The organism is Spirillospora sp. CA-128828, assembly GCF_050945415.1.
Classification (GTDB): domain Bacteria; phylum Actinomycetota; class Actinomycetes; order Streptosporangiales; family Streptosporangiaceae; genus Spirillospora.
In genome coordinates this window covers 7407084-7463191 of sequence record NZ_CP191986.1, presented here as the reverse complement: position 1 = coordinate 7463191, position 56108 = coordinate 7407084, and the positions used below count along the sequence as shown (strand labels likewise).

General features: G+C 69.4%; 51 protein-coding genes and 2 pseudogenes (2 of these 53 cut by a window edge). 34 read left to right on the top strand and 19 right to left on the bottom strand.

Going from position 1 to position 56108, the window contains the following annotated elements; all coding sequences use genetic code 11:
• The 4 genes from ACQPXG_RS35865 to ACQPXG_RS35850 all read left to right on the top strand — a co-directional run.
• Nucleotides 1-857 carry the 3' portion of an ABC transporter substrate-binding protein gene (locus ACQPXG_RS35865; protein ID WP_433463574.1) on the top strand. Its footprint begins 187 nt before the window's first position, so the window shows 857 of its 1044 coding nt (coding positions 188-1044); the start codon falls outside the window, past its left edge; its stop codon occupies nt 855-857.
• A gap of 119 nt (nt 858-976) precedes the next feature.
• The gene (locus ACQPXG_RS35860; protein WP_433463573.1) at nt 977-1417 is read left to right on the top strand and encodes an SRPBCC family protein; all 441 of its coding nucleotides are present in this window, start codon (nt 977-979) and stop codon (nt 1415-1417) included.
• Nucleotides 1418-1544: 127 nt separating this feature from the next.
• A complete protein-coding gene (locus tag ACQPXG_RS35855; RefSeq protein ID WP_433463572.1) occupies nt 1545-2579 on the top strand; it encodes a hypothetical protein in 1035 nt (344 codons plus the stop codon).
• Between the two features lie 235 nt (nt 2580-2814).
• Nucleotides 2815-3075: a hypothetical protein gene (locus ACQPXG_RS35850; RefSeq protein ID WP_433463571.1), complete on the top strand. Its 261-nt coding sequence runs from the start codon at nt 2815-2817 to the stop codon at nt 3073-3075.
• A gap of 19 nt (nt 3076-3094) precedes the next feature.
• Here ACQPXG_RS35850 and ACQPXG_RS35845 read toward each other — a convergent pair whose 3' ends face one another.
• A complete protein-coding gene (locus ACQPXG_RS35845; RefSeq protein WP_433463570.1) occupies nt 3095-3730 on the bottom strand; it encodes a PepSY domain-containing protein in 636 nt (211 codons plus the stop codon).
• 105 nt (nt 3731-3835) lie between these two features.
• Here ACQPXG_RS35845 and ACQPXG_RS35840 point away from each other — a divergent pair, with 105 nt between their 5' ends.
• From ACQPXG_RS35840 to ACQPXG_RS35830, 3 genes are all read left to right on the top strand, one after another.
• Complete coding sequence (locus tag ACQPXG_RS35840) at nt 3836-4537, top strand: response regulator transcription factor (protein ID WP_433463569.1); 702 nt, start codon at nt 3836-3838, stop codon at nt 4535-4537.
• Nucleotides 4538-5992, top strand: coding sequence for a sensor histidine kinase (locus ACQPXG_RS35835; protein WP_433463568.1), 1455 nt, complete (start codon nt 4538-4540; stop codon nt 5990-5992).
• 63 nt (nt 5993-6055) lie between these two features.
• Nucleotides 6056-9196 carry an NACHT domain-containing protein gene (locus tag ACQPXG_RS35830; RefSeq protein ID WP_433463567.1) on the top strand — a complete coding sequence of 1047 codons (3141 nt, stop codon included), beginning with the start codon at nt 6056-6058 and terminating at the stop codon, nt 9194-9196.
• A gap of 27 nt (nt 9197-9223) precedes the next feature.
• On the opposite strand, the gene ACQPXG_RS35825 is transcribed toward ACQPXG_RS35830, so the two are convergent.
• Nucleotides 9224-10141, bottom strand: a complete 918-nt coding sequence (locus tag ACQPXG_RS35825; protein ID WP_433463566.1) for an ADP-ribosylglycohydrolase family protein — start codon at nt 10139-10141, stop codon at nt 9224-9226.
• A complete protein-coding gene (locus ACQPXG_RS35820) occupies nt 10131-13016 on the bottom strand; it encodes a hypothetical protein (RefSeq protein WP_433463565.1) in 2886 nt (961 codons plus the stop codon). Before ACQPXG_RS35820 ends, ACQPXG_RS35825 begins: the two co-directional genes overlap by 11 nt.
• Before the next feature lie 308 nt (nt 13017-13324).
• On the opposite strand from ACQPXG_RS35820, the gene ACQPXG_RS35815 reads away from it, so the two are divergent.
• Both ACQPXG_RS35815 and ACQPXG_RS35810 read left to right on the top strand, forming a co-directional pair.
• Nucleotides 13325-15103, top strand: a complete 1779-nt coding sequence (locus tag ACQPXG_RS35815; protein ID WP_433463564.1) for an ABC transporter ATP-binding protein — start codon at nt 13325-13327, stop codon at nt 15101-15103.
• The gene (locus ACQPXG_RS35810; RefSeq protein ID WP_433463563.1) at nt 15100-16902 is read left to right on the top strand and encodes an ABC transporter ATP-binding protein; all 1803 of its coding nucleotides are present in this window, start codon (nt 15100-15102) and stop codon (nt 16900-16902) included. Before ACQPXG_RS35815 ends, ACQPXG_RS35810 begins: the two co-directional genes overlap by 4 nt.
• Nucleotides 16903-17121: 219 nt before the next feature.
• On the opposite strand, the gene ACQPXG_RS35805 is transcribed toward ACQPXG_RS35810, so the two are convergent.
• Nucleotides 17122-17583, bottom strand: a complete 462-nt coding sequence (locus ACQPXG_RS35805) for a MarR family winged helix-turn-helix transcriptional regulator (RefSeq protein ID WP_433463562.1) — start codon at nt 17581-17583, stop codon at nt 17122-17124.
• A gap of 53 nt (nt 17584-17636) precedes the next feature.
• On the opposite strand from ACQPXG_RS35805, the gene ACQPXG_RS35800 reads away from it, so the two are divergent.
• Entirely contained in the window at nt 17637-18512 is an 876-nt protein-coding gene (locus tag ACQPXG_RS35800) for an alpha/beta fold hydrolase (RefSeq protein ID WP_433463561.1), read from the top strand.
• A 13-nt stretch (nt 18513-18525) separates the two neighbouring features.
• Here the strand turns inward: ACQPXG_RS35800 and ACQPXG_RS35795 are convergent, their stop codons facing one another.
• The 4 genes from ACQPXG_RS35795 to ACQPXG_RS35780 form a co-directional block, all read right to left on the bottom strand.
• Nucleotides 18526-20553: a serine/threonine protein kinase gene (locus ACQPXG_RS35795; protein WP_433463560.1), complete on the bottom strand. Its 2028-nt coding sequence runs from the start codon at nt 20551-20553 to the stop codon at nt 18526-18528.
• Between the two features lie 222 nt (nt 20554-20775).
• Nucleotides 20776-22596, bottom strand: a complete 1821-nt coding sequence (locus ACQPXG_RS35790) for a type IV secretory system conjugative DNA transfer family protein (protein WP_433463559.1) — start codon at nt 22594-22596, stop codon at nt 20776-20778.
• Between the two features lie 129 nt (nt 22597-22725).
• Nucleotides 22726-23334: a hypothetical protein gene (locus ACQPXG_RS35785; RefSeq protein ID WP_433463558.1), complete on the bottom strand. Its 609-nt coding sequence runs from the start codon at nt 23332-23334 to the stop codon at nt 22726-22728.
• Nucleotides 23331-24425, bottom strand: a complete 1095-nt coding sequence (locus tag ACQPXG_RS35780; RefSeq protein WP_433463557.1) for an NlpC/P60 family protein — start codon at nt 24423-24425, stop codon at nt 23331-23333. Before ACQPXG_RS35780 ends, ACQPXG_RS35785 begins: the two co-directional genes overlap by 4 nt.
• 604 nt (nt 24426-25029) lie before the next feature.
• Between ACQPXG_RS35780 and ACQPXG_RS35775 the strand changes: the two genes are divergently transcribed.
• The 10 genes from ACQPXG_RS35775 to ACQPXG_RS35730 all read left to right on the top strand — a co-directional run bounded on the left by ACQPXG_RS35775 (nt 25030) and on the right by ACQPXG_RS35730 (nt 36237).
• Nucleotides 25030-25593 carry a DUF6668 family protein gene (locus tag ACQPXG_RS35775; protein WP_433470108.1) on the top strand — a complete coding sequence of 188 codons (564 nt, stop codon included), beginning with the start codon at nt 25030-25032 and terminating at the stop codon, nt 25591-25593.
• A gap of 289 nt (nt 25594-25882) precedes the next feature.
• On the top strand, nt 25883-26191 hold the full coding sequence (locus ACQPXG_RS35770; protein WP_433463556.1) for a hypothetical protein: 309 nt from the start codon (nt 25883-25885) through the stop codon (nt 26189-26191).
• A 74-nt stretch (nt 26192-26265) separates the two neighbouring features.
• Nucleotides 26266-27291, top strand: a complete 1026-nt coding sequence (locus tag ACQPXG_RS35765; protein WP_433463555.1) for a hypothetical protein — start codon at nt 26266-26268, stop codon at nt 27289-27291.
• A 69-nt stretch (nt 27292-27360) separates the two neighbouring features.
• The gene (locus tag ACQPXG_RS35760; RefSeq protein WP_433463554.1) at nt 27361-28740 is read left to right on the top strand and encodes a hypothetical protein; all 1380 of its coding nucleotides are present in this window, start codon (nt 27361-27363) and stop codon (nt 28738-28740) included.
• A gap of 26 nt (nt 28741-28766) precedes the next feature.
• The gene (locus ACQPXG_RS35755) at nt 28767-30248 is read left to right on the top strand and encodes an SCO6880 family protein (RefSeq protein WP_433463553.1); all 1482 of its coding nucleotides are present in this window, start codon (nt 28767-28769) and stop codon (nt 30246-30248) included.
• Complete coding sequence (locus ACQPXG_RS35750) at nt 30245-31804, top strand: ATP/GTP-binding protein (RefSeq protein ID WP_433463552.1); 1560 nt, start codon at nt 30245-30247, stop codon at nt 31802-31804. The genes ACQPXG_RS35755 and ACQPXG_RS35750 overlap by 4 nt, the downstream gene beginning before the upstream one ends.
• 737 nt (nt 31805-32541) lie before the next feature.
• Nucleotides 32542-34668 carry a hypothetical protein gene (locus ACQPXG_RS35745; RefSeq protein WP_433463551.1) on the top strand — a complete coding sequence of 709 codons (2127 nt, stop codon included), beginning with the start codon at nt 32542-32544 and terminating at the stop codon, nt 34666-34668.
• Nucleotides 34665-35846, top strand: a complete 1182-nt coding sequence (locus tag ACQPXG_RS35740) for a glycosyltransferase family 4 protein (protein WP_433463550.1) — start codon at nt 34665-34667, stop codon at nt 35844-35846. The genes ACQPXG_RS35745 and ACQPXG_RS35740 overlap by 4 nt, the downstream gene beginning before the upstream one ends.
• Nucleotides 35828-35980, top strand: coding sequence for a hypothetical protein (locus ACQPXG_RS35735; RefSeq protein ID WP_433463549.1), 153 nt, complete (start codon nt 35828-35830; stop codon nt 35978-35980). The genes ACQPXG_RS35740 and ACQPXG_RS35735 overlap by 19 nt, the downstream gene beginning before the upstream one ends.
• Nucleotides 35981-36093: 113 nt before the next feature.
• The gene (locus tag ACQPXG_RS35730) at nt 36094-36237 is read left to right on the top strand and encodes a hypothetical protein (protein ID WP_433463548.1); all 144 of its coding nucleotides are present in this window, start codon (nt 36094-36096) and stop codon (nt 36235-36237) included.
• 313 nt (nt 36238-36550) lie between these two features.
• Here ACQPXG_RS35730 and ACQPXG_RS35725 read toward each other — a convergent pair whose 3' ends face one another.
• Nucleotides 36551-37579, bottom strand: coding sequence for a hypothetical protein (locus ACQPXG_RS35725; RefSeq protein WP_433463547.1), 1029 nt, complete (start codon nt 37577-37579; stop codon nt 36551-36553).
• A gap of 78 nt (nt 37580-37657) precedes the next feature.
• Here ACQPXG_RS35725 and ACQPXG_RS35720 point away from each other — a divergent pair, with 78 nt between their 5' ends.
• A complete protein-coding gene (locus tag ACQPXG_RS35720) occupies nt 37658-38239 on the top strand; it encodes a TetR/AcrR family transcriptional regulator (RefSeq protein ID WP_433463546.1) in 582 nt (193 codons plus the stop codon).
• 69 nt (nt 38240-38308) lie between these two features.
• Here the strand turns inward: ACQPXG_RS35720 and ACQPXG_RS35715 are convergent, their stop codons facing one another.
• The gene (locus ACQPXG_RS35715) at nt 38309-39913 is read right to left on the bottom strand and encodes a PucR family transcriptional regulator (protein WP_433463545.1); all 1605 of its coding nucleotides are present in this window, start codon (nt 39911-39913) and stop codon (nt 38309-38311) included.
• 104 nt (nt 39914-40017) lie between these two features.
• On the opposite strand from ACQPXG_RS35715, the gene ACQPXG_RS35710 reads away from it, so the two are divergent.
• The 5 genes from ACQPXG_RS35710 (at nt 40018) to ACQPXG_RS35690 (ending at nt 44689) form a co-directional block, all read left to right on the top strand.
• Complete coding sequence (locus tag ACQPXG_RS35710) at nt 40018-40179, top strand: hypothetical protein (RefSeq protein ID WP_433463544.1); 162 nt, start codon at nt 40018-40020, stop codon at nt 40177-40179.
• A gap of 243 nt (nt 40180-40422) precedes the next feature.
• A complete protein-coding gene (locus ACQPXG_RS35705; RefSeq protein WP_433463543.1) occupies nt 40423-41910 on the top strand; it encodes an amino acid permease in 1488 nt (495 codons plus the stop codon).
• A gap of 754 nt (nt 41911-42664) precedes the next feature.
• Nucleotides 42665-43162: a SigE family RNA polymerase sigma factor gene (locus ACQPXG_RS35700; protein ID WP_433463542.1), complete on the top strand. Its 498-nt coding sequence runs from the start codon at nt 42665-42667 to the stop codon at nt 43160-43162.
• A 38-nt stretch (nt 43163-43200) separates the two neighbouring features.
• A complete protein-coding gene (locus ACQPXG_RS35695; protein WP_433463541.1) occupies nt 43201-44157 on the top strand; it encodes a CU044_5270 family protein in 957 nt (318 codons plus the stop codon).
• 76 nt (nt 44158-44233) lie between these two features.
• Nucleotides 44234-44689 (top strand): helix-turn-helix domain-containing protein, encoded by a 456-nt coding sequence (locus ACQPXG_RS35690; protein ID WP_433463540.1) that lies wholly within the window; start codon nt 44234-44236, stop codon nt 44687-44689.
• Between the two features lie 323 nt (nt 44690-45012).
• On the opposite strand, the gene ACQPXG_RS35685 is transcribed toward ACQPXG_RS35690, so the two are convergent.
• From ACQPXG_RS35685 to ACQPXG_RS35675, 3 genes and pseudogenes are all read right to left on the bottom strand, one after another.
• Nucleotides 45013-45816 (bottom strand): hypothetical protein, encoded by an 804-nt coding sequence (locus ACQPXG_RS35685; protein WP_433470184.1) that lies wholly within the window; start codon nt 45814-45816, stop codon nt 45013-45015.
• A gap of 79 nt (nt 45817-45895) precedes the next feature.
• Nucleotides 45896-46093: pseudogene (locus ACQPXG_RS35680) on the bottom strand (alcohol dehydrogenase catalytic domain-containing protein); the annotation flags it as partial.
• Nucleotides 46094-46133: 40 nt separating this feature from the next.
• Nucleotides 46134-46580, bottom strand: a complete 447-nt coding sequence (locus ACQPXG_RS35675) for a tautomerase family protein (protein WP_433463539.1) — start codon at nt 46578-46580, stop codon at nt 46134-46136.
• On the opposite strand from ACQPXG_RS35675, the gene ACQPXG_RS35670 reads away from it, so the two are divergent.
• Entirely contained in the window at nt 46579-46842 is a 264-nt protein-coding gene (locus ACQPXG_RS35670) for an LmrA/YxaF family transcription factor (RefSeq protein ID WP_433463538.1), read from the top strand. The genes ACQPXG_RS35675 and ACQPXG_RS35670 overlap by 2 nt on opposite strands.
• Before the next feature lie 122 nt (nt 46843-46964).
• On the opposite strand, the gene ACQPXG_RS35665 is transcribed toward ACQPXG_RS35670, so the two are convergent.
• Nucleotides 46965-47843: a helix-turn-helix transcriptional regulator gene (locus ACQPXG_RS35665; protein ID WP_433463537.1), complete on the bottom strand. Its 879-nt coding sequence runs from the start codon at nt 47841-47843 to the stop codon at nt 46965-46967.
• Between the two features lie 102 nt (nt 47844-47945).
• Here ACQPXG_RS35665 and ACQPXG_RS35660 point away from each other — a divergent pair, with 102 nt between their 5' ends.
• Nucleotides 47946-48641: an SDR family NAD(P)-dependent oxidoreductase gene (locus ACQPXG_RS35660; protein WP_433463536.1), complete on the top strand. Its 696-nt coding sequence runs from the start codon at nt 47946-47948 to the stop codon at nt 48639-48641.
• A gap of 156 nt (nt 48642-48797) precedes the next feature.
• Here ACQPXG_RS35660 and ACQPXG_RS35655 read toward each other — a convergent pair whose 3' ends face one another.
• Nucleotides 48798-49445, bottom strand: a complete 648-nt coding sequence (locus tag ACQPXG_RS35655; protein ID WP_433463535.1) for a hypothetical protein — start codon at nt 49443-49445, stop codon at nt 48798-48800.
• 2 nt (nt 49446-49447) lie between these two features.
• On the bottom strand, nt 49448-50041 hold the full coding sequence (locus ACQPXG_RS35650) for an RNA polymerase sigma factor (protein WP_433463534.1): 594 nt from the start codon (nt 50039-50041) through the stop codon (nt 49448-49450).
• 492 nt (nt 50042-50533) lie between these two features.
• On the opposite strand from ACQPXG_RS35650, the gene ACQPXG_RS35645 reads away from it, so the two are divergent.
• Both ACQPXG_RS35645 and ACQPXG_RS35640 read left to right on the top strand, forming a co-directional pair.
• Entirely contained in the window at nt 50534-50896 is a 363-nt protein-coding gene (locus ACQPXG_RS35645) for a hypothetical protein (RefSeq protein WP_433463533.1), read from the top strand.
• A 31-nt stretch (nt 50897-50927) separates the two neighbouring features.
• Nucleotides 50928-51596: a hypothetical protein gene (locus ACQPXG_RS35640; protein WP_433463532.1), complete on the top strand. Its 669-nt coding sequence runs from the start codon at nt 50928-50930 to the stop codon at nt 51594-51596.
• A gap of 487 nt (nt 51597-52083) precedes the next feature.
• Here the strand turns inward: ACQPXG_RS35640 and ACQPXG_RS35635 are convergent.
• Nucleotides 52084-52239: pseudogene (locus tag ACQPXG_RS35635) on the bottom strand (IS30 family transposase); the annotation flags it as partial.
• A 164-nt stretch (nt 52240-52403) separates the two neighbouring features.
• On the bottom strand, nt 52404-52544 hold the full coding sequence (locus ACQPXG_RS35630) for a hypothetical protein (protein ID WP_433463531.1): 141 nt from the start codon (nt 52542-52544) through the stop codon (nt 52404-52406).
• Between the two features lie 401 nt (nt 52545-52945).
• On the opposite strand from ACQPXG_RS35630, the gene ACQPXG_RS35625 reads away from it, so the two are divergent.
• From ACQPXG_RS35625 to ACQPXG_RS35615, 3 genes are all read left to right on the top strand, one after another.
• Nucleotides 52946-53323 carry an ACT domain-containing protein gene (locus ACQPXG_RS35625; RefSeq protein WP_433463530.1) on the top strand — a complete coding sequence of 126 codons (378 nt, stop codon included), beginning with the start codon at nt 52946-52948 and terminating at the stop codon, nt 53321-53323.
• A 22-nt stretch (nt 53324-53345) separates the two neighbouring features.
• Nucleotides 53346-54167, top strand: a complete 822-nt coding sequence (locus tag ACQPXG_RS35620; RefSeq protein ID WP_433463529.1) for an alpha/beta fold hydrolase — start codon at nt 53346-53348, stop codon at nt 54165-54167.
• A 249-nt stretch (nt 54168-54416) separates the two neighbouring features.
• Entirely contained in the window at nt 54417-55088 is a 672-nt protein-coding gene (locus tag ACQPXG_RS35615) for a carbonic anhydrase (protein WP_433463528.1), read from the top strand.
• Nucleotides 55089-55188: 100 nt separating this feature from the next.
• Here the strand turns inward: ACQPXG_RS35615 and ACQPXG_RS35610 are convergent, their stop codons facing one another.
• Nucleotides 55189-55902, bottom strand: a complete 714-nt coding sequence (locus ACQPXG_RS35610) for an L-threonylcarbamoyladenylate synthase (RefSeq protein ID WP_433470107.1) — start codon at nt 55900-55902, stop codon at nt 55189-55191.
• Nucleotides 55903-56021: 119 nt separating this feature from the next.
• On the opposite strand from ACQPXG_RS35610, the gene ACQPXG_RS35605 reads away from it, so the two are divergent.
• A protein-coding gene (locus ACQPXG_RS35605; protein WP_433463527.1) for a hypothetical protein crosses the window boundary here: on the top strand, nt 56022-56108 show its 5' portion. It continues 168 nt past the right edge of the window; only the first 87 of its 255 coding nucleotides appear in the window; its start codon is at nt 56022-56024; its stop codon lies off the right edge, out of view.

Sequence of the window (56108 nt, the reverse complement as noted above, 5' to 3'; positions counted from 1 at the left end):
GGATCAGCTATACCGCCCTGATCATCATCCAGGCCAAGGGGTGGCTGGAGAAGGACCTGCCCGGCCGCACCATCACCTGGCGGACGGTCAGCGGCGGCAACGCCACTCGGGACGGGCTGGTGTCGGGCAGGCTCCATCTCGGCAGCAGCGGCCTCGGCCCCTTCCTGATCGGCTGGGGCGCGGGCATCCCGTGGAAGATCGTCAGTTCGCTGAACGACATGCCGCTCTGGCTGGTGGCCAAGGACAGGAGGTTCCAGAGCCTCAAGGACTTCAGGCCCGGCGACAAGATCGCCGCCATCGCCCCCGGTTCGATCCAGTCGGTCATGCTCCAGAAGGCGGCCCAGCAGCAGCTCGGCGACCCGCACGCGCTGGACAAGAACATCGCGTCCATGGCCCACCCCGACGCCCTGCAGGCCCTGATCGGCGGACAGATCGCCGCCGCCTACACCGCGCCCCCGTTCCAGTTCCAGGCCGTCGAGCAGGGCGCCCGCAAGCTCGTCGACAGCTACGACCTCTTCGGCAAGCACGGCTTCAACGTCATGGTGGCCACGCAGGAGTACGAGGAGAAGAACCCGGACGTGATCAACGCGGTGCACCGCAACATCGCCAAGGCCAACGACCTCATCATCAAGTCCCCGGCGGAGGCGGCGCAGATCCTCTCGCAGGCCGAGAAGGGCAAGATCCCCGCCGCCAAGTACCGGGAGTACCTGACCTACCAGGGCATCGAGTTCACCACCACGCCGCACTCGCTGCTGAAGATCGGCGCCTTCATGAAGGAGGTCGGCGTCGTCAAGAAGGTGCCCGGCGACTGGCGCGAGACCGTTTTCGACACCGTCAAGAACGAGAACGGCTCCTGACCGGGACGCCGAGCACAAAGGGATCCATGCGTTCGGAGATCCTGCCCCTCAAGCAGCGGGCGGTCGCGTGGCGTGGGGGTTGGGCGACGTCAGGCCGGTGCGGTGAAAGGATGATCGGCATGGGACAAGTCGTGGTGACCGCAGAGAGAACCCTCAAGGCAAGCCCGGACCAAGTGCTCGCAGCGCTCGGCGACTACACGGGGGTGCGATCCCGCATGCTGACGGAGCATTTCAGCGAGTACGAAGTGCGAGAAGGCGGCCAGGGCGAGGGCACGGTGGTGCACTGGAAGCTGGCGGCCACCAGCAAGCGGGTTCGCGACTGCCTCTTCACCGTGAGCACCCCCGCCAATGACCGCCTGGTGGAACAGGACGCCAACTCCTCGATGGTCACGACCTGGACGGTCACCCCGGCCACCGAAGGCGCGCGCGTCCACGTCACCACCACCTGGGACGGAGCGGGCGGCATCGGGGGCTTCTTCGAACGGACCTTCGCCCCCAAGGGCCTGCAGCGCATCTACGACGCCCAGCTGGCCAAGCTGGACTCCGAACTGGGCTCGTGACAGAAGAGCCGGTCTGTCCGCTCATGCTCACGGAACTTCTCACCGACCTCCTCGCGGGACACGCACCCTGCAAGCCGGTCCGCCTTCCCTGGCACCATTGAGCAACTCGCCCCAAGGAGGACCAGCCGTGACATCCGTGAAACCGAGTGTGCACCTGTGCGGCAGCGTGCCGCTCGCCGACTCCGAGACCGTGTTCCGCACCGTCGCGTCCGCCCTCGACGGCCGGGTACGGCGAATCCCGGACGGCGAGCCGGGCGAGCGGGACAACTGGGTCGTCTGGCAGTTGCCGAAGCTTTCGGCACACCCGGATCTGGAACTGGCGCCGCCCCCCAGCCCGGAGTACGGGCCGAGCCTCCGAGCCCGGCCCAAACCCGGCGTCGACCCGGCGTCGGTGACCTTCGGGCCATTGGGGTACTCGGCGGCCGCACTCGACTCGTGGGAGGTGTTCTCGCGCCTGCGCGCGGAGGGTGCCATCGCACCGGAGGTACGCTTCCAGGTCAGCCTGCCGACACCCATCGCCGTGGTCGCCGCGTTCATCGGCGCGCACCAGGCGGAACTGGAGGCCGCCTACGAGGCCCGCCTGCTGGCCGAACTGGACGAGATACTGGCCGTGATCCCGCCCGCCGACCTGGCCGTCCAGTGGGACACCGCGGTGGAGTTCGCCATCTTCGAAGGGGTTTTCCCGGCCTGGTTCGGCACCGACCACCCGTCCCGGCTCGCCGAGATCGTGACCCGGCTGGTCCGGCTCGGCGACGCAGTGCCGAGCGAGGTCGAGCTGGGTTACCACCTTTGCTACGGCGACTTCGGACACGAACACTTCGTCCAGCCGGTGGACACGTCCAAGCTCGCCGACGTCGCCGGCGGGCTCGCCGCCGGCCTCGGGCGGCGCCTGGACTGGGTGCACATGCCGGTGCCGCGCGACCGCGCCGACGACGCGTACTTCGCGCCGCTGACCGGCCTGTCGCTGCCGGCGGAGACGACCCTGTTCCTCGGCCTTGTACACGCCACCGACGGTCTCGACGGCGCCCGCGCGAGGATCGACGCCGCACGCCGCGCGGTGAAGACGTTCGGAATCGCCACCGAATGCGGCATGGGCCGACGGCCGTCCGAGCAGATCCCCGCCCTCCTCACCCTGCACGCGGCAGTGGCCGACCTGCTCTGAGGGCTCGGCGCAGGCGACCCCCGCCGCAGTCGGCCGCGATCCCGTGGCGGCTGCGGCGGGGGTTTGCTTATTCAACCCCCACTTGTCCTGTTTGTGACAGAGGTCAGGCCATTTCCCTGATTTACCGAATGAAGCCAATCTGAATGGGAATTCAGGGTGCTTCAGCCTGGACTCAGAAACATTCGTCAAGGTGATGTCAGTCGAGCCCTCGGCAGTCTGTCCGGAGGAGGAACCGATGACATCCCGCCTGGCGGTCCCTGTCCCTCGTACACAGAACCATGTCGTGGAAGGGAAATGGCGCTCCCACTGCCTGTGCTGCATGCGCGTGTGGGAGGACCTGTACGAGGCGCGGTACTGCGGCGACGCGGTCGCCTGGCAGTTGGGCGGGATGCCCGCCCAGCCGCCGTGGGTCGACCCGGCCTGCCCCGGGTGCGGCAGCCTGGGAGTGAAGGTGCTTTCGGTCGGCCTCGCCGTCCGCCACGGCGCGACGAGATGACGCGCCGGCGGGAAAGGGATCAGCCGTCGTCCCTGTCGGCGCGGAACTCGGCGTCGGTGATGACCTCGCCCGTGGCGGCGTCCACCCACAGTTTGTGCTCCCGGCCGTTCCCGGCGGTGATGTCGATCTCCCAGGCGGGCGCCGTCCGGCGGTAACCGAAGTCCACCGATGACATGGTGCCGGGCACCTCCTTGAGCGCGGCCTGCGCGGCCCGGGATGCGGTGATCCTGGCCGATCGCAGCGCCGTCGCGTGGTCCAGCGGCCCCGAGGCGCCGTCGTCGGGCTTGGCATCATCACAGTCGTCCCCGTCCTCGCCCTCCTCTGGAGGGTCGAGGCGGTCGGACAGTACACGGCCGTCGCGGGCGTCGATGTGCAACTCCCGCGAGGTGCCGTCGCCGGCCAGGACGTCGGCCTCCCACATCAGAACCCGGCCGTTGTAGTCCAGTTCCAGGCCCTCGATGCGGCCGCCGGGCACCGTCTTCAGCGCGGTGCGGGCGGCCCGTTCGATGTCCAGACGTGCGGTGACCGGCTGGACGCGGTCGCCGCCCCCGGCGGCGAGTACGGCGGCGGTGCTCCCGGCCAGCGCGCCCGCCGTGAGGGCGGCCACCAGCAGTGGCCCGCGTCCCGACAGCGCCTTCCTGGGAGTGAAGCCCACGCCCTTCTCCCTTCCGAACAGGCACCGCCGGCGGCACCCCACGTTGATTACACTATGCAATCAACAGGTTGCTGTATGCAATGATGAGGAAAAGGGCTGGGGCGTATGCGCCTGCTGATCGTCGAGGACGAGAAACGGCTGGCCAGGTCGCTGGCGCAAGGGCTGGCCGCCGAGGGGTTCGCGGTCGACACGGCGCATGACGGCGCCACCGGCCTGGACCGGGCGCTGGAGAACGACTACGACCTGATCCTGCTCGACATCATGCTGCCCGGCATGAACGGCTACCGGGTCTGCTCCGCCCTGCGCGCGGCGGGCGACGACACCCCCATCCTGATGCTCACCGCCAAGGACGGCGAGTACGACCAGGCCGAAGGGCTCGACACCGGCGCCGACGACTACCTCACCAAGCCGTTCTCCTACGTGGTGCTGCTCGCCCACATCCGGGCCCTGCTGCGGCGCCGCACCCGGTTCGCCGCACCTCTCTTCGAGCTCGGCGACCTCACCATCGACCCCGCCGCCAAGCGCGTCCTGCGCGCCGGTGTGCAGGTGGAGCTCACCGCCAAGGAGTTCGCCGTCCTGGAGCACCTGGCGGCCAACGCGGGCCTGGTGGTGTCGAAGACGCAGATCCTTGAGCACGTCTGGGACGGGGCCTTCGAGGGCGACCCCAACATCGTCGAGGTCTACGTGAGCGCGCTGCGCCGCAAGCTGGACGCCCCGTTCGGCCGCAGATCGATCACCACGGTGCGCGGCGCCGGCTACCGGCTGGCCACCAACGGTGGCGCCGCCCACCCCGGCGGGAGCGTCTAGATGCCGCGCCCGTTCGGCTCGGTGCGCGCCCGCGCCACGGTGGGAGCGACCGCCGTGGTCGCCGTGGCGCTGGCCGCCGCGGGACTGATCGTGGTGTCCCTGCTGCGGGCGAACCTCGCCGCACACGCCGATCTGCGTGCCGAGATGACCGCCCGGCAGATCGCCGTCAAGCTCGCCACCGGTACCCCCTACCGGCGGCTGGACCTGGACGACACCGAAGAGCGCCCGGTCCAGATCGTGGATTCCGCCGGCCGCGTCCGGGCGGTGAGCGAAGACCTGCAGGCCATCAGCGGCTCGGGCGATCCCGCGACGATGCCCGTGCCGAGGACCGCGGTCCTCCTGCCGGGGGAGGACGACGACCTGGAGGAGCAGCTTCCCCGTCCCGGCCGGGTCTCCGAGGGGGTCCGGCATGCCACGGGCCGTGCCACCGTGTACGGCCGCACCGCTCAGTACCGGTTCGCGGCGGTGGAGGCCACCACCCCCGCCGGCGAGGCCGTCACCGTGTACGCGGGCGCCGCCCTGTCCACCTCGCGCGACGCGGTCGCCGTGGTGGGCCGCGCGATGCTCGCCGGTCTGCCTCCACTGCTGGGCGTGGTGGCGGGCGTGACCTGGCTGGTCACCCGGCGCGCGCTGCGCCCGGTGGCGGCCATCCGCGGCGAGCTGGTGGAGATCACGGCCTCGGGCGACCTGGCCCGCCGTGTCCCGGTGCCCAGGTCGTGGGACGAGGTGGCCGAACTGGCGGGCACGACGAACCAGACCCTGGCCGCGCTGGAACGATCCGTGACGAGGCAGCGCGGGTTCGTCGCCGACGCGGCCCACGAGCTGCGCACCCCGATCGCGTCACTGCGCACACAGCTGGAGGTGGCCGCGGCGCATCCCCGGCTGCTCGACGTGGCCGAGCTGACCCACGACGTCGTCCGGCTCCAGCACCTGGCCGCCGACCTGCTGCTGCTCGCCCGTCTCGACGCCGGGGACGCGCCCGCCCCGCCGGAGCCGGTGGACATGGCCGAACTGGTGCGCGACGAACTGCGGCGCCGTCCCGCGGGCGCGCGCGATCTCGCGATCGAGGCCGACGTCGCGGACGCCCTCAGGGTCCGGGGCAGCCGCGTACGGCTGGCCCGCGTCCTGTCCAACCTCCTCGACAACGCCGAACGGCACGCGGCCGCCAGCATTCGCGTGCGGCTCGGCCCTCAGGGCGGCGCGGCGGTGCTGCGGGTCTCCGACGACGGCGCCGGGGTGCCGCCGGACGACCGCGAGCGGATCTTCGAGCGTTTCGTCCGGCTCGACGAGGCCCGCAGCCGCGACGACGGCGGCGCCGGCCTCGGGCTGGCCATCACCCACGATCTGGTCCGGGCACACGGCGGGAGGATCACCGTCGGTGACGCGCCCGAGGGCGGTGCGCTGTTCGAGGTGCGGCTCCCCGCCATGCACCGCCGCCCGGAAGCGAGGCCATAGCTGGCCACGCGGGCCGCCGACATGCGTTGTGGCGCGCTACCCGGGGTCGTGATGATGGTCATCATGAGGCGACGGCCGTGGGCGGCGCCCGCCTGGGCGGGGTTGATGGCGGTCCTGCTCGCGCTGCTGGGGAACATGGCGACCAACACCGTGGCGGTCCATGGCAAGGGCGTGCCGCTCGTGTGGGGCGCGCTGGCCCTGGCCGCGGTGGTCGTGGTGGTCGGCCAGGTCAGGCAGGACGGGGCGGCGGCCGGCGAGCCGCCGTCCACGCTGGAGGAGGCCGTCCGCCGTCTCCGGGAGACCGTGCGGGTGCAGTGGCGCGAGGAGGAGCGCATCCTGGGGCTGGCCAACCCGTCCCCGATGCCCGTGCGGTGGGCCCTCGCGACCGAGGTCGAGCGCCGGGACGCGGCCGGGCGCGTCACCCTGGCCCGGTCGCCCGTCTGGACGGGGACCGGCGACAACATCCCCGACCTGGCCGCGCGGTTCAAGGAGTTGCCCAGCCGGCGCCTGGTGATCCTCGGCGGTCCCGGGGCGGGTAAGACGACCCTCGCGATCCAGCTGCTCCTCCACCTCGCCGACTCCCGTGACGACGGGCCGATTCCGGTGCTGATGTCGATCTCGGGTTGGGACGCCGTCGCCACCCCCTCGTTCGAGGAGTGGCTGATCAACAGGCTTGAGGAGACCTACCCCTCGCTCCGCGAGCCCGCGCCCTACACGGCGCGCAGGCTGCTGCGCCTCGGATGCGTCCTCCCCGTCCTGGACGGGCTGGACGAGGCACCCGACGAGATGCGCCCGGTCATCCTCCAGGGGATCAACGAAGGGATGTCGGCCGGGAGCCAGCTCATCGTCACCAGCCGGACGGAGGAGTTCATCGACGCCGCGCTGTCGTCACGGAACATCACCGGCGCGGCCGTCGTCGAGTCCGAGCCGCTCGCCCCGGACGATGCCGCCCGCTATCTCGACGCCACGCTCTCCGCCGATCCGCACCCCGCCTGGCGGCGCCTGCTGGGCGAGCTGCGCGGAGACCCCACCCCGCTGGCCGAGGTCCTGGCGAACCCCCTTGGCCTGTGGCTGTTGCGGACCACCTACGCCGAGCCCGACACCGATCCGTCGCCCCTGCTCGACCGTGAACGCTTCCCGACCGCGGAGAAACTGCGATCTCACCTGTTCGACCGGCTCATCCCCGTACTGATCGACGCGCGGCCACCCGCCGGGAGGGACGACGCATCGCTCTTCCGTCCCCGGCGCGAACACGACCCCGCGCGGATGCGGCGCTGGCTCGGGAACCTCGCCGACCTCCTCGACCACAGCCCGGCAACGGTCAGGCAGGTCGGCGCCCGCGGCATCGGAACCCGCGACTACGCCTGGTGGAGACTGGCGCGGATCGTCCTGCAGGGCGGGACGCCGGGCCACCTCGTGAAGGCCCTGGGCGTGCTCGGGTGCGTGCTGTGCGTCACGGCGGTCGGCGTGATCGCACTTGACGTCCATTGGGTCGATGGGCTCGTCGGCGCCGCATTGATCGCGGCGCTGACGATCGATATGCGCAGCGACGCGGCACCCTCCCCCACGACGGCCCGGTCGATCCTGGTCTCGCTCGCATGGGGGCTCGCGATCACCGTCCTGTACGTCCTCGGCGTGATGATCATCCGCGTCGGCATCCACGTGGTGGCACACGGAAACCTGGGCGGGCTCGGCGGGCCGTTCCGCGAGGGCCTGCTGGAGGGAGCCCTCTTCGGGCCTGCGTTCCTGGTCCCCAGGCTCACCGAGGATCTGTCCCGCTGGACGCAGGCCACCGCGCGCATGGCGGCCAGCACACCGGTGACCAGCTGCCGCGCGGACAGCCGGATCACTTTCAACCGGTTTCTCATCGCCGTGTTCCTGGGAGGCGTGGCCTACGGTCCGACGGCCGCCCTCGCCGGAGACACCCTCGCCAGGACCGCCATGGCGACCGGGCTGGGGATCGTGGGCGGGGCGGTGTTCGCCTTCGTCACGGAGAAGGAGGGCACATGGCTGGGCTACGCACTGGTCACCGCCCGGCTGGCGCTCCGTCGCCGCCTGCCGCTGCGGCTGATGCCCTTCTTGGACGACGCCCACAGGCTCGGACTGCTGCGCGCGGTCGGCCCGATCTTCCAGTTCCGCCACGCGGAGTTCCATGACCACCTCTCCGACCGCCGGCCGCCCCCACCGGCTCCCGAGCCCATCAGGCCACCCGTCCGGGCACCCCGCCCGAACGGATCGTTCCAACCTGTGCACCTGCGCACATTCGAGACGCCCCGGTGGCTCAAGGACGTCGCCTTCAGCCCGGACGGGCGGTATCTGGCCCTGTTCCGCGACGGCGCCACCCACCTTCTCGACCCATCGGGTGCTCCCGTCCGCCGCGTCCGCCACGGGTCGCGGCTGTGGGGCATGACCCTGAAGGGGGGACAGATCGCCTTCAGCGCCGATGGCACCCGGTTCGCCGTCTCCGGCGGCGGTCTCGGAGGACGATCGCCGGAGTACACCCGGGGCCGCTGCCGGATCTTCGACACCGCAACCGGTACCGAGATCACCCGCATTGTCCATGACGACTGGGTCGAAGCGGTTGCCTTCAGCCCCGACGGCACCCGCCTTGCAACGGGCAGCAACCACGGCACCACCAAGGTCTGGGACGCGACCAGCGGCGACGAACTCCTCGTCATCAGCCACATCGGGCCGGCCCAGAGCGTGACGTTCAGTCCAGACGGCACCCGCCTGGCGACCGGCACATCCGGTGAGTGGCCCGCCGATCCCGACCATCGCCCGGCCGAGATCTGGGACGCCACCACCGGCGAAGTTCTCGCACGCCTGCACACGGCGCCAGGTCGCCACTCCATCATCAGCGTCAACAGCGTCTCCTTCAGCCCCGATGGCACGCTCCTCGCCGCCGGAACACACGGCGTCACCGTCTTGTGTGACCCCCTCACCGGCGCCGAGATCCTGCGCATCGAGGAGGGAGCCAAGCAACTGGAGTTCACCCCGGACGGTTCCATGCTCCTCACGGCGGGCTCCGACAGGCAGACCTGCCTCTGGGACACCTCCACCGGCAGCAAGGTCTTCGAGATCACGCAGAGCGGCTTCGTCTCGTGTGCGGCGCTGAGCCCCGACTCCACCCTGCTCATCACGGCCAGCGAGCTCTCCCGCGAGGCCCAGCTCTGGCGCCTCTACTCCGACTCCGACCGCCCCTGAACAAGCCGTCCTCGGCTTCGGCTTCGGTCATCCAGTGGTTGAACCGTTCTTCGGGCCGGGTCGTACCGGGTTGATCCAGTCCGGGAGCGGTTCGGATGTTCGGCGCCAGGCGTCGGGCAGATGGTCGGGACCGATGCCGGCGGCGACGATGCCGCCGACGATGGCGCAGGTGGTGTCGATGTCGCCGCCGGCTGCCGCAGTGGTCCAGATGGCCTGCTCAAATTCGGAGCGGTGATGGGCTGCCGCCCAGAGCGTGAAAGGGACGGTGTCGTGGGCGGCGACGGTGCTGCCGTTGCCGAGGAAGTAGGCCGCCGTTTCGGGATCGGCGATGGTCAGAAGGCGCCTGGCCTCTTGGATGCCGTCGTGGACTTTCCCCGGTGGGACGTACTCCAGGATGCGGTCGATGAACGGTCCCGGCGGGAGGTGACCGTTGGCGGCGTGCGCTGCGGCGACGGCGACTGCGACGGCCCCGGCGACCGCTTCGGGGTGGGTGTGGGTGACGGTGGCCGAGAGTGCCGCTTGGCGGGCCGCTTCGGCCGGGTCGTCGGCGAAGAAGGCGCCCAGAGGGGCGACGCGCATCGCGGCCCCGTTTCCCCATGAGCCGGAGCCGTCGAACAGATCGGCGGCCAGGGCTCGCCAGTCTCCGCCGTCGCGGACCAGCCGCAGCAGCCGGTTGGTCGCCGGACCGTAGCCGCGGTCGAAGTCATGCCGGTGCGCGAAGGAGGCGGCGAGCGCATCCTGGTCGATGGCGTGGTGGCCGGCCAGGATCAGGTAGATGGAGCAGGCCATCTCGGTGTCGTCGGTCCACTGCCAGGGACCGGGCGGGAGCGACCGGGCCGACAGGTGGTGACGGTTCGCGGGGATGAAGAACTGCGATCCGAGCGCGTCGGCGAGGGCGAGCCCGAGAAGGGAGGTCCCAGCCCGCTGAAGACGATCAGGTGACATTGTGGGTTCGCCACCAATCGGCCGCCGCGTCCGCGGCGAGGCCTGTGCTCCAGAGGTCGGCCGGGTCGTCGGGCAGCAGGCGTTCCCGCACCGCGTCCCGCATGGTGTAGGAGAGTGTGGCGCCGGTAGTGGGGATGTCTTCGTCCAGGACCTCGGCGGGGAACCTGCAGACCGCGACGGCGTCCGCCACCCCGAAACCCGCACGTTCCGCCAAGTTGTGGACCGTTGCGGCGGCATCGATCGGCGCGGGGCCGCGGTCGGTCAGCAACCGGATGAGCCGGACGACGCGGTCGGCGTCGCCCCAGCAGGGAACGGGGGCCCGGGCCGCCTGCCAGCCGGGCGGCCCGATCGGGTCGAACGTTCCGCCGAGCGCGTACTCCACGGCCGTCGCGATCCGGTCGCGCCGGTGGTAGTCCAAGATCAGCAGGGCGCCGTCCGGGGTACGCCAGAGCTGCCCGGGCGCCGCCTTCTCCAGTTGCTCGTCGACCAGTTGACGTTCGGCGTTGGACTGCCCCTCGCCACCCGCCGGAGTGAGGCGCAATATCCGGCATGCTCCCGTGCCGTCGCCGATCGGAGCGTTGGCCCAGAGGCGCAGGACGTCGAGGATGCCTTCGCGCTGTGAGCCGGACGTCCACGGCAGGACGGCCGGGAGCGCGAAGCCCGCCAGGGTGTCCAGGTCGACGCCCACATAGCCGCGGGGTGGCAGGGAGACGGTCCGGACGAGGTAGGGCTTGTCGGCCGCGGGCTCGTCGGTCGTCGCCGACTCCAGCGTGCGGGCCAGAATCCGTTGGCGCACGAGCCACCTCGTCTGCGCCGTGGTGCGCGCGAAGGGGAGGCCGGAGGCCGGCGAGACCAGCGCGGGCAGTGCCGGAGGCTGGGGACGGCCGATCCGGTCGCGCAACTCGATGGCCAGGAGGAGGCACTCGACGGCCGTGCGGGCCGCTTCGAGGACGCCGTCGCGCAGGGCCGGCGCGGTCACCTCGGGCAGCACGGCCTCCAGCGCGTCGGCGGCCGCGCGCGGTCCGGTCAGCGTCGCCTCCAGCAGGCGCGCCGCACGCTCGCGGTCGAGACGTCGCAGCGCCGCCGACCCGTCCGGGTCCACCGGGTCTCGCCGCGGCCACCAGCCGGGCGGCGGCACGAGCCCGCTCTTCGTGCTCCAGACGGGCGAGAAGGGGAGCCGGGCCGTCCGGGTCCCATCGGGGGCGGTGACCGTGATCGCGCCGCGGCTCAACCGGACCTCGCTCGGCCCGGCGGCACCCGGGAACGTCACCTCGGCGGCTCCTGGTGCCTGGGGCCGTGCGGTGGCGGCGTCGGGGTCCAGGGTCAACGCGACGGTCTCGCCCGTCTGCCCCTCGACCCGGAACGTCTGCCAGACGCCGTCCTGGATTCGTGACAGGAGGCCGGTCTTGCCGTCGTACCAGGGCAGGAGCCCGTCGGGCAGTTGGGGAAGCCTTATCGACAGGGAGTCGTCGCCGGTGACGGACGCGTGGGCGTACCAGGACCGTTCCGTGATGGTGAGGTATCCGAGGTGCTGGACGATCGTCCGGCCTGATTTCGGAGACTTGGACGGCGATCCATTGCCGGGCACGGCGAATTCGGCGGGAATGCCACCGCGCAGGGCCGCCAGGAGGGCGTCCACGGGGTCGGCGGGTTCGAGCCCGTCCGCGACGCCCGGCTCCAGGGCCAGGAACCCGCTGCGGCCGGTGAGCCGCACCAGCCGGTGCAAGGCGCCGTACAGGAAGGGAAGGTCCGGGCGGCCTGCGTCGGCCTTCCAGCCGTCGACGGTTTCGCGCAGCACCTCCCGGGTCTCCGGCAGGTCCCAGAGCGCTCTCACCGTGGCCGGATAGTCGACGTTGCCGTAGTACCCCATGTCGCGGACGAACGCGTCCAGCAGGCCGGCAGAACGCTCGCGCCCTTCTGGCCCGGATGCCACGTCCGCGGCCTGCTGCCCCATGTCGAAGTCCGGACCCCACCAGCGGGGCGAGTCGCTGGTCAGCTGCCCCTGGGGGGCGATGTGCCGGTAGTCGGGAGGCGGAAGCGCCGGGTCCGTTTCCTCGCCGAACACCACCTCGGCCTTCGGGAACAGCCGATCCCCTGCCTGGTCGGCGAGCTTCAGCAGGACGGCGGCCGCGCAACCCCGACCGGTGGTGCCGAACCACAGCGCCGGCAGGTGTGCCCCCGCCCCGCTCTCGGCCAAGGACTCCAGCCACATCTGCCGGATCTCCTCGGCGACCTCCTCGCCGCTCTCCTCCTCGTGCCGGGCACGGTCGGGTTCGGCGCTGATCAGCAGCTTCATCAGGTCGTCGTCGCGTCCGGCCACCGCGGCGAGCGGCTCACGGGCGGCCGCCCAAACCTGGTGGGACGCGATGGGCATGAGCCCGGCGCGCAGCAGCCGCTCGGCCAGGAACGCCTCCTCGTCCCGCTTCTTGATCTTCGCGGCGCGGGCCAGCATGCGCAGGTCGGGGAAGATCCGGGCGTACGGGATGAGCCCGGCGTCCAATCCCGCGCAGATCAGCTCACGGAAGCGGCGGTGCGCCTCTTCCCCCGGCAGTTCCGCGGCGAGCGTCTTGGCGTAGTCGCGCAGCGCGGCCGGTCCCACGCCACCCGCGGGCACCAGTTCGAGGAAGACGTCCTGCACCCGGTCGAGGTCGAGCAGCGCGGGATGGTCCTTCTCGACCTTGCGAGCCTGCCCGAACGCCCAGAACGCGAGCTCGTTCTCTCCCGCCCGCACCAGCTCCCGGCAGGCCTGCTCGAAGAACGGCGCCAGCTCGGCGGCCGGCAACGGGCCCGCGGCCTTGGTCAGCATCTTCTTGGCGCCCTTGGGCCCGGCGGCGGCGAGGTCGGCCGGTGCCGGCAGCTGCGGAAACTGAGTCATCGCGTCCTTCGTCCCTGGTCTCCTGAACGACCATGAAACCCTGCGACGGTCAGCCCACGTGATCGGTTCCGCGAACCCGCCGCACCGCTTGGCTGGACGTAAATCCATCCGCACATTCTGCCAGGGGAGAGAAGACGCTCGCGGCGCGGCAGGTCCGGGGCCGCCGCGGCGGGCTGGACACGTTGTTGACCGCGTTGACCGAAGGGCGTTGACCCATGAGCGTTGATCGAGGAATGTTGACCGAGATCATGGCCATGGGGTGACCGCCCCGAATGCTGGAGTAATCCATCGTCCGAAGGAACCGTTGCATGGCGCATGCGAGTGCCGAGCCTTCGAGGACCGGGAACGCGGACGGCACCGTGGGGCCGAATGCCGCAAGCACACTTCGCATCTATTTGTGGCCGCACCGGGCCGTCGCCGCCGTGCTCGCGGTGACGACACTGTTCTACACGGCCCTCCAGGTGGCCAACCCGCAGTTGCTGGGGAGGTTCATCGACGGTGTCCGCTCCGGTGCCCCGCTGTCGACTCTGCTGGGGCTCGGCGCGGCATACCTATCGGTCGCGGTGGTGGCGCAGGTGATCTGGATCGTCGCCGAATTCAGGGGCGCCCGGGTGGCCTGGTCCGCGACGAACGAGTTGCGCGCCGATCTGACCGAGCACTGCCTCCGGCTGGACATGTCCTTCTATGAGCGGCATGGCCCCGGCGAATTGATCGACCGGATCGACGGAGATGTGAGCAAGCTGGCCAACTATTTCTCGCAGATGTTCCTGCTCGTGCTCTCCAACGTGCTGCTGCTGGTCGGGATCGGGGTCGCGCTGTTCATCCAGGATTGGCGGATCGGTCTGGTGTACGCCCCGTTCGTCACCGCCTCCTTCGTCCTGCTGCGGCGGCTGGTCGGCACCGCCGTGCCGGCGATGGCGGCCCAGCGGGAGGCCAACGCGAAACTGCTCGGGTTTTTCGAAGAACGCCTGAACGGACTCCCCGACCTGCGGGCCAACGGAGCCGAAGAGCACACCGTGCACGGCTTCTGGACACACGCCGGGATGTTGTTCCGGAGCAGCCGCCGCGCCGCGCTGCTGGGCGTGCGCTGGCCGGCGGCCGCGCAGTCACTGGCTTCGGCGGGTTTCGTCATGGCCCTCGCGGCCGGCGCATGGCTCTACACGGCCGGCCAGATGACCCTTGGCGCGGCCTACACCCTGGTCGCCTACGCGGTCATGGTGCAGACCCCGATGCTGGTGATCACCGCGCAGTTTCATGATCTCGAAGCCGCGCTGGGGGCACTGCGGCGCATCCACGGCCTGCTCGGCGAGCGCAGCGTGGTCGACACCGGCGGCGACCCCCTGCCCGCCGGGGCCCCCGCCGTGGAATTCGATCGGGTCTCGTTCAGCTACCGGCCCGAAGAAGACGCGCTCAGCGATATTTCCCTCCGCCTACGGCCGAAGGCCCGGCTGGCCATAGTCGGCCGCACAGGAAGCGGAAAGAGCACTCTGATGCGCCTGTTGTTCCGGTTCGCCGACCCCACCCAGGGGACGGTCCGGCTCGATGGCCACGACCTGCGGGAAATCTCGGTGACCTCATTGCGCGGCCAGGTCGGTCTGGTCACACAGGAGGTCCAGCTGTTCGCCGCCACGGTCCGCGACAACGTCACGCTCTTCGACGACACGGTCGATGACGCCCGAGTACGCGAGGCGCTGGCGGATGTGGGACTGCGACAGTGGCTGGAAAGCCTGCCCGCGGGGCTGGGCACCCTCCTCGGCCCAGGCGACACCGGGCTGTCGGCCGGGCAGGAGCAGTTGCTGGCCTTCGCCCGCGTCCTGATCCAGGACCCCGGCCTGGTGCTCCTGGACGAGGCCACGTCGCGACTGGACCCGGCGAGCCTGCGGGTCTTCGAGACGGCCATGGAACGCCTGCTCGCCGGACGTACCGCGATCATCGTGGCGCACCGTCTCGAAACCCTCGGCTCCGTCGACGAGGTGCTGCTGCTCCGCGACGGCCGCGTCGTCGAGCACGGCCGCCGGGACCGGCTGGTCGCCGACCCGTCCTCGCAGTTCTCCCTCCTCCTCGCGGCCAACGAGGCACTGGCATGAGGACATCACGGACAAGCCGGTCGGAGCCGCCGCCCGCGCCGCCCGGGACGCGTACCAGCCGACGATCACTGCTGATTCCGCTGCTGTCCCGATCGGCCCCCATCTACCTGGGCCTGACCGGACTGTGGGTCCTGCTGCGGGGCGTACTCCTCGCCACCGGGCTCTTGCTCCAACTCGTCTTCGACACCCTCAGCGGCACTGAGCGGGCCGGCATGTCGGCATGGTCGCTCATCGCCCTGGTGTCGGTCGCCGAGGCCACCAAGGTGACCGTGTGGTACGGCGTGATCCTCAGCCGGGTCGAACCGCACTTCACCTACCGGATTCGTGCGGCCCTGCAGGTCAACGCGCTGCGCGCGATCCTGCGCAAACCCGCGGGGCGTGCCCTGGACCGCACCGGCGGGGACGCCGTCAGCCGGTTCGGCGCCGACACCGACGACGTCGGTGTCTTCGCGATCTGGTCGGCGTCCAACCTCTCCCGGCTGATCATCGCCGTGGGAGCGTTGGTCATCATGCTCGGCATCGACGCCGTCGTGACCTTGGGACTCGTCCTCCCGGTGGTGGTCATGGTGGTGGCGAGCCGGGCGCTCGCCAGGCCGCTGCGCGAGTACCAGCATGCAGGTCGCCGGGCGGCCGCGGAGGTGAGCAGCGTCGTCGGGGAGGCGGTCGGCGGGGTTCAGGCGATCAAGGTCGGACGCGCCGAAGAGCGGTTCGTCGCGCGGCTGCGGCAGGCCAACGACGTCCGGCTGCGGATCGCCGTCCGCGAGGTGCTCCTGACCACCGTGCAGATGTCCCTGTTCAACGGCACGGCCGCGCTCGGCACCGGGTTCGTGCTGCTGCTGGCCGCGGCCGGCATGCGCGGCGGTGACTTCACCGTGGGCGACCTGGCGCTCTTCGTCTTCTACATCCAGTTCATCACTGAGGCGGTGACCGCGCTGGGCATGTTCTTCGCGCGGTCCCAGAAGGCCGAACTCTCCATGCGCCGGGTGGCCGAACTCGCCGGCGACGAATCAGCGGTGATCGCCCGCACGAAGACCCACCTGCGGCGCGAGCCGCCGCGGCCGGCACCGCGCGAAGACCGTTCCGCGCCGCTACGCCTGCTCCAGGCCTATGGCCTCACCCTGCACCACCCGGACACCTCACGCGGCATCCGCGACATCGATCTCCACCTGCCCGCCGGCACGGTCACGGTCGTGACCGGCAGGGTCGGTTCCGGCAAGAGCACCCTCCTGCAGGCGCTCCTCGGGCTGCTCCCCGCCGAGCACGGCACCGTCCTCTGGAACGGCGTGCCCATCGACCATCCCGGGACGTTCCTGGTCCCACCGCGGTCGAGCTTCGTGCCGCAGGTCCCCCGGCTGTTCAGCGGCACGGTCCGGGAGAACATCCTGCTCGGTGCCCCCTCTTCGCCGGCGGAGGTGGCCGAGGCGGTGCGCCTCGCCGTGCTCGAAGACGACGTCGCCGGTTTGGACGAGGGCTTGGACACTGTGATCGGGCCGCGGGGTCTGCGACTGTCCGGCGGCCAGAGGCAGCGGATCGCCGCCGCCCGGATGGCGGTGCGCCGTACCGAGCTGATGGTCTTCGACGACCTGTCCAACGCGCTGGACGTCACCACCGAGCTCCGGTTGTGGGACCGGCTTCTGGACCATGGCGGCGCCACGATTCTGGCCGTTTCGCACCGACCGTCCATTCTCCGCCGAGCCGATCAGATCGTGGTACTCGTCGACGGTGAGATGGCCGCCGTCGGCACCTTGGACGAGCTGTTGAAAAACTGCGCCGAGATGCACTACCTGTATGGTCGTTGAGGGCAGTTTTCAGAAGAAATGGATATAGCCGTCGGGGTTGTTGTGGCTGATCGTGCGCTTGCTGTAGGCGTTGCGCTCGACCTTGTTGTAGTCCTCGACCACGATCTTCGAACCGTTGACCCTGGCCACGTAGGCCACGTGACCCATAAACGCGCACCGTTGCCAACGTCACGCACAGCTCTTTGGGCCTGGGATCATGCACAGGAGAATCCCGTCGAGTCAGCCTGGTTGTGGGGCTGCGGGGATGTGGGAGTCATAGAGGCGTCGCAACAGGTGGTTGAGCCGCGCACGGTCGGTGGCATTCAAGGTTTGGAGGAATTGGTCCTGTTCGACAGCCGCCGCGTCAGCGACGGTCGCAAGCAGAGCGTTTCCCCTGCCGGTGAGTGTGATGGTGCGGCGTCGGCGGTCGGTGTCATCAGGACGCCGTTCTATGAGGCATCCGGCGGCCAGTGAGTCCAGGACGGGCACGATGTTGCGCGCGTCCATCGCAACGAGTTCGGCCAGGCGCCGCTGGCCTACCGGTCCGTGCTGTTGGAGCGCGATGAGAACGGTGTACTGCGCCTGGGTCAGCCGATGCTCGGTCAGGAACGCAGTCCAGGAACGCGCCGTGAGCGAGCCCAGGCGTGCCAGCAGGAAGCCGGTACCGCGTTCGTAGGCGGGCCGTTCGTTGTCGCCGGACATGGCCGCCAGCCTACGCGATAGACATGTCACATGTCGTTTGGTAGACATGTTTCATGTCTACCAAGCTGCGAAACTCCACGGTGACGATCGGCGAACTCGCGCTGCACGTCGTCGAGTCCGGGGCGCCCGAGGGGCGACCCTTCCTGTTCTTGCACGGCTGGCCGGAGTCGTGGCGGACATGGCTGGACGTGATGGACGCCGCGGGCGCCGGGCGGCCCGACGCCCGCATCATCGCCATCGACCTGCCCGGCATCGGCGAGTCCGCCGGCGCGGTCGGCGGCGGGTCGAAACTCCGGCTGGCCGAGACGGTCCACGCCCTCGTGCGGCACCTGGACCTCACCGGCGTCACCCTGGTCGGCCACGACGCCGGCGGGATGGCCGCCTACGCCTACCTCCGGCGGTTCGGCGACGCCGAACGCGTCGTCATCATGAACACCGTCATTCCCGGCGTCGATCCGTGGAACGAGGTCCTGCGCAATCCCTACATCTGGCATTTCGGCCTGCACGCCGTCCCGGACTTGCCTGAGACCCTCGTCCAGGGACGCCAGGCGGAGTACTTCGCCTACTTCTACGACGTGCTGTCGGCGGACCCCAGCCGGATCTCCGCCGCCTCACGAGCGGCCCACGCCGCCGCGTACGGCAGTGATGCCGCGCTCACTGCGGGATTCGACCTGTACCGGGAATTCCCTCAGGACGCCTTGGACAATGCCGCGTTCGCCGAAGCAGGTGCCGTCGACATCCCGCTGCTGTACGTGCGAGGCGACCGTGAAGGCGGCGACATCGACGCCTACGCGCGGGGCTTCCGCGACGCCGGGGTGAAGAACCTGACCACCGCTACGGTCTCCGACGCAGGCCACTTCGCTCAGGAGGAACAGCCCGCCGAGGTCTGGCGGATCATCCACGACTTTGCCTACACCACCGCGAACTGACCGGCGTCGCGGCTCAGCCACCCCGCCTGCCGCGGTGGGTGCAGACGGGCTTGGCGTAGGCGACCCGGTCGACGTCCACCACGGCGACGACCGTCATGCAGTACTCCACGCTCGGGTTCAGGGCGAGGATCATGGCCTTCGTCGTCCCAGCCGGCACGGTGGCCAGAGTGGTGGGTGCGCGCCCAGCCGGGCCGCCGACCACGTAGTACGCGGCCTTGCCTCCGCTGGCGTCCTTCCAGCTGATCTCGATCGAGATCTGGCCGTCGACGATCCGCACCTGGCTCGGCTTGTACCTGTTCTGCGGCCGTACCGCCGTCGGGATGGACGTGGGCGTCGGCGAGGCGGGAGCGGACGCCCGAGGCCGCTCAGCCGTTCCTGAATCCGCCCACAGGGAGACCGCGCCGAGCGCCACGGCGGCGAGCACGAGCGCCACCAAGGTCAGCAGCGCGATCCCGGGACGTCGCGAACTTGCGGGCACCGTCTCCTGCTGCGGGAACAGCGCCTGAGGTTCGGGGAGCAGCGCCTGAGGTTCGGGGAGTAGCGCCTGGGGTTCGGGGGACTGTGCCTGAGGTTCCGGGAGTAGCGCCTGGGGTTCGGGGGACTGTGCCTGCCGTTCGGGGAACAGCGCCTGGCGTTCCGGGAAGAGCGCCTGCCGTTCGGGGAACAACGGCTGAGGTTCCGGAAACAGCGCCTGAGGTTCTGGGAAATGCGCCTGCTGCTCCGGCAGCGGATCGGGTACCGGCGCCGCCTCCTTCAACGGCGGCCCCGGAGGGCTCTCCTGGAGCCCTTCCTCCAGCGCATCGACGAACGCCCGCGCCGTCGGATACCGGTCGGCGGGCTCGCGCGCCAGCGCGTTTTCGAGAGCGTTCCCGAGCCATTCCGGCACGTCGTCACGCGGCACCCGGGGAGCGGATTCGTCCAAGGCCAGTTCCCCATCGGCTGCGAAGGGGGCACGCCCGGCCAGCAGGCTCCAGAGGGTGGCGCCGAGCCCGTACACGTCAGACCGCGCGGTCTGCGGCTGCTGGGACAACGCCTCCGGAGCGGCGAACCCGGGATCAACGCGTTCCCGGGGGACCGGCTCGAGGACGCCCGGCGCGGCGTGCGCCGCCGACCCCCGTGCGGTGGCCGTACCGGTGAGCAGCGGTCCCGCCTCGCCACGCAGGATCCGGCCCGGACGGACGTCGCCGTGGACCAGACCCTCGTCGTGCAGCGCCTGCAGAGCCCGGCCCATCGATATCGCGATCCCGACCGAGTCTCCGACCGGCAGCGGCTCCGGCACGTGAGCGCCGCCGGGGCAGTACTCGGACGCCGTGTACCGCTGCCCGGCCGTGGTGCGGCCGCTCTCCAGCGCGCTCACCATGTGATCGTTGCGGGAGGCGCGTTCGAGGGCGGCGAGTTCCTCCATCGGGGTGTCGGAACCGTCGAGCCGCACTCTGACGGCGACCACGGTGCCGGACTCCTCGTGCACGGCACGGTAGGTCACCGAGCCGGTGCCGCGATGGACGATCGTCAACTCGCCGTACCCCGGTATCAGACCCGGCGAGTCACCGGCGCGGGCGACGCCGCTGCCGGCTCCGGAGGGCGGTTCGCCGCCGCCGGCCCGGAGCCCCGACGGGGGTTCGTCGGCCGGCCGGGTGGACATCGTCGCGGCGGGGACCGGCGGCGGTCCGGGCTGAGCGGCCGGCCGGGCGACGACGAGCAGCTCCAGCAGCTCCGCCAGAGTCAGCGGCTTGGCCGTCGCGATCACTTCCGGGTCGAAGACGTCGCCGCGCCTGGTGTAGTGACCGTGGACGATCACAGTATGGCCGCGCGCCGCCAGCCTGTTGGCCTGGGGGGAGACACCGCCGTCGGGAAGGTCCTCGTCGAAGTCCGGCGCGAACAGGAACGCCGCCGGGGAACGGACCTCGCCACTCTTGGACAGGTCCCGAAGCTCGCTGGCGGAGGCGACATCGAACACGGCCGGAAAGCGTTTGGTCGCCCGCAGCCTCCGCGAGAGGTCCGGGTGCCCTGCCACGATCACGTTCGGTGCGGTGACCGTCACATCGGAGCCCACCTAGCGGAGCCGCCGGGACCGGGCCGCCTGATGCAGGTGCCCGCGGCCTCGGTCCTCGGCGGACCGGTTCAGGCCGAGATGGTCGGACGTCGGCACAGAGACTCTCCTCGCTGACCTCTTGAGCGAATTGCCCATTCTTTCTCCACGTACGCGCATGCCGTCAGGGTGCGACCCGGTCGCGCGCCCCGATCCGCCGGTCGATCAGCCCTCTCACCAGACGATGGCCGATGAATCCTCGTCATTGCCGTCCGGCACGGCCGCCGCGTCGTGGGTCGTGTCGGTCTCAGCCTGCTGACCCGCGTTCATTTTGTGAATCATCGCTTCGGCCGCCGCCTTACCTCTCGCGATGGCGTCCCGATCCTTGCGCTTCCACCAGGGGGTGAGCCACATTTCGACGGGACGGGCGGTGCCGGCGACGACGGCGGCACGGCCGAAGGGCATGGTCCGCAGCTCTTCGGGGCTGAGGATGTGCCTCCCGTCGTGCCTGCCCACGAGGTCGGAGAGGTCGGAGAGGTCCTTGGCCGTACCGGAACCACCCGAGATGATCTTGACCGTGGCATTGTCCCACAGGGAGGCGGCACCGTCCGAGCCCCACACCCGGCGAGCCTCCGCCAGGGATGTCAGGTAGACGTGCAGGCTGATGGAGTAACCGCCGGACTCTCCCATGTAGGTGGCCAGGCCGCCGAGGGGGCAGATGTCGGCCACCTGGTTCAGCTCGATCGTCAGCGGCGGGTCGAGGCGACCGCTCGGGTTCTTCATCGCCGTGCCGCGCGCGCTGCGGAAGTACTGCTCGATGATGGTCGTGACGACGGGGGCGATGCCTCCCCAGTCGCTCTGCTTCTTGGAGACGAAGTAGAGGGTGTTCCGGCCCTGGAGGAACTTCCTGAAGTCGAACTCCTCTCCGGGGTCCGGCGTGCAGTCCTCCAGCACCTCGGGCTGCGAGAAGCACGACATCACCTGGATCACTCCGGACCACAGGCGCTCGTCCCGCATGCTGAACGCCAGCGCCCCCGGATATCCGGGGGCGGTCCGCCCCTCGCGCTCCCCCTGGCGCAGGATCTCCAGCGCCTCCTCTCCGTCGGCCTCGTTGACCCAGCGCATCACCTCGCGGAAGTTGAGCCTGCCGATCGCGCCGGCGTGCAGCAGGCAGCGGATGATGGTGATGACGCCGCTGAGCGCGCTGCCCCCTTCCCGTCCGATCTCGTAACCGCTCGACTGGACGAGCGTCCCCGACCGGACCGCGCACACGTTCGGGTCCTCGCAACCCTGCAGTGGCGACCAGCGCATCCGGTTCGGCCATCCGGTCCAGTTGTACGGGTCGAAGACGTACACCTCGCCGAACTCCGCCCGCACCTTAGCGGTGTTGATGAACGTCTCCCGCCGGCTGGACGTGACGATGCAGGGGCCGGGTGCGTCGATGGTGAACGGCGTGACGAAGTGCACGTCCTTTCCCTGCCGCGGCGCCGCGACGACGATCGCGGTGTCCTCCAAGGACGCGTACAGCTTCCGCCGGGACCTGATGTCCCTCCCGATGTAGAACCCGACCTCCTCGGGCTTCACCGCGCGCGCGGGACGGGTCTGCGTGGACGGCCGGACCTGCGCGGCCTTGCTCTGGACGGTCCGGGCGCTCAGCAGCTTGCGGACCTCCCAGCCGGAGGCGAACCCCAGGCGCATCCGCCGGAAGGGCCGGTGACGCCGCCAGTTCAGCAGGAGCCGGGCCAGGAGATAGGTGCCCAGGGCCGCCGACACGAGGAACACGGCGAGCAGGGTGAAGAAGACGGGGGCCGACCCCAGGGCCGCCGCGGCCGCGGGCGGCCACGCACTGCGCGGATCGGTGGGGTGGCGCACGAGGTTGTAGGTGACGTGCAGGCAGTCGGCCGGGCTGGAGTCCGGCCACCCGCCGCCCGAGAGGAGGCCGGAGAACTGGCCCGCCAGCCACGTCAGGAAACTGCTCGCCCCACCCACCAGCGCGGTCACCAGGCCGATACCGATGATGGCCACGTACACGTCATCGTCGTCGTTACCGGCCATAGTGCCTCCTCATTCGTGATGTCCCGATGTGCCGGGATACGCCATACGTCGCGGAAGTGGAACGCGCGGGAACGCCACGTCCGGGCCCGGGCCGTGGCGGGCGCCGGTGCTGCGGGGACCGTCCATGGGTCATGCCGTGGTGACCTCCGAGACCCACCAGACGTTCTCGGCGTCGCGGGTCAGGGTGACGAAGGCGATCGCGTGGGTGGACGGCCCCTTCCAGCCGTCCCGGCCGATGGGGGTGACGGTGACATCCCACTGGCGATGCGCGGTCCGGGCGTTGTCGGGGGGCACCCCGTCTTCGGGCGTCTGGGCCGCGAGGCGGACGCGGGCGAAGGCGCGGTGGTCGCGCCAGACCGAGGGCACGGCTCCTGCCGGCTGGGCGTCCGACCGCGCGGCGTACTGGGGAGTCAGGTAGGGCCGGGCTCGCCGGTAGGCGTCGCCCTGGCCGCGGTCTGTCGCCGCGTCGACGGTCCACATCACCTGGACGGCCGCTCGCGACACCGCGGACGCGTCCTGCCGGTCGACGGCCTTCGGGCCGGGGAGGCCGCCGTGGGGAGTGGCGGTCGGTGCCGGAGGAGTCGAAGGAATGGCGGCAGGCGGGGACGTGGCGGCGCCGCCCGCCCTCTCCTGATGCGGCAGTCCGCAGCCCGAGGCGACCAGCAACGCGGCGACGGCCAGAACGCCGTGCCGACGGCGGCGTCCGGATGGGTGTTCCCGGGGAAGTGCCCGCGTCATGCCTTCACCGTCTTCGGCGCGGTGAACCGGACGCCGCCGCTGAATTCCTTCTCGTCCATCGGGCCCACCTTGACGACGGTGCCCGTGTACGGCGCATGAAGCATCTGATTTCCGCCGACGTAAATCCCCACGTGATGCGGTACGGCTCCGGGAGTGGAGGAGAAGAAGACCAGATCGCCCGGCTGGAGATTCGAGCGGCTCACCTTCGTACCGCGGGAATCTCTTATCTGGTCTCCGGTGTAGTGCGCCAGTTGGATCTTACCGCCGGTGGCCTGGTATACCGCGTACAGGGTCAGGCCCGAGCAGTCGAAACCTCCGTTGCTGGGACCATTGATATTGCCGCCGCCCCACACATAGGGGGTTTTCAGCCAGCGCTTGGCATAGGAGATGATGCGCTGGCCGAGCGCTGACGGGATGCCGCCGCCGAACGAGGCGCATGACATCCCGGCATTGTTGGCCGAGGCGAGGGAGAATCCGTTGCCTGCGTAGCGTTGGGCCCACGACAGCACCAGGTCCACGTAGTCCCAGGAGTGGTTGTAGGCGTAGATCGCTTTTCTGGTCTGGGCGGGTGCCCCGCTGGCGTGCAGGTAGTTCGCGGCACTGAAGATCGCGTCCGCCGGATTGTAGCGATCCTTTCGGCCGTTGTCGTCGCCGTCGACCGCGAAACTGTTGAAGGTGCTCTGCAGGAACTGCATCGGACCGCCCGCACCGGCGTAGTTAGCCCCGGAGTGGACGCCCGGCAGGGTGGACCGGCCGTGGTCGGTCTCCACCTTTCCGATTCCGGCGAGCACATACCAGGGAATGCCGTACTGCGGTCCAGCGGCCTTGTAAAGCCTGACGTAGTTGGCGGGGATGCTGTCCGCAGGGGCCTTGGCCGCCGCGGCGACGTTTTCCACGGCCCCGGAGCCGAGCGGTTCTCCGCCCGGAACACGGTTGTAGGCCGCCGGTGCCACGGTCGGCCCCTTGGTCCCGGGACTCGGATTAGGCGCGGGACTCAGGAGGCTCGGACCGTCGTTGTTCAACGGTCCGCACACATTGGTGATGCCATTTGAGAGGACGTTCTGAACTGCCACGAACAGGACCGCGACCATGAGTCCTACAATGGCGACCGACCCGATGCAGCCTGTCCTGAGTATGAACTTTCCCAAGCTGAAGGTCAGCATTGGAAATTATTCTTGGAACGGTTGATGACATAGCCTTTCAAGATCGGCACTGACGTCGCCGCTCTCCCGCTGGGTGGCGGAACGCCGGGCCATCGGCGTGCTCTTCGGGCATGTCCCACCTTCCTGTGACCCGCCGACCAAGACAGTGCGGTCGACGCACGGTGATGCAACGTGCATCCTGCGGTTGTGTGCGTCCCGGCCCGTGCGGCCGAGCGATCGGCGGCGAACCGCAGACCGGTCCGCGTGCCTGGCGCGGTCCGGCACGGCTTGCCCGGGACAGGCCCTGACCTGGCCCGCACGATGAACATGCCGCCGCGGGATGCGGTGGCCGTGGAGCCAGGCGTGTGGCGGTTGACGAGAACGACGACGCGCGGACGGTCGTCCCAGGAGTAACTTTGATCCCGCTAGCCCAGAGCTAGTGCAATCCAGAGCAGAGCCGCTCGCGACTTTCCCGGAGGTGGGCACCGCGGTGCGGGCATCACAGAGCGGCGCCCAGCTGGGCGGGGGAACCGGTCCCGAGGTTCCGCCGAACATGCCGGGCACATCGGCCTATCCGGCTCAGCAGGAACGCCCCCGGACCGGGGGGTTCTCCGCGCAGGCGGTCATACCAGCGGATCAAGGACCCGCACCGAAGAGCACGCTCGGGGTGGTCACGTACCACGGCCGAGCCCCAGGACTTTGGCTCTCCTCGTGTCACGGGGGAGCCGGCGCCTCCACACTGGCCGCTCTCATCACCAACAGCGTGAGCGCAGGACGCTACTGGCCGACACCCGCGGCCGCGGGACAGTCTCAGGTCCTGCTGGTCGCCAGGAGCCACGCGGCCGGGCTGTGCGCTGCTCAGGACGCTCTTCGGCAGTGGGCCGCGGGCGTCCTCCCGAGCGTGCATTTGCTCGGTCTGGCGGTGGTGGCGGACGCTCCCGGGAGGCGTCCGAAACCGCTGGCGGACCTCGTGCATCTGATCGCCGGCGGCGTGCCTCAACTCTGGGACCTGCCGTGGGTGGAGGACTTCCGCCTCGGCGACCCTCCGGACAGGGTGAAACTTCCCCCTGCCTACTCACGCCTGGTCCGCGAAATGAGCGGCATGGATCCCGCCTGACAATGGTGACCGGCTCGGAGCCGGGTGCCGCCTGATCTCACCGGAGTTTCTGTCGATCGGTGCTTGACGATCACCTTGACTACCGGACCGTTAGTACGAAGTGCATGACTGTGCTCGGAAGCGCCTCGCCGGTTCAGCCCTGACCGGCGAGCGACCCCTTCCGAGCGGGGCTCATCGATCATGCGAGTGGCGGCCGCGATGCGACGCACCTCGGTGAGCCCCGGCCACATTGCCGTCCGCCTGCGCACGGCTGGTCAGAACCTCGATCGCATCATCTCGGAGGACGTTCATGCTCGACGCGACGATCACGTGGGCGGGCCATGTGCTCGACCATGCGGCATACCTTGCCAGGGACATACCGAATCCTGGGCAGGGCGAAGCGCCGCCGTTCGCGGACAAACTTGAAAAGCTGCTCGACTGGGCGGCTTGGGGTGGGCTTCTGGCCTGTGTGGCGGGTTTCGTCATCATCGGCGCCAGGATGGGGATCCAGCACAAGAAAGGTGAGGGGGGAAGTCACCTGGGAAGCATGTTCATCGTGGGATTCGGCTGCCTGCTCATCGTGAGCGCGGGATTGATTGTCAGAAATCTCGCCTCTTGATGCCGGCGTCCCGACACCTCCGCACAGCACGCGAAAGGGGCCGCCGCCAGAGCCGGGTGCCCCTGTGCCGGCGCGTGTCCGTCCTGTCCGCCGCCCTCCTCGCGCTGGGCGCCGCCCTGCTCGTGATCAGCCTGCTGCCCGCTCCCGCACCCGAGGTCGTCCTGAGCGGGCAGCGCTCGGCGGACCCGTCGCAACGTTCCCAACCGGCCGATCCGCTCGCCGCCGGCCCGACGCGGCTCGCGGTCGAGGCCGTCCCGGCCGTTCAGGGACCGGGCCAGGCGGGGCCCGTCGCCCTCACGGCGCTGGGAAGCTCCGTCGACTGGGACAAGACGGAGGACATCGAGACCATCGACACCGACCCGGGCGGCAAGCTCCAGTTCGACCCTGTGACCGGTCGGGTGAGAGCATGCGACGCCAACAACGACGGCCACCTGGTGCGCGGCTATGTCCTTGTCGACGGCAACGAGGTGACTCATGTGCGCGCGGCCGGAAAAGGCAAGTGCGATGAGGCGGGGGTTCCCGGCTACAAGCGCACCAAGGATTCGAAATACCAGTTCAAGGTCTGCCTTCGCAGAAGTGATTCGGATCCGGACGGTTACTGCAACACCAGTAACAGCGCTCAGTGGCCGCGCGAGGACAAGAAGAACGACTCCTGCTGGGATCTGAAGACCGATCAGGAGAAGATCGACTGCGTAGGGGGAGTGGAGGAGTTCTGCAATCAGTGGCAGCACAGCAGCGGGATGTTCCCGAAGCAGTGCGTCAAAGACCATACTGAGAAGAAGACGACCGCACTCAAGCCCCCTACCGGAAGAAAGCCGAATATAGACGCCAGGCCCGACGCGTCGCTGCCGCGCGGCAACGCGAAGGGAGCCGACCGGGTCACCGAACCGGTGGAGCCATTGCTTCGCTGGTTGCTCTGGACCGCTCTGGCGGGATGCGTGCTGGGCTTCATCCTGGTCGGTGGCAATATGGCGCTCAAACACAGGAAGGGCGAGTTCGGAGCGCAGGCCGTCGGTCTGGGGTGGGTGATGATCGCATGCGTCATGGCAGGCTCGGGGCTGGCCATCGCCTTCGTCAGCCTTCTGGTCGACCCTTTCTGAAAGTAGGCCCGTCGTGCGTGAGTCGAGCGACTTCGTGGTTCCCGTTCCGCGCTGTTCAGGTGGTTCCTAGTGGATGATCTCCTCAATGAGGCGTGGGCGTGGCTTGTCAGCAAACTGCTGGATTGGGCGCTGTCGAGTTTTCAGACATTCCTCACCTGGTGGATGAGTGACAGTGCCTTCAATGTGCAACTGACCGGAGAAAAAGGCGGAGTGCTCTACATGCTCCGCGAGTACACCAACTGGCTGACCGCTGCGATGGCGTTCGCCGGTTTCCTCGTCGCGGCCTTCCGGATCGCAGTCCAACGTAAGGGCGAACCTTTCCGGCAGGCGATGTCCCAGTTCTTCGAACTGGCCGTCATCGTCCTGACGCTGGCGACGTTGGTCAATCTGCTGAACATTGCCGGGGACAGGTTCTCCGACTGGATCGTCACGGGCATGAGCCCGAAGGACGATGCCTGGATAGCGAACTGGAAGAACGGCATCGATCTGCTCGGGGGCAACAAGGACGACACGTCCTTCATCCTCGCCTTCTTTGCCCTTGCCGCGGCGCTCTCCTCCGCGATCCAGTTCGTGTTGATGCTTTTTCGGAGCGGTGCCCTGATCATCCTGGTCGGGATTCTGCCGACCGTTGCCGCGGCCAGGTTCACCTCCTATGGAAATGCCGCCTACAAACGATGCGTCGGCCTGCTGGTCGCGTTCATAGTGGTCAAGCCGGTTATCGCGGTGATCGACGGCGGGGCCCTGAAGCTGATGTCGTCGGAATATGAGGCCGACCGCCTTTTCGGCCTGGCCCTCGCCGCCGGGTCGGTGTTCGCCCTGCCGGCGACGCTGCGCGCCGTGATGCCCGCGGCCGAGGAGGCCAACAGCTTCTTCGGCATCCGCCAGGTCGGTCACTTCACGTTCGGTGGTACCGCTGTGACCGTCCGCAGGACGGCGACCGGTCTTTTCACGGGCCTGCTGGGGGGCGGCGGCGGTGCGTCGACTCCCGTGCCGAGCCGCGGACCGGGTGGAGGCCCGGGCGGCGGCGCGTGGCCGGGCGGCGGCTTGGGAGGTGGCGCGGGCGGCGGCTCAGGCAACGGCTCAGGCAATGGAACGGGGAACGGCGCGGGCAGCGGCGCTGGGTCGGGCAACGGCCCGGGCGGCGCGGGGTCAGGGAACGGCGCGGGGTCAGGGAACGGCTCGGGCGGCGGTGCGCGCGAGAGCGGTGGCGGAGGCTCGGAGGGGCCCTCGGGTTCCGACCTTTCTTCCGCTGTTCCCTCGGGATCCGGCTTCGAGGTTCCCGAGCCTGATTTCTCATCCATCGGAGGTAGCGGCAGCGAGGTGCCCAGCTACCGGCCCCCCGAGCCTGATTTCTCCTCCGGGGGAGGCACCGGGCGTACACCTCCGCCCCTGAGCGGTGACCCAGGCGGCGGTAACAACGGTACGGATGGACCAAGTGGCAGTACGTAGGCCGAAAGGATTGAGGTGGAGCCGGCATGGCGTCCGACTATCGTGAACCCACGTACGGGAACTGGCGGAAGCCGGTCACCCCGGGAATCGGGCGGCTGGGACTGGCCGGCACGCTGATCCTCATGGTCGGGTTGATCGTCATCACCCTGATGGCGATGATGTCGCTGGTGGCGAGCCTGCTCGGTGCCGTGGTGCTGGGATTGGTCATGCTGCCGCTGATCATCCAGGACGCGCATGGGCGGACCGCCCTCCAGTCGCTCACGGCCCGGCTGACCTGGTGGTCGGGCCGCTCCCAGGGATGGCACCTCTACCGTTCGGGACCGTTGAGCGTCGTCCCGCACGGCTCGTGCCGGCTTCCGGGGCTGCTCGCCCAGTCCCGTCTGGTGGAGGGCCGTGACTCCTACGGGCGCCCGTTCGCCCTGATCGTGATCCCGTCCACGAGGCACTACACCGTGGTGTTCGAATGCAACGCCGAGGGGGCGGCGCTGGTCGACCAGAGCCAGGTCGACACGTGGGTCTCCCACTGGGGGCAGTGGCTGGCCTCGCTGAGCTACGAACCGGGGCTGGTCGCCGCGAGCGTGACCATCGAAACGGCCCCCGACACCGGAACCCGCCTCCGGGAGGAGATCTACTCCAACGCCGATCCGAACGCGCCCGAGCTGGCCCGGCAGGCTCTGGACGAGATCGTCTGGAACTACCCGGTGGGCAGCGCGCGGGTCTCCACCCGTATCGCGGTCACCTATGCGTCCCTGCCGCAACTCGGAGGCAAGCGCCGTGACCAGGACGCCATGGTGCGGGAGATCGGGATGCGCATCCCCGGGTTGATCTCGGGGTTGACGATGACCGGCGCCGGATCCGCGCGGCCGTTGACCGCGAAGGAACTCGCCCGCGCCGTGCGGATCGCCTACGACCCGGACGCGCAGTCGCTCCTGGAGGCCGCCGAGGACCAGGAGACGCGCTGGGAGGACGCCGGGCCGGTCGCCGCGCAGGAATCATGGGATCACTACGTCCACGACAGCGGCTGTTCCATCACCTGGGGCATGTCGGAGGCGCCGCGGGGCGAGGTGCTGTCCAGCGTGATGACCGGGCTGGTGGCCCCGCACCACGACATCGCCCGTAAACGCGTCAGCTTCCTCTACCGGCCGCACGATCCGGCCTCCGCGGCCCGGATCGTGGAACGGGACCGCAGGGACTCGCGTTTCCGCCTCGACGGTTCCGCCAGCGCCGCCCGGAACGAGATCGACGTCATCAAGAGCGACCAGTCGGCTCTCGAAGAGGCCCGGGGAGCCGGATTGGTCCGGTTCACCGTTCTCGTCACCGCCACCGTCCGCTCGGCCGAAGAGCTCCCGGTGGCGGCGGCCGCCGTCGACACTCTCTCGGGCCCCGCGCGGCTGCGGTTGCGGCAGATGTACGGGTCGCAGGCGTCGGCGTTCGCGGCCGCCCTTCCACTGGGGATCGTCCTTCCCGACCACCTTCAGGTTCCCGCGCTGGTGAGGGAGTCCCTGTGAACGGCCCTCCGGAATCAGTCCTCGGCGGCGCGGCCGGCGGGCCCCCTGCCGCGGACGGCGGGAAGGGAAAGAAGGACAAGAAGAAGGGCAAGCCCGAGCTCAAGCCTGGGTTCAGGGGGTTCACCCGCCGGGGCGGGGGGCGGGCCTCCTTTGTGGAGATGCCTTCGGAATGGCGGGGGACCACGGTCCAGGTGTGCGGGCTGTGGCCGTTCGGGGCCGGTTCGGGGACCCCGATGGTGGGGGTGCCGCTCGGCCGGGAGCTGACCACCGGCGCGGCGCTGTGCTGCGATCCGATCTCGTGGTTCCAGCGCGCGAATCTGATCCACAACCCCTCGGCGCTGGTGCTGGGCAAACCGGGGCTGGGCAAGTCGACGCTGATCCGCAGGATGGTGCTGGGGCTGGTCGGGCAGGGAGTGTTCCCCATGGTGCTCGGCGACCTCAAACCCGACTACGTCGATCTGATCCGGGCGATGGGCGGGCAGATCATCAAGCTCGGCCGCGGGCTGGGATCGCTGAACGTGCTCGACCCCGGTGCGACGGCCGCGGTCGCGGCCAGGCTTCCGGAGCAGGCGCGGGCCAAGCTGATCGCCGACGCGCACGGCCGCCGGCTGAACATGGTCGCCGCGCTGCTCACGCTGCTGCGCGGGGGGCCGATCGCCGACACCGAGCGCACCGTTCTCAACGCGGCGCTGCGGGTGCTGGACGAGCGCCACCCCGGCGTGCCCGTCCTGCCCGACCTGATCAAGGTGATCGATGACGGGCCGGAACGGCTTCGCGCGGTGACCCTGGCGCGCGGCGACGAGGCGCGGTACCGCGCGGCCGTCGACCCGTTGCACGCCTCGCTGCTCGGGGTGCTGGACGGGCCGATGGGCGAGACGTTCGCACACCAGACCACCACCGCGATCGAGCTGGACAACCCGGGGGGCGTCTGCATCGACATCAGCGGGATCGACGACGCCGACGCCGAGTTGCAGGCCGCCGTCCTGCTGGCGTGCTGGTCGGACGGGTTCGGCGCGATCGAGGCCGCGCACGCGCTGGCCGACGAGGGCCTCGAACCGCAGCGGCACTTCTTCGTCGTCCTCGACGAGTTGTGGCGGGTGCTGCGGTCCGGGCGCGGCCTGGTGGACCGGGTCGACGCTCTCACCCGCCTCAACCGGCAGCGCGGCGCGGGGCAGGTGATGATCACGCACACGATGGCCGACCTGCTGTCGCTGAGCGACCAGGCCGACCGGCTCAAGGCCAAGGGCTTCGCCGAACGCGCGGGCATGGTGATCTGCGGCGGGCTGCCCCAGGCGGAGATGGCGATGGTGAACGAGGTGGTGCGGATGTCCTCCATCGAGGAACGCATGATCGTCGACTGGTCGTCGCCGCCGTCCTGGAATCCCGATCTCAAAAAGGACAGCGAACCTCCGGGCCGCGGCAGGTTCCTGGTCAAGGTCGGCGGCCGCCCCGGCATCCCGTTCAAGGTGGAGCTCACCTCCGTCGAGAGAGGCGTCAACGACACCAACAAGCGCTGGACCAACTCGACCACGAGACCACCCACCGAAGCCATGTGACCCTGGACTGGGCGGCGATCGTGGCGCCGCCCGGGACCGAGACCGCCGCACCGTCGGCGGAGATGAAGAAGAGCGTCGGTGATCCATGCCTTCAGCGCCTCCGGCTCGGCTGGCAGCTTCTGGAGCTGCTCGAAGCTCACCGGGGGGCCGCCCAGCCGGAACGGCGCGGGCTGGGCGAGTTCGACCACCTTGTCCCGGGTCTTTGCCCGCTTCCACCAGACTCGGCCATCGCGCCGGGTCTAGCTCTCCAGCGAGGTGCGGGCGCCGCCCTTGGGGTTGGTGTACATGGTCTTGACGTACCAGTAGGCGCCAGTACCCGCCGGCGTCCGTCTGGCCCGGACCAGACGCACAGCGCCAGTACCTCGCGCTCGGGCTTGCGCAGCGCCGCCAGCGCCGTACGCACCTGGGCGAGCCGCCGGCGATCATCGACACGGGCCGTCACCTCGTCGGCGAAGTCCGGCACCACATCGGCCTTCGGAAGCCGCGCCAGTGCGCCGTCATGCCGCCTGGCCGCGCGGCGTATTCATCTCCACATGCACGGACTGTCCGTCCGAACGATCAAGTTCCCGTGACCTACCTCACACAGAGCGAGGGATTCCGGTGGTACGGGATCGGATCCGGTGGGAACCGTTCGCGGTCGGCTGGGCAACAACGGATGTCCTGATCCGATCCCGAGAGGCCGAAGAATGAATGAGATGGCGGAGAGGGCACAGTCTCCGTCGGCGTCCTGTCGCCGGGTGAGCACGGTCGTGGCCGCTTTGGTGATGTGCACGGCCGCGCTGCTGGGCTTCTTGCCCGCGATGGCGTCCGCCGGGCAGGCAACGGTGACGAAGGGGCGTGTTGTCCTGGTCGGCGTCCCGGGTCTGCGATGGAGCGACGTCCGCGAAAGCGGCACCCCCAACCTGTGGAAGCTGACCGGCCGTGGATCGACGGCCGCGCTGTCGGCCAAGACGATCGGCTCGCACACCTGCCCGATCGGCGGCTGGCTGACGGTGTCCGCGGGGCAGCGAGCATGGCCGCGTCATAACGGTTGCGGACTGCCGCCTGCGCCGGTCGACAACGCGGTTCCGGGCTACAGCCGGATGCGAGACGACAACGCGAACAACAAATATGGTTCCCAAATCGGGCTCCTCGGCGATGCGGTGCACCGATCAGGGGCCTGCACCATGGCGGTGGGGCCCGGCGCCGCATTCGGCGCGGCCGACCGTACCGGGCGGGTCGACGTGTACGCCCCGTCGGTCACTCGGGTGCCCGCCGACGGATGGTTCCGGTGCGCGCTCACGTTGGTCGCCGTCGACGACATATTCCGCGCCCGCATCAACGCCGGCGGCGACATGGATCGCCGAGAGGCCCGTGTCGCCGCCGACAGGCGCGCTGCGGCGGTCGAACGCGCCGACGACCAGGTCGGCCGTATTCTGGAGTCGGTGCCGCCGGGCGCCACCGTGCTGTTGGCCGGGATGTCCGACGACAGGAGCGGCGCTCACCTCCATGTCGCCCTCGCGGTCGGCCCCGGATTCGGCTTCCGCTACCTGACCGCTCACTCGACCCGCGCCCGCGGCCTGGTCACGCTCACCGATGTCACCTCAACGATCCTGCATATCCTGCACATCGAACAGCCCACGGGCATGGTGGGCTCGCCCTGGCACGACGCTGGAGTCCAGGCGGCGTCTACCCGCCGCGTCGTGCACACACTGAACGACAAGGACGTGGCCGCGCTTACATACCGGCGCCTGGCCCGCCCCTTCTTTCTCACATTCGTCATCGTGCAGATCGCGTTGTACGCCTTCGCCGCTATGGCGCTCCGTCGCAAGTCACCGCGAGCGCTCGCGGTGACCAGGATCCTGACACTGGCCACTGCGTCCCTTCCAGTGACGACCTACCTGGCCAACCTGGTTCCGTGGTGGTCGGGAGCCCACCCGGCCACAGTGCTGGTGCTGACGATGCTCGCCGCCGTCGCCGTGATCACGGCGACGGCGGCGGCCGGTCCGTGGCGCCGGTCCGTGACCGGGTCCGGCGCGATCGTCGCCGGCGTGACCGCGCTGGTCCTTACCCTCGACGTGATGGCCGGCAGTCACCTGCAAACCTGCAGCATGCTCGGCTACACACCGCTCATCGGCGGCCGCTTCTACGGTTTCGGCAACATCGCGTGGGCGCTTTGGATAACCGGCGTCATCATCGCTACCGGCGCGGTGGCAGACCGTCTGCTGCGCACCTCTCGCGACCGCCGCCTCCCGGCGATCGCACTGGTCGCCACCGCCGGGCTCGTAGCACTGGCGATCAACGGCGCCCCGATGTGGGGGGCCGACTTCGGCGGCATCATCGCGACCTGCCCCGGGTTCGTCATGTACGCGTTGATGGTGAGCGGGCAGCGAATCCGACTTTCGCGGCTCCTCGCCTTGCTGACGTTCGGGGCGGTGATCGTGCTGGGCGCGTCTTTCCTGGATTCCCTTCGTTCGGATCCGACCCACATCGGCGAGTTCTGGAAAAGCCTCACGAGCGGAGGCGGCGGGACCGTCATCATGCGCAAGTTCCATGCGATGCAGGCCAGCTTCGACAACCTGAAACTCGTTCTCATCACGGTGGCGTCCGTCGGCTTCCTCTTCCTCGCGCTGCTGCGGCCGCTCGCAAGGCGTGCGGCCATGCTGCACACGGCTTGTGAACACGCCCCTGCCCTGCGAGCCACGCTTGCCGCCGTCCTGGTGACGGCAGGGGTGGGGATGCTGGTCAACGACTCCGGCGTGACGATCCCGGCGCTGGCGTTCACGACGGCGATTCCGCTGGCACTGGCGGCGAGCATCCAGGGCCTGCGACTCGACGCGGGCGACTCGCCACGACCCACCCCCCGACGGAGCTGCGGGCTGTGAAGATCACGTTCCTTCTCAAGGCGGCGCACGGTATGGGCGGCACGATCCGCGCCACCGTCACCCTCGCCAACCACCTCGCGGACCGTCACGACATCGAGATCATCACCTTGCACCGGCGGCGCGCTGACCCGTTCTTCCCCATTGACGAGCGCATCGGCGTTCGCACGCTGGTGGATCTGCGTGAGGGAGTGCGTCCGGGACGCCTCCAGGCGAGCCTCGGAAGGCATAACAGCCGGCTGGTACCGCGCAGCGATCCGGCATGGTCGCAGGTCACGCTGCGCGGGGACCATCAGATGTGGCGGGCGCTGCGCGGACTTGACACCGATGTGCTGATCACCACCCGGCCGACGTTCAACCTGCCGGCCGCACGCTTCGCCCCACGCGATGTCGTCGTGGTCGGCCAAGAACACCTTCACCTGGACGCGCACCGCCCGGAATTGAAGGAACACATAGGCCGCTGGTATCCACGGCTGGACGCGCTGGTGACGCTCACCGAAGCCGACCGGCGCGCCTACACCGACTTCCTCACCCCGTCGCCCACCCGCCTGCAGGTCATCCCCAACGCGCTACCCGCCGGCGCCAAGCGCACCTCCCGCCTGGACGCGCCCGTGATCGCCGCGGCCGGCCGGATGGCCAAGGTCAAACACTACGAACGGCTCATCACCGCCTTCGCCAAAGTCCACGCGGCCTACCCGGACTGGATCTTGCGCCTGTACGGGAGCGGACCCGAACTCGAGAAACTGCGTGCCGTCGCCGCCGGCCACCACCTGGGCGACAACGTCGCGTTCATGGGCCGGACCGGCGATATCCACGCGGCCTTCGCCGAGGCCTCCATCGTCGCGCTGTCCTCTTCCTTCGAGGGCTTCGGCATGACCATCATCGAAGCCTTCGCCTCCGGCGTCCCGGTCGTCAGCTTCGCATGCCCCCAGGGCCCCGGCGAGATCATCACCCACGGCCGCGACGGACTGCTCGTACCACCGGGCGACACCGACGCCCTGGCCGACGCGCTCTGTGAACTCATCACCGACCCCGCCAGACGCCAGGTCATGGGCGCGGCCGCGCACCAGACCGCCGCCCGCTATGACATTGCCGCCATCGCCCGGCAATGGGAACAACTGCTCACCGACCTCCTCCCCGAGCCCGTGGAAGGAACGCCGTCGTGCAGACACCGGGCCTGAGCCACTTCCTCAGCTCCCCGCCGCTGCTTCTCCACGGCTGGGCCATCGCCCTCGGATCGGCGGGCACGTTCGCGCTGCCGGCGATCCTGCTCACCCGGTCGCCGACCACCGGCACCCGCCCGCAAGGGACGTGAACCGGTAATGAGCAAATGTTCACCTCACCGCCAAGTGCATGTTCCTGGGGGGAGGCCATGAACTGGCATAACGGACAAAACGGCATGTTCCGCCTTCCTATCGGAGACTCCCGATGTCCGACATCCTCGCCAGCATCCTCGCCAAGGCGCTCGTCGCGGCCCTTGAAGCCCTCCTTGCGCGCCTGCTCGTTCAACTCGTGCAGACCGCACGCCAGCGCCGCAACCCGGACGGCAACCCGACACCCGCTCTGGTCTGAACGAGATCTCACCAACCGCAGCAGCCGACCACGCCGCACACTGTGGTCGCTGGCGGAGCAGTTCGCGCTGCACGAACTGGTTGATCGAGGACGCGATCGTGGCGCACCAGCGACCCAAGCCGGAACGTCACGGCGACACGCCCAGGCGGGCCGTTCGACGGCTTCGCACCTTCCGTCACGCGAACGGCTGGTGTTCTACGGGGGTCTCGGGACCGCGGCCACCGGGTGTTGTATCACCACCGAGACGGCGGGGCATGCGTGCTTGGTCCCGCACGTTGAACAGGTCGCTGGGGCTGCCGATTTCGCCCTCGGATCACTTGATTCCGAAGACGTGGGTGATGTGCGGGGTGTCGATGAGGGTGTGCGGCACCAGTGCGTGGTAGGCCCAGACATGCACCCAGGCGTTTCCGGTGCGAAGGGTCAGGGTCGTCTTCACCATTCCCGGTGGCACGTACAGCAGAAGCAGGAAGATGAGGGAGAGAAGTGCGTCGCGGGGTGAAGAGAAGACCATCCAGGCGTCCCAGAAATGCATTGCCGCGTACGTGAGCCCGCCCAGAACGGTGGTCGTCGCGACCGAGCCGGTCAGGCGCAGGAAACGCGGCACCAGGACGCAGTAGATGAAGACCATCGCCGGCAACACCGCTCCCGCGAGGAAGAGCACGAATGTGAGTGGCACGCCGAACAGCAACTGCGGGCCGGTCATGTCGACGATTGCCGGCCGCAGCGCGGCGAACTGCACCGCCGACTCGACCAGGAGCACAATGCCGATCAGTCTTGCGTCCGCGCGACGGTCGGTGGAGGTCAGGTTCAGGGCCGTGGCGGAGTAGCGGCGGCGGAAGTACACAAGGGGCACGGTCGCGTAGACCAGCAGGTTGTAGCAGGCCCAGGTGACGGCCTCGGCCGGTGTCACGTGCTCGTGCGTTCCGACGACCGATCCGGCGAGGTGGAACCCGAAGGGGTGCCAGCCGAACGCCCGGGCCAGGAAGTAGCCGCCGAGGAGCCCGGCCGCGCCGTAGGACAGCAGGAGGAGCGTCTCGCGCATCGCTCGCGCGCGTTCGGCCGGGGCACGCTCGGCGACGTCGGGGACGACGCGCCGACGGGTCAGCGCGTACGCCAGCGCAATGATCAGCAGGGCCTCCAACGCCCGCGCGGCGAACTCGACGAGTTGCCCGGCGACGGCCGTGCCCGGCCAGTCGAACGGGAGGGTGCGGCCGCCCACCACGAGGACGACGGCGTTGGCGAGCAGCCAGCCGAGGAGGGTGAGCTGGACGGCGCGTTCGCGCATGGGCCGCGCGGCGGGGCGGCGGGCGTTCCGGGGCGATGGTCGCCGTGTCACCGGCATGGCTTCCTCCACCGAGTGGTAGTAGTACGGCTGTGCTAGTAAGAGTGGATAGTAACACGGCTGTGCTATAAAAGGTGCATGCCGAGAGTCGTGGACCCTGTGGAGCGGCGGCGCGAGCTGGCCGAGGCCGTCTGGCGGGTGATTTTGCGGGATGGGCTGGAGCGGGCGTCGGTGCGGAACGTGGCGCGCGAGGCCGGCCTGTCGATGGGGTCGTTGCGGCATTACTTCGGCACGCAGGACGAGCTGCTGGCCTTCGCGCTCGGCATGGTGATCGAGCGGATCGAGAGCCGTATCGCCGCGCTCGACCCGCAGGTCGATCCCCGTCGGCGCGCCGAGCTGGTGCTGGCCGAACTGCTGCCGATGGACGCCGAGCGCCGGGCGGAGAACGAGGTCTGGCTCGCCTTCACCGCCCGCGCCCTGGTGGACCCGGACCTGCGCGCTCTGCGCGAACGGGGCCGCGCCCAGCTCCGGGCGGGTTGTCTGCGGCTCGTCGAAGACCTTCTCGGCCCAGGGGCCGCCCGCGAGGATGTCGATCTGGAGACCGAGAGGCTGCACGCATTGCTCGACGGGCTCGCCGTCCACGCCTCCACGCGCCCCGATCTGTACGGCCCGGAGCTCATGACCGCCGTGATGTCACGCCACCTCGATCGCCTTACCTGATCGACGACTCGGTGGTGGCCGACCGCCCGTATGTGACCCCCGGCGCTTTCCTAGCTGCGACCCGAAGTACTAGGGGCCATCGTCGTGAGTCTCCAGAAGGAGTTGAAGGTGGGTGAAGAGGCGCTGGTGAGGGTCGTTCAGGTCCAGGCCGGATAGGGACGCCGCGCGCTTCAGCCGGTGGCGGAGGGTGTTGGGGTGGACGCGGAGGCGGAGGGCGGCCGTTCGGACGTCGCCCAGGTGGTCCAGGTATGCGAGGAGGGAGGGGACCAGGTCGGAGTGGTGGTCGGCGTCGTGGGCCACCAATGCGGTGACGCGGGGATCGCGGAGGCGCGGGCTGCGTTCCAGGAGGGTCAGGGTCTCACTGATCAGGACCTTGGCGCGGACGTCGGCGATGGTGGCGACGCCCAGGGTCTCGTCCTGGGCCATGACGTCGAGGACGCGGTCGGCCTCGGTCTTGGATTCGCCGATGTCGGCCAGGGTCGTCACGACGGATCCGATGGCGGCGCGGACGGTGAGGGCCAGGCTCTTGCCGGCGGCCGCGACCACTTCCTGAGCCAGGCCGAGAGCGGTCGTGCCGGCGGAGTGATCCGGGAGGTCGGGCAGGAGGACGTACACGCGGTTGCCGATGGTGGTGGCCAGCGCGCTGCGGCGGTAGGCGGCGGCGTGCACGGAGATCAGGTTGGTGAGGGCCGCGCTGCGCAGTTCGCGGGACGGCTGGTCGGGCGGGGCGGACGGGCTGAAGGCGGCGATCGCGGCGGGGCGGTTCGGGCTGGCGCCGATATTGCTCGCCAGGGAGTCGGTGTCGATCCGATTCTCCAGTGCGCCGGTCAGGAGGTTCTCCTGGAGGCGAAGGCCGGGGGTGGTACCGGTGCGGCGGCGGACGAGATGGAGCGCGGCGACGCGCGCGGCTCCGAGGAGGGCCGATTCGGAGCGTTCGGTGAGCTTGTTCTTGCCCTCCTGGACCCAGATGGTGCCCATCAGTTCCGCGTCGGCGCGCACGCCGATCGCAAGGCGGCGGCGGATGCCCAGTTCGGGGCGTTCGTCGACGCGGACCACATCGTCGCCGGCGGCGAGGCGCTCGAAGACGCCCCATTCGCGCAGGAGGGCCAGGAAGTCGGCGGGGCCCTGCCAGCCGAGGATCGAGAGGCGGCGCAGCTCGTCGGCCTCGTCGTCCGAGCGGGAGTAGGCCAGGACCCGGCTGGTGCTGTCCTCGATACTGACGATGCCGCCGGTGAGCGCGGCGACCGTCTGGGCGAGGGCGAAGAGGTCGCCTGCCTCCTCGGCCTCGGGCATGCGCCTGGCGTCGGCCACGACGCTTCTGGCCAGGGCGTCGAGTTGGTCCCAGCGGGCGTCGGCCCGGACGCCCAGGACGGCGATGCCGGTGTCGTCGGCGGCGTCACGCAGGCCGTCGAGATCGTCCCCGGCCGTCACCTTGACCGCGGCGGCCGAGGCCCCGCGCAGGGCGGCGTCCCGGATGAGGCGGATCGCAGCCCGGCCCCGGGCGCCGATGATCAGCACGAGACGGCCGTCGTAGGAGGCCGGCTCGTCGTCGGGGTCGAGGATCACTATGTCGCTCACCTCGACGTCCAGCCCGCCCGGCGCGGCGAGCAGCTCGGCGAGGGGCTCGCCGAGGGCGATCAGGAGCTGACGCAGTCCGACGCCGTTCCGGTCCATGGGTTGTCCGATCGAACAATGAGGGCGGTCCAACAGTGGCCGGCTCAACGACCCACGATGGGGCCGCCATTCCTAGGGTTTCACCCCAACAGTATGTGACTGCAATGGAGCATCTCGTGGATGTGGTGACCGAGGTTCCGGTACCTGCCAACGAGCTCGCCAGGGAATACGCCCCGGGCAGCGCCGATCGCCACCAGCTTGAGAGGGAGCCGACGAGGCTGGACAAGCCGCCCGCCGTCCCGGCATCGACGATCGGCGGCGAGTAGCGGATGGGCGGCAGCGTCCAGGCCGATGTTGTGCAACCGCACAAGCACAAGGCGGTGCTGGGCACCCTGGGCAGCGCCACCGTAGTAGACGCGCAGGATGCCGTCTGGGCCGTGAACCAGGCCGCGTCCGCCTGGCCTGCATCGCCGCCGCGGTGCTCGGCTTCGAGCCACGCGCCGCCTTCACCGTAGACGGCCGCGTCCATGTCCCCTGAGAGACCCCGCCCCAAATCATCTGGGAGAGTCATGGCCACAACAGCGCGCAAGCCCGGAACCAACTCGTCATTCTTCCGGCGAAAGCCGATCGACCAGATCGAGGAGCCGGAGTCCGGCGGGACGGGGCTGAGGCGCGAGCTCGGCCTGCGGCAGCTCACCGCCATCGGCGTCGGCGGCATCATCGGCGCGGGAATCTTCTCGCTGGCCGGGGCGGTCGCGAACGGGAAGGCGGGGCCCGCGGTCCTGCTGTCGTTCATCATCGCCGGCATCGCCAGCGCGGCGGCGGCGTTCTCCTATGCGGAGTTCGCCGGGCTGATCCCGAAGGCGGGCTCCGCGTACACCTACGGCTACGCGGTGCTGGGCGAGCCGATCGGCTGGGCGATCGGCTGGGACCTGCTGCTGGAGTACACCGCGATCGTGGCCGTCGTGGCCATCGGCATATCCGGCTACTTCAACGATCTGCTCGGGTACCTCGACATCGGGCTGCCCGCCTGGATGATGGGCGCGCCCGGGACCGAACCTGCGGGCGTGGCGGCCGGCAGCTACAAGGTGAACCTGTTCGCCATGCTGCTGTGCCTGCTCGTCGCCTACATCCTCAACCTCGGGATGCGGAACGCCGCGCGGTTCGAGACGGCGTTGGTCTACCTCAAGGTCGCGGTCGTGGCCCTGGTGATCGTGGTGGGTGCCTTCCACATCAAGACCGGTAACTACGAGCCGTTCTTCCCGTTCGGGGTGACCGGCGCATTCTCGGGTGCCGCGACGGTCTTCTTCGCGGTGTTCGGCTACGACGCGATGAGCACCGCGGCCGAGGAGTCGAAGGACGCGCAGAAGCACATGCCGAAGGCGATCATGTACTCGCTGGCCATCTCGATGGTCCTGTACGTGGTGGCCTGCCTGGTCCTCACCGGGATGGTGAACTACAAGGACATCAACTCGGAGAGCGCGTTCTCCAGCGCGTTCGAGTCGGTCGGGCTGGAGGCCGTCGGGGCGGTGATCGCGGTCGGCGCGATCCTCGGAATCATGACCGTCCTGTTCACCTTCCTGATGGGCGCTTCCCGGGTCGGCTACTCGATGAGCCGAGACGGCCTGCTTCCTCCGTGGTTCTCCAAGACCCACGCGAAGCGGCAGGTGCCCACCCGCATGACCTGGGTGCTGGGCATCGCGTCGGCCGGCATCGCCGGATTCCTGCCGATCGCCGAGGCGGCCGAGCTCACCAACATCGGCATCCTGCTGGCGTTCGCGCTGGTCTGCGTCGCGGTGATCGTGCTGCGCTACCGCCGCCCCGACCTGCCGCGCAGCTTCCGCTGCCCGGGGATGCCGGTCGTGCCGATCATCGGGATCGTCTTCTCCCTCTGGCTGATCACCTTCCTTGAGCCGATGACCTGGGTGCGCTTCGGCGTGTGGTTCGTCCTCGGGGCGGTGGTCTACTTCGCCTACGGCCGCCGCAAGTCGGTGCTCGCCGGCCTGCCGGTCTCCGCCGAGGACGATGCCCCTGAGGGGCCGGGCCGGGCCCACTAGATGTATTGACCTTCAGCGTTGTCGACGCGGCTGATGGAGCCTGGGTCGGCTTCGAAGTCGAGGGCCCGGTGAACACCGGGCCCTCGACTGTTCCTCGGAGGGGTGGACCTCAGAGATCCACGCCCTGGTCGGGTCCACGACCAATGCCCCATGCCTGCGACCGGGGCGCTGGGGAGCCCTGAAGGGGCGGAGAGTATCTCGCCTGGAATGCATGCATAGTGACGGGCCCAGGTCGGCCTCACTCCGGCCCCAAATGACGACAGCGACGACTCCTGCGAGGGATGTCGTCGCTGATAAGGGCGGGTGCGCCGTCAGGGACTTGAACCCCGAACCCGCCCTGGCCCGCCGATCAGCCGAAGACGCCGCCGCCGTCATCCTGAAGATCGACAACGACGGCCGGTAGGACATCGTTCTCGAACATCAAGGCCACACCGAACAAGGCATAAAGGTGGTCGAGTCCCCGAGTGGCTGCGTCGTCGCCTCGACCCAACCCGACCTCGGCTGTCTGATGGAGCTGGCCGACACCGGGGCGATCCTGGGCATGGCCCGGTTCTGCCTGGAGGTGCTCACCTCGACCGCCGATCGCGTCGCCACGCTCAGATGCTCGTGGCGAACCCGCGCCGTTGTTTCGTTGGCAGGCGACACGAGGGGGCGGATCCGCCGGCGGCGGGTCCGCCCCTTTTCGTTTGTGACAAAGGGTCCGGCTCGCGGCGTCTGTAGGGATGGAACCGACGGACGACGCTGGGAAGGCCCGATGGCCAAAGATCCGCATGGATTTCATGAATTCGCCGCCGCGCGCGGCGCCTCGTTGTTCCGCACCGCCTGCCTGTTGTGCGGGGACCGGCACCTTGCCGAGGACCTGGTTCAGACGACGCTGGGAAAGCTGTACACGTCGTGGCGGCGCGTGCAGCGCGCCGACCACCCGGCCGCCTACGCGCGGACCGTGCTGATGCGCACCTACATGTCGCACGTGCGCAAGCACAGCAACCAGGAGACGCCGTCGCGGCGGCTGCCCGAGACGGCCGCTGCCGACGCCGACCAGGCGCTCCGCGTGACGCTGCTGAACGGCCTCGCGCAGCTTCCCCCGCAGGACCGCGCCGTGCTGGTCCTGCGCTACTGGGAGGACATGAGCGTTGAGGACGTGGCATCCGCGCTGCGGCTGAGCGGCGGGGCCGTGCGCAACCGCAGCATGCGGGCGCTGGGCAGGCTCCGCGAGGCGCTGGGCGAGGAATTCCAGGAGCTCATCCGATGACGCGGGAAAGGGACGCCGGGATGCATGGGGAAGCGGGAATGAACGCGGTGGAGGACCGGCTGGCCGAGGCGATGCGCCGCACCGCCGAAGGACAGGAGCCGCCGCTGGACGGGCTCGTCAGCGGGGGCCTCGCGCGGGGGCGGCGGCGACGGCTCCGCAACCGTGCGAGCATCGCTGCCTGCGCGGTCACGGCCGCGGCCGTTGCCGCCGGCGCGGTGGTCGTGGCCGGCACCGGCGGGAACGGGCCCGTGCCGCCTCGGCCGCCCGCCGTCCAGTTGGTGAGCGCCGCGCAGGTCCTCGGCAAGGCCGCGCAGGCGGCCGAGGCGCGCCCGCCTGTCACGCCACGCCCCGGCCAGTGGTGGTACACCAAGGCGGTCGAGATGGGGCCCACCGCAGAACACGGCCCCAAGCCGCACTACTCGCAGGACTGGATCAAGCTCGACGGCACCCAGGACGCGAGCCTGCTGAACGGCAAGCTGGTGATCTACCACCACACGGGCGAGGGAGCCAAGAACTCCAAGGCCGAAACCGACCGTCTGATGTCGCTGCCCAGCGACCCCAGCAAGCTGCGCGCCCTGGTCTACAAGGAGGTGGATGCCACACCCGCCCGGGACCGGATGGTCAAGGATCGGGACGGCCAGGCCTTCCGCGACGCCGCGCAGATGCTGTGGGACGCGCCGGTGACCATGCCGCCGGCGACGCAGGCCGCCCTCTACCGGGTCCTGGCCGCAATCCCCGGCGTGAAGATCGACAGGAACGTCAAGGACGGCGCCGGGAGGCCCGCCATCGCGCTGTCCCACGGGTTCGGTGAACAGTTCCTGCTGGACCCGGCCACCTACCAGATGGTGGCGCAGAGGACGGTCAACACCGGCCGCAACGCCCCGATCTCAGCGACCAAGGGCAACGATCCCCGCTACAACGTCCCAGTGGGGACCGTCATGTACTCCCTCACCCGCGTGGTCACCAAACTCGTCGACCAGGCCGGCCAGCGGTAGGAGCGAATGACCTCGCGCCGCCCGCGACGTCCACATCGGCTAGGTTCGGGCGGCGCTCCGGCAGCGCGCCGCACCCATGGCGCGAAGAGTCCCACAAACGACCGGACGGCGCTTTCACCTGCGCAAACATCACTCAAACCGGGCCGAGGCCGCGCGGGCCCGCGGGCGGCGCCTCGGGCGGCCGCCGGCGCTCACACCGGACCGGGTCCGCCAGGCCCGCGCCCTGCTGACCCGTCCAGACGAGTCGGTCTCCTCCATCGCCCGGCTGCTCGGGGTCAGCCGGTCCACGCTCTACAAGTACGTGCCCGAGGCCAAGGGCGGCGCGTTGACGATCGATGCGGCGCAAGCCCAACGGGTCCCAGCGCGCTGGCGGTCGGCCCCGAGCCGGAGCCCAGCCACGTCCAGGACCACGACGTCGCCCTTCGCCCAGCTCAAACACCTACCGGTCAGGTGTCACCAAGATCATGACCAAGTACAGCTAGACCGCCAGCGCCCACAAGGGGACGTAGTCGGTTTCCGGCGACGGGGTTAGAAAGCTCACTCGCCGCCTGCCACGACCTAACCTACGGGCTGAGCTGCGAAGAGTTAGGGAAGTGAGGTGCCCACGGCGGGGTTGGGCCCGAGGGCCAGGAGGAGCCTCGTACGGCGCCCCGAAGGGCTGCCCGCGGCCTAACTAACCCCCGACTGTCCAGGGGGATGGGCTGCGCTGCGGGTTCGGTGGTTCAGGGCGTGCGCGGGGCCCGGTGTGCGCACATGCCCGCGCGGCGCGAGCGAGGACGGTAGGTAAGCGAAGGCACGACTACAAACAGGGAAGAGGAATTCACCATGCGACGTGTACTGAGGGCCCGAGAGGCCTCACGTTTCGTCGGCTACCCCAATGGGGCCGAGTTCAAGGTCACACATGGCGGGACGCAGACCGAGATCAAGGTCGTCGTCGAGGCGGACGGTCCCGCTCACGAGAGGGCCGCGAAGGCCGCCAAGCTGAAGAAGCGCGGGAAGTTCGTCAGGCTTCTCGTGCCCGCCGTGAGAGACCAAGCCAGTGACGGGGGCCGGCTGGAGATCCACGTCTTCGTCCCCGCCGGGACCACGAGTCTGATGCGAACGAAGCGTAAGCGCTGGGTGCGCACGTTGTCGCGGGCGATGCGCAGCGTGACCCCGCTCAGGTACATCCAGCAGCGGCAGCTCGCCCGGCCGGAAGTGGTTGCCCGCGCTTTCGCAGAACCCTTCCGGGACAAGGGACTGCAAGGCGACGGCGAGCTGGTCGACCCGGCCGGTGGATTCGATCGCCAGGTCGAACCCGTGGTGGATCGGCTCGATCGCCGTGACTGTGCTGGCGCCGTAGCTCTCGGCGATCGCGCGGTGCGCCGGGTCCGGGTCGACGTAGAGCACGTCGGACGCGCCCAGCGCGCGGGCGATGTCGCACACGTAGAGGCCGATGCTGCCGCGGGCGATCACCAGTACCCGCGCTCCCGGCTTCTCGCGCAGGTGCGGGGCGACCAGCTGCCAGGACAGCGACCAGTTGTCGCTGGCCGAGGCCATCGCGACCGGGTCCAGCCGGGACGGCAGCGGCACGAGCATCGCGTCGGCCCACGGGACGCGGACCAGGTCGGAGAACAACCCGCCCCAGCCACCCCCGATCGGGGCGCCGAACATCGCCATGTGCGGCACCGACCCGCAGTGCGCCGTCAGCCCCGCGCGGCAGCGATCGCAGTCCCCGCAGGGAGATCGCCCACGGCACGACCACCAGATCCCCGGGCGCCACATGGCTGATCGCGTCACCGACCTCGACGACCCGCGCGACGCTCTCGTGGCCGAGCGCGAACGGCGGCGGGATCGGCCCGTGCCCGGCCAGGATCGCCGAATCGACGTCGCACGACGTCGCCGCCACCGGGGCGACGATCGCGTCCCGGTCCGCCTGCAAGACAGGATCCGGCACCTCACGCCACTCCACGGCCCGGCGGGCGACATAGGTCAGCTCACGCACCAGCCGTCTCCCGGGCTTTCTGCGCGAGGGCGACGAGTTCGCTGTAGCGCACGATGCCGCCGCCGGCGCCCCAGGTGCCTTCGGCCTGCTCGTGGATCAGCACCCACACCCGGAGTGCGTCGGCGTCGGTCAGCCCGGCGGCGCGCAGCACCGTTTCGGTCGCGTCCTTGACCAGCCCGGCCTTGCGGCGATCGGACACCGCACCCTGCGGCACGGTGACGTCGACCCGGAACGGCGGCGCCGCGTTGTCGGCAGAGTCCTCCGCCGTGACCTGCGCTCCGGCAGGCAGCTCGTGGAGGTAGCTCCAGGCCTGGGCGCGGAAGAACGTGTCCGGCGCACCCTCCCAGCGCAGCAGCACCGCCGCGAGCTCACTTTGGACGTTCTCCCGGCCTTCGGCGGTCAGAGCTCCGGAAGGGGCGGCCAGTTGAATCATCGGCATGGCGGGCCTCTTCGTCTACCATTCCAGCGACGACGCGGTGCGCACGGCCCCGACCGAGGCGTTCACCGGCTGGGAAAGGCAGCTCGCTGAATCCCTGCAGGAGCACGGCGCCGACCCCGCCGAAGCCGAACAACTCGCGACGCTCATCGTCGCGGCCGCCGAAGGCGCCGTGGCCATGTGCCGCGCCCGCCGCAGCACCCAGCCCCTCGACCACGTGGCCGCCCGGCTGGAAAAACTGATCACCGCAACCGTCGGCGAATGACCGCTCTCGCTCGCCCGAGGCGCAAGCCAGCAGGCAGCGTTTCGGAATGGAATCGGGTCCGGGCGGTCAGCGGCTGCTGAGGGCGGCCGCGGTGGCGCGCAGGGCTCCGGCCGGCCGGAGTGTTACGGCGTGGAGAACAGACCCGGCCCCGGAGGTGAGGAGCCGTCGGCGCGGACGCCGTTCGTGACCCGCAGGAATTCCAGCTTTTCCGCATCGACGGAACCCGCGGCCACCGTGTAGACGACGAGCCGGATGTCGCAGCCTGGGACAGTGAGCACGTCGCAGTCACACGTCACCTCGCCGACCTGGGGGTGCACGACGGTCTTGCGAGCCGAGACGTGCAGACCGACCGCACCCTCGTCCCACAGCCGGGCGAACTCCGCACTGGTGGAGCGCAGTTCCGCGACAAGGTCGATCAGTCCACGGTCACGGGGGTAGTTGACGAGAGCCGTGCGCAGATCGGCGACGAGAGCGGGGTTCAGGGCGTCGTCCTCCTGGAGCACGGGCCAGGCCGCGAGCCCACTGGATCCTGCGGCGAAGACCGCCCGCACCAGGTTCCGCTCGACGCGCGTCCGTGCGCTGGGGTCGCCCAGTAGCGCTGCCCATGCGGGAGTCCAGGACAGCAAGGTCCAGTCGGCACTGAACACGCCCACGGGGAACTCGCCGAGGCGAGCCAGCATCCGTTGGACCCCCGCTGGAACATGCGTGCACATCGTCCCCTCCTGTGGCGGCAGGAGACCGGCCAGCCGATAGGCGTAATCGCGCTGCACGGGTTCCAGTTGCAGTGCCCTGGCCAGGCTCGCCACGACCTGCGCCGAAGGGCTGGTGGCGCGCCCCTGCTCCAGCCGCACCACATAGTCGACCGACAACCCTGCGAGCTCGGCCAGTTCCTCGCGTCGCAACCCCACCGCACGTCGTCCAGGCCGCGCAGTCCGCCCGACGTCGACCGGAGAAAGCCGGTCGCGCCAGCGACGCAATGCCGTGCCGAGGGTCTCGTCCACTCGACCAGTATGTCCGCTGGATAGCCGTTCTGCCTGGTACTGGCCGTCCCACCGTCGCAGAGGGCACTGGTTCTCCTCCCGCCACTGACCGAGAGTGAACACATGACAACAACATTCATCACAGGAGCCAACAAATCCCTCGGATACGAGACCGCCCGCCGATTGATCGCGGCCGGACACACCGTCCTCATCGGCGCTCGCGATCCAGAGCGCGGCCAGGCAGCCGCCGACGCACTCGGTGCCCGTTTCGTCCAGATCGACGTGGCGGACGACGCGTCGGTGGCCGCGGCCGCCGCCGACGTCGAAGCTCGCGAGGGGGGCATCGACGTCCTCATCAACAACGCAGGTATTTTCGGGACACACAACCCCGCCGACCAGATCACGGCCGCTGACGCCAGCGCGGTGTTCGAGGTCAATGTCGTGGGGATCGTCCGAGTGACGCACGCGTTCCTACCTCTGCTGCGCACGTCCGAGAACCCGGTCATCGTCAACGTGTCGAGCGGCATGGGATCGTTCGCGGCAACCCACGACGCCGAGCGCGTCGAGTCGAAGCCCGTCGCGCCGCTCTACACATCCTCGAAGGCTGCCGTGACCATGCTGACCACGCAGTACGCGAAGGCCTGGACGGACGTGAAAGTGAACGCGGCCGACCCGGGCTACACCGCGACCGACTTCAACGGGCACAGCGGCCCGCAGACGGTGACCGAGGGGACCGACGCGATCGTCGAACTCGCCACCATCGGGCCGGACGGACCGACCGGAACCTTCCACGACCGCCACGGAGCGATGGCCTGGTGATCCACCTCTGAATTCGGGGCGTGCCCAGCACGGACGAGGAAGACCCCGGCAGCCCCGAGTCTCTCGCGGCATACTCGGCGCGTCCGGGGCCGGTACCAGGGTGACCGGTTGCCTGGACGGCCGACCGATGCAACGGTCAGTTGTGCTCTGGCCGGTTCAAGGTGCGGGCGTATCGCCTGGGGTGACGCCGTTGACGCCCTTGTTCCCTTGTGTGAAGCCGGGTCCGCCGGTGATCACGTGGCACGGCTGGACGGGTCCGGTGGCCAGATCACCGACAGATGAGCTGGCTGACCCATCACCACGTTCGGCGTACCACGCGGTGAACACGAAAGTCTCTTTTGGTTTGATCGACTTGGCGTCCAGCCGAAGGTACTGGTCCTGAGCCGTGTCGGCGTCCGCGCCCCACTGGAGCAAGTTTGACTTGCGCGGGTCGTCGTTGCGCATGAATACGGCGCGTGGTTCCTTGCAGCGTTCACCCTCGGGCAGGAAGGTCACGATCGACTTCACGCCGAAGTTCTGCAGCTTGCGTTCGATCACTTCGGGGTGGCGGAAGTCGCGGACGTAAATGCGGATGGACCCATCGGGATCTCGTTCGACCGCGTTCGCCTTGGTGCCATCTGTGCCCAGCGCGACCGGAACGCCGATCGCGACCGCGGCCGCAGCCAGTACGGCGGCCCCGGCCAAACCCCACCGGCGACGGCGCGGCCTCGAACGCCGCTCGGGCCGTGCGGCCTGGTCCGCCTGCGCGCGGGCGGCTACGACATGCTTCAGCTCGTCCAGGAGCCGGTCCTCGAACGTCTGCATCTTTACTCCTCGGCGTAGGTGAGCTTGCGAGAGTGGACGGCGGTGGCCCCTGCGAGGTTCTTGCGTGCCCGATGCAGGCGTACTCGGGCGGTGGTCGGCCTGATACCCAAGGCCGCGGCCGCCTCGGCGACCGACAGCCCCTCGAGTGAGATCAGCTCCAGGACGGCTCGGGTGCCCTCGGGCAGGCCGGCGATGGACTGGTAGGCGACGCGAGCCGTGCGTTCGGCATCGATGCGCTCCTCCAGTCGTGCGATGTCGCGGTCATCCAGCAGCCGGCGCCCCGCGATCTGCGCGGTGGCACGCAGTTCGCGGGCCGATCGGCGGCGTTCGGCGCTGACCACGTTGCGTGCCACCCCGTACAGCCAGCCGATCTCGCTGCCCGCAGCAGACCGGTAGGTATGGGCGGAATCGATCACCGCCAGGAACACCTCCGCAGTCAGATCGGCGGCGGTGTGCGGGTCGTCCACCCGTCGTGCAACGAAACGGCCAATGGCCTCAACGTGCCGCCGGTAGAACACCTCGAAGGCGGCCGGATCACGCCCGATACGGGTAAGGGCGGTTTCATTGGAGCCACCGCCGGATCCTGGCTTGGCCATGCGCTCACTCCTCTCGTTGGTCCACCCCTACTTGGACCGGCGATCAGAAAGCGTTACACGCGCCTGACCTCCATTCACAGGAGGCCGGCCGGTTCCGCCCCCCGCCGCCTCGACCTTGGCGAATAGGCCGACTTCACAGGGCCTACCTGAACCAGACAGACCATGATCACAAAACGGGATCCCGACACCCGCCCAGGTAAGCCCGCTCCGACTCCCGTTCGCTGACCAGCGATTTTTGCGGCGGGTCGCGATCTGTGACGTTCCCGAGCCGGAAGAGCGTCAAAACCTGGCCATGAGCGGTGACCTGCGGCTTCGTAGGCGAGCGCGTCCTGGTAGCGCCAGGGTCGTGACTGTGTCGAGGCGTGCGGCGGAAGCCGGTAGCCGGGGCCGTCGAGCGCGATGACTTCGCGGCGCGTTCTGCCCGGACCGGCTGCCGTGACCACAGACAGTGATCTTTGGTCAACACGGCCGTGACCCCGCAGAATAGGTTTGGTGGTGATCTTCGTCTGCGTCCGCTGCTCTCAGCGGCTCACTGGAGGCCTCGTCGAGGTGCCCCTTCCGCCGCCGGTCAACGAGGAACTCCGCGGCCCGCGCGAGTTCCTGCCGACTCGAATGCCGCAAGGGACTTTCGCGATCGCCCCGGAGATCGGCGGATTCGTCCTCTGCCCGGACGACCTCACCGGGGTTGATCTGCACCCTGACTCACGGCGTCGCAACGGCTGCTGCGGCCTCGACGGGCTGGACGGCCCCAACCTGATCTGCGCCGGGTGTGGTGCCGAGGTCGCGACGAAACAGTCGGACTGCTGGTCACAGCAACAGGTCACCCTGCTGCCGGCTGCGGTCCGCCGTCGTTGAGTTGATCGGGTGTGGGATTACAGTGCGATCCGTGGGATTCATGCGGGACCATCGCGACGGCGTCCGGGCCGTCCGTGAGTTCGCGGAGGCGCGTGGCTGGACCTTGATCACCTCGGCGGAAGAGCACCGAGCCCTCCTGGAACGGCTGCACGGTGAACCGTTCCACCCCCAACTCCCCGAACCGACGCCGTACTACGTGCCCGGCCGGCGACGGCACCGGCTGTTCCACGTCATGCGCGGTGCCCACCGCGCAGGATCGGCGGTGGTGTTCCTTTACACGGCCGAGCAGGAAATCCTCGACGACGGTTTCGGCCGGCGCGGCCGGGAGAGTTCGAGCTACTGGATCGCCGCGCTGGTGGACCTGCCGGCACGCGTCCCCCGCCTGCAGCTCACGCCCCGTACCGCCATGCTGCCGCCACGGCCGGGGATCACCACGGCGGACCCGCGCATCGACGAGCGCTTCCACGTCCACACCACCGATCCCGCATGGGCGTCCCGGGCGGTGAGCGCACTGGCCCCGATGCTGCTCCAGGGCACCGGCCGGGCGTGGCGTGCCTCCGGGACGTCCATCGTGACCTGGGAATGGATCAGGGCCCGGCCGCCGGGCATCCCACTCGACCGCGTCGACGCGACACTCGACGAGCTGGCCGGCATCGCCGACGGGATCTCACGACCACCGGACAGATCCGGACCCCGCTGATCAGCTCAGCAGGGAACTATTGACAGGACCTTGAACCACAAAAGGTGGATGAAGCCGGACAGCCCCCCAGTCGGCGGGTGCTCTTCCGGCGCCGGAGTAAGCTCCCAGAAGATCCAGGCGGTTATCACGAGCGTGAGGGTGATCAGCCCGGCCCATACCGTCTTTCTGGGGTTGCGCGATGGCGGCTTGGGGCGCCGAGTCGGTCTGCGGTGCGCCGCACAACCAGTCCTTCCCGTTGTTCGAGCACTTCGATATCCCGTTGCGGGCACCGGAAGTGGGCGGGGCGATCGACCCCGCCAACGAAACTCACGACATGATCTCGGGCGTGTTCGGAGGACCGTCCGAAGGCGAACGCAACCGGATCAAGCTCCGCGTCCGCGCTGCAGTGGGTGCCATCACAGCGACCGGTCACGTCCAGCGGAGTGTTGTATGAGTTGATCTCCGTGTGATCCTGTTTCTGCAGGTTAAGCGGTGAGTTCCCGCGGTCGATCTCGGGGTCGCCGGGCTGCTTGGTGATCGGTGCGTAGACGCGCTCGCGCCCGGTTCGGTCGACCTCCTTGCGTCCGTACCTCCATCGAGTGCTGGTCCTGCGGTTGATCCCGACCTCACGGCACGCGGCCGAGTTGCTCATCCCCTGCGCCATCAGGCAAAGGTATTGATCTCGCTTGTCCGCCAGCGGTGCGGGTCCACGCTTCTTAGCTGCGCGACGCGTCTTGGTCATGGCAACACCCCCACGGGGTCAGGTGTTGCGACCACCTTTAGGACCCAAGGAAGACTCCCGCCGAAGCCTTCAGCGAGCATCTATGCTCACTGAAAGGCAGTGTTGCGACGACTCCTTGAACCTAAGCGGTCGGTGTCGGTCACCGTGAAATCGCGCCGCAGCCGCGCGGACAGGGTCATCCCGTCGGTGAGCGGATCGTCCCCGATCGTGCTGTCATCGCTCGGCATGCCGACACGGTATCGAGCACACAGACGCCGCCAGGGATGGCCGTGGGGCATGACGTCTTGCCGATCCGCGCGATCTACCGGTGGGACGGGGGCGGAGTCTACGATGAGGCGCAGGCACGAGTAGGCCTACATGCTCGCGCCTCGCGGGTGCCACGAACTGTTAATCGTGCGAATGACGACCATGCCGATGGCGTCCTTGTGTTGCCGCATTACCGGTTCCGGAAGGGGAGTCCCGTATGGCTGCAACGGAACCTCACGGAGATTGCCGAGAGTGTGAGCTGCTTCCAGCGTAGAGGGTGCCCCACACAATTGGAGAACTGTGAATGGCTCATGACGGAGGGGACCAAGGTAGTCACGCGGATTCTGGTGCTGTATCAGCGGGTACGCCGCCTGCGCGGGGCATGAACTCGATGCCGTCCGCTCGGGCTCAGAACCTGCGCGTGCTCGAGGGCCGCTTCGTTCTGGAGCGGGTGTCCGATGCACGTACGGCCGCCTCCAAGCCTGGCCTGCTCGCACTCGTGCTCGGTCCCGACGGTGGCGCGGCGATGCGGCGCGACGACACGGCCGACGACGGCTGGGCGGCGCTGTGGAACGGCGATGACGCGCATGACCCGGAAGCGACGGGGATGCTCAGCGCCATCGTGGCGCCGCTCGCCGCCGGCGAGCTCCCGGTCTGGACCGCCGCGAGCTACGACGGAGACCTCGTGCTCGTCCCGGCCGACCGGCTTGAGAAAGCCGTCGGCGTACTTCGCCGGGCCGGCCACCAGGTGGCCGTATGACTGAGTTAAGACAGGAGTGGCGTTGAAGCCTTCGCGCAGTGGTCACGTGCCGATCAACGGTCTGAGCCTCTATCACGAGGTGTATGGAGAGCTCGGCACGTCGGAAACGGCTCCTTTGCTGCTCATCCCTGGCGCGCACATGGCCACCGACTCCATGGGGCAATGGGTGTCGGCCTTCGCGGGCACGCGCACAGTGATCGTCTTCGATCAGCAGGGGCACGGCCGCACGCCGGACACCTCGCGTGAGCTGTCTTATCCGCATTTCGCCGACGACGCCGCGGCGTTGTTGCGTGCGTTGCAGGTCGAGCGCGCGGACGTGATGGGCTACTCGCAAGGCGGCGGGGTCGCGCTGCAGCTCGCGGTCCGGCACCCGGCATTGGTCAACAAGCTGGTCACGCTGTCGGCCGCCTACCGCAGGGACGGCTGGTATCCGTGGGTGGTGGACGGCATCGAGGATTCGGGCACCACATGGTGGGCCGGTACGTCCGTCGAGAAGGCGTTCTTGGCGCACACGCCGGACACCGCGGCGTTGCAGGCCTACCTCGAAAAGATGAGGGTCTTCGGCCGCAATGACCAGTACATCAGTGACGCGGAAATGCGATCGATCTCTGCCAAGACGATGGTCATTGGCGGTGATGCGGATGACGTGAAGCCGGAGCATACGCTGGCTATGTTCAAACTACGCAACGGCGATGCGAGCGCGTCAATGTCAGGGGTTCCGGCCGCGCGCTTGGTGATTCTGCCGACGACGCACGTTGGCATTTTCTGGCAGTCAGCGGTACTGGCACCAATGGTGAGCGCCTTCCTCGATGATGTGACACCGACGACGCCCGATCTTTTTTGAGCTGACCTGTGCTCTCGTCGTTCGACGACCCGGTCGGGGCCAGTCGGGTGCGCCTTGGCGATCGCAGCGATCTTGTTCTTGACGCTGCCGCCCGTTCCTGGCTGGCCACCGCGCATCCCTAAGCCGTGCACCTCTCTCGCTGGTCGTAGTCGCCAGGCTGCTCTGCCGGACGCTCCTATGGACGTCCGTCCGGTCATGGACCGCGGTGCCGGGGCGAAGACGCCCGGGGGCGGACCGTAGGCTTCGGATATGACCGAAATCCAGGCCGCTACCCCTCATGAGGCCTTCGCGTTGCTGCTGGCCGGCAATCAGCGGTTCGTCGCGGAGGCTCCGGAGCACCCGAACCAGGACGCCGTGCGGCGCGCCGCGGTCGCTCCGTCCCAGCGTCCGTTCGCCGTGCTGTTCGGCTGCTCGGACTCCCGTCTGGCCGCCGAGATCATCTTCGATCGCGGTCTGGGGGACCTGTTCGTGGTGCGCACCGCCGGCCACGTGATGGGGCCGGAGGTGATCGGCAGCATTGAGTTCGGCGTTGACGTGCTGGGGTGTCCCCTGGTCGTGGTCCTGGGCCATGAGGCGTGCGGGGCGGTCGGCGCCGCATGCGCCGCACTGGAGGACGGGATGGCCCCGGCCGGGTATGTGCGGGACGTCGTGGAGCGGGTGACGCCCAGCGTGCTGGCCGCACGGGCCGCCGGATACGTGAAGGCCGAGGAGATCCTGGACGAGCACATCCGGCACACCGTCGACCTGCTGCTGGATCGCTCCCGCCTTCTGGCCGAGCAGGTCGCCGCCGGGCGGGCCGCCGTCGTGGGCTTGTGCTACGGCCTGGCCGACGGCACCGCACGCCTCGTCGCGGCCCACGGCCTGGAGGTCCACGGCCTGGAGGTCCACGGCCTGGACGTGCCCGTCGCCTCGGCGCCGTAAGGGCCGGGCAGGGTCTTTGAGACCGGGCACGACCTCGCGCACCTGGGGCGGCTCGTCCTATGGGCACTCGGCTTGAACGGTCGAACGGCGTCGGTTCTCCTCACGCGAGGGGCCGGGGCCCCGCGGCGCGGCGGAGCCGGTTGGCGATCGCCAGTCCCAGTCCCTCCTCGGCCGGCAGGGAGGCGACGATGAGGTCGCACCCTTGCTGGTCGAGGTGGCGCAGGAACCCGTACAGTCCGCGCCCGTAGGCGGCCGTCGAGCTGGGGACCGCCACCACGGCGTGCGCCTTGACCGCGTGCTCGGCGAAGGCGGGTGGAACAAGGACACCCACCTGGTGGCCCTGTTCCTGCGCGTGTTCGGCTTCGGCGACCACCTTCTCGGGCTCGACGAGGACGACCCGCGCACGCGGCGCGTAGTGGGATGGATGCTGACCCGGAACCCGGACACGGCTCGTCGCAGGGACGCCAACCGGGCGCCCCAGCACCGTTTCGAGGTCCTCACGCGTCACCCCGCCAGGCCGAAGGATGCTCGGGGCCTGTCCCGTGGCGTCAAGGATGGTCGACTCGACGCCGACCGCGCAGGGCCCGCCGTCCAGCACGAAGTCGACGGCATCACCGAACTCGGCGCGGACGTGATTCGCCGTGGTGGGGCTGACCGAGCCGAAGCGGTTGGCCGACGGGGCCGTGAAGCCGCCGCCGAAGGCCGACAGCAGCGCGAGCGTGACGGGATGGCCGGGCACGCGCACAGCCACCGTCTCCAAACCACCCGTCGCTTCCAAGGGCACCCGGCGACCGCGTCGCAGCACCAGCGTCATTGGCCCCGGCCAGAAGCGCTCGGCCAGCAGGCGAGCCGTCGCGGGCACGTCCTGGACCCTCCTCCAGGTGCCCCGCGCCGCCGTGCATGATCAGCGGGTGGGAGGACGGGCGCCCCTTCGTGGATGTCACGGCGGTCGAGCCCATCAGTCGACCCCAGGTCAGCGAGAGCAAGGTGATCCCCACGTTCCTCACGCTCTGCCGCCTG

Excerpts from the sequence above, each read along its gene's own strand:
- ACQPXG_RS35675 (WP_433463539.1), bottom strand. The coding sequence starts at position 46,580 with ATGCCGATGATTCAACTGGCCGCCCCTTCCGGAGCTCTGACCGCCGAA.
- ACQPXG_RS35710 (WP_433463544.1), top strand. The coding sequence starts at position 40,018 with ATGGAGCATCTCGTGGATGTGGTGACCGAGGTTCCGGTACCTGCCAAC.
- ACQPXG_RS35775 (WP_433470108.1), top strand. The coding sequence starts at position 25,030 with ATGCCGGGCACATCGGCCTATCCGGCTCAGCAGGAACGCCCCCGGACC.
- ACQPXG_RS35860 (WP_433463573.1), top strand. The coding sequence starts at position 977 with ATGGGACAAGTCGTGGTGACCGCAGAGAGAACCCTCAAGGCAAGCCCG.
- ACQPXG_RS35825 (WP_433463566.1), bottom strand. The coding sequence starts at position 10,141 with ATGTCACCTGATCGTCTTCAGCGGGCTGGGACCTCCCTTCTCGGGCTC.
- ACQPXG_RS35730 (WP_433463548.1), top strand. The coding sequence starts at position 36,094 with ATGTCCGACATCCTCGCCAGCATCCTCGCCAAGGCGCTCGTCGCGGCC.
- ACQPXG_RS35835 (WP_433463568.1), top strand. The coding sequence starts at position 4,538 with ATGCCGCGCCCGTTCGGCTCGGTGCGCGCCCGCGCCACGGTGGGAGCG.
- ACQPXG_RS35615 (WP_433463528.1), top strand. The coding sequence starts at position 54,417 with ATGACCGAAATCCAGGCCGCTACCCCTCATGAGGCCTTCGCGTTGCTG.
- ACQPXG_RS35690 (WP_433463540.1), top strand. The coding sequence starts at position 44,234 with ATGGCGCGAAGAGTCCCACAAACGACCGGACGGCGCTTTCACCTGCGC.
- ACQPXG_RS35770 (WP_433463556.1), top strand. The coding sequence starts at position 25,883 with ATGCTCGACGCGACGATCACGTGGGCGGGCCATGTGCTCGACCATGCG.
- ACQPXG_RS35685 (WP_433470184.1), bottom strand. The coding sequence starts at position 45,816 with ATGGCGATGTTCGGCGCCCCGATCGGGGGTGGCTGGGGCGGGTTGTTC.
- ACQPXG_RS35695 (WP_433463541.1), top strand. The coding sequence starts at position 43,201 with ATGAACGCGGTGGAGGACCGGCTGGCCGAGGCGATGCGCCGCACCGCC.
- ACQPXG_RS35700 (WP_433463542.1), top strand. The coding sequence starts at position 42,665 with ATGGCCAAAGATCCGCATGGATTTCATGAATTCGCCGCCGCGCGCGGC.
- ACQPXG_RS35790 (WP_433463559.1), bottom strand. The coding sequence starts at position 22,596 with ATGGCCGGTAACGACGACGATGACGTGTACGTGGCCATCATCGGTATC.
- ACQPXG_RS35720 (WP_433463546.1), top strand. The coding sequence starts at position 37,658 with ATGCCGAGAGTCGTGGACCCTGTGGAGCGGCGGCGCGAGCTGGCCGAG.
- ACQPXG_RS35755 (WP_433463553.1), top strand. The coding sequence starts at position 28,767 with ATGGCGTCCGACTATCGTGAACCCACGTACGGGAACTGGCGGAAGCCG.
- ACQPXG_RS35725 (WP_433463547.1), bottom strand. The coding sequence starts at position 37,579 with ATGCCGGTGACACGGCGACCATCGCCCCGGAACGCCCGCCGCCCCGCC.
- ACQPXG_RS35705 (WP_433463543.1), top strand. The coding sequence starts at position 40,423 with ATGGCCACAACAGCGCGCAAGCCCGGAACCAACTCGTCATTCTTCCGG.
- ACQPXG_RS35630 (WP_433463531.1), bottom strand. The coding sequence starts at position 52,544 with ATGCCGAGCGATGACAGCACGATCGGGGACGATCCGCTCACCGACGGG.
- ACQPXG_RS35650 (WP_433463534.1), bottom strand. The coding sequence starts at position 50,041 with ATGGCCAAGCCAGGATCCGGCGGTGGCTCCAATGAAACCGCCCTTACC.
- ACQPXG_RS35660 (WP_433463536.1), top strand. The coding sequence starts at position 47,946 with ATGACAACAACATTCATCACAGGAGCCAACAAATCCCTCGGATACGAG.
- ACQPXG_RS35810 (WP_433463563.1), top strand. The coding sequence starts at position 15,100 with ATGAGGACATCACGGACAAGCCGGTCGGAGCCGCCGCCCGCGCCGCCC.
- ACQPXG_RS35625 (WP_433463530.1), top strand. The coding sequence starts at position 52,946 with ATGAACTCGATGCCGTCCGCTCGGGCTCAGAACCTGCGCGTGCTCGAG.
- ACQPXG_RS35785 (WP_433463558.1), bottom strand. The coding sequence starts at position 23,334 with ATGACGCGGGCACTTCCCCGGGAACACCCATCCGGACGCCGCCGTCGG.
- ACQPXG_RS35670 (WP_433463538.1), top strand. The coding sequence starts at position 46,579 with ATGGCGGGCCTCTTCGTCTACCATTCCAGCGACGACGCGGTGCGCACG.
- ACQPXG_RS35610 (WP_433470107.1), bottom strand. The coding sequence starts at position 55,902 with ATGACGCTGGTGCTGCGACGCGGTCGCCGGGTGCCCTTGGAAGCGACG.
- ACQPXG_RS35800 (WP_433463561.1), top strand. The coding sequence starts at position 17,637 with ATGTCTACCAAGCTGCGAAACTCCACGGTGACGATCGGCGAACTCGCG.
- ACQPXG_RS35850 (WP_433463571.1), top strand. The coding sequence starts at position 2,815 with ATGACATCCCGCCTGGCGGTCCCTGTCCCTCGTACACAGAACCATGTC.
- ACQPXG_RS35805 (WP_433463562.1), bottom strand. The coding sequence starts at position 17,583 with ATGTCCGGCGACAACGAACGGCCCGCCTACGAACGCGGTACCGGCTTC.
- ACQPXG_RS35820 (WP_433463565.1), bottom strand. The coding sequence starts at position 13,016 with ATGACTCAGTTTCCGCAGCTGCCGGCACCGGCCGACCTCGCCGCCGCC.
- ACQPXG_RS35840 (WP_433463569.1), top strand. The coding sequence starts at position 3,836 with ATGCGCCTGCTGATCGTCGAGGACGAGAAACGGCTGGCCAGGTCGCTG.
- ACQPXG_RS35655 (WP_433463535.1), bottom strand. The coding sequence starts at position 49,445 with ATGCAGACGTTCGAGGACCGGCTCCTGGACGAGCTGAAGCATGTCGTA.
- ACQPXG_RS35780 (WP_433463557.1), bottom strand. The coding sequence starts at position 24,425 with ATGGTCGCGGTCCTGTTCGTGGCAGTTCAGAACGTCCTCTCAAATGGC.
- ACQPXG_RS35815 (WP_433463564.1), top strand. The coding sequence starts at position 13,325 with ATGGCGCATGCGAGTGCCGAGCCTTCGAGGACCGGGAACGCGGACGGC.
- ACQPXG_RS35830 (WP_433463567.1), top strand. The coding sequence starts at position 6,056 with ATGAGGCGACGGCCGTGGGCGGCGCCCGCCTGGGCGGGGTTGATGGCG.
- ACQPXG_RS35715 (WP_433463545.1), bottom strand. The coding sequence starts at position 39,913 with ATGGACCGGAACGGCGTCGGACTGCGTCAGCTCCTGATCGCCCTCGGC.